The sequence below is a fragment of the Pseudoxanthomonas spadix BD-a59 genome (assembly GCF_000233915.3).
Taxonomy (GTDB): domain Bacteria; phylum Pseudomonadota; class Gammaproteobacteria; order Xanthomonadales; family Xanthomonadaceae; genus Pseudoxanthomonas_A; species Pseudoxanthomonas_A spadix.
Map to the genome: position 1 here is coordinate 510,667 of NC_016147.2, position 57,671 is coordinate 568,337.

44 protein-coding genes (2 of these 44 only partly in view) are annotated in these 57,671 nt (G+C 68.0%); 34 read left to right on the forward strand and 10 right to left on the reverse strand.

Going from position 1 to position 57,671, the window contains the following annotated elements; translation table 11 throughout:
* The 5 genes from DSC_RS02270 to glnE form a co-directional block, all read left to right on the forward strand.
* On the forward strand, window positions 1-711 hold the 3' portion of the coding sequence (locus DSC_RS02270; RefSeq protein ID WP_014159499.1) for a D-alanyl-D-alanine carboxypeptidase family protein. It extends 483 nt beyond the left edge of the window; 711 of the gene's 1,194 nt are visible here — the last part of the coding sequence; its start codon lies off the left edge, out of view; its stop codon occupies window positions 709-711.
* A 177-nt stretch (window positions 712-888) separates the two neighbouring features.
* A complete protein-coding gene (locus DSC_RS02275; RefSeq protein WP_014159500.1) occupies window positions 889-1,875 on the forward strand; it encodes a CsgG/HfaB family protein in 987 nt (328 codons plus the stop codon).
* 112 nt (window positions 1,876-1,987) lie between these two features.
* A complete protein-coding gene (locus tag DSC_RS02280; RefSeq protein WP_014159501.1) occupies window positions 1,988-2,266 on the forward strand; it encodes a DUF493 family protein in 279 nt (92 codons plus the stop codon).
* Window positions 2,254-2,970 carry a lipoyl(octanoyl) transferase LipB gene (gene lipB / locus DSC_RS02285; RefSeq protein WP_014159502.1) on the forward strand — a complete coding sequence of 239 codons (717 nt, stop codon included), beginning with the start codon at window positions 2,254-2,256 and terminating at the stop codon, window positions 2,968-2,970. The genes DSC_RS02280 and lipB overlap by 13 nt, the downstream gene beginning before the upstream one ends.
* A gap of 182 nt (window positions 2,971-3,152) precedes the next feature.
* Window positions 3,153-5,945 carry a bifunctional [glutamate--ammonia ligase]-adenylyl-L-tyrosine phosphorylase/[glutamate--ammonia-ligase] adenylyltransferase gene (gene glnE, locus DSC_RS02290; protein ID WP_014159503.1) on the forward strand — a complete coding sequence of 931 codons (2,793 nt, stop codon included), beginning with the start codon at window positions 3,153-3,155 and terminating at the stop codon, window positions 5,943-5,945.
* A 108-nt stretch (window positions 5,946-6,053) separates the two neighbouring features.
* Here the strand turns inward: glnE and DSC_RS02295 are convergent, their stop codons facing one another.
* Window positions 6,054-7,007 (reverse strand): mitochondrial fission ELM1 family protein, encoded by a 954-nt coding sequence (locus tag DSC_RS02295; protein WP_014159504.1) that lies wholly within the window; start codon window positions 7,005-7,007, stop codon window positions 6,054-6,056.
* Here DSC_RS02295 and DSC_RS17340 point away from each other — a divergent pair.
* The 3 genes from DSC_RS17340 to DSC_RS02305 all read left to right on the forward strand — a co-directional run bounded on the left by DSC_RS17340 (window position 7,006) and on the right by DSC_RS02305 (window position 8,443).
* Complete coding sequence (locus tag DSC_RS17340; protein ID WP_274377827.1) at window positions 7,006-7,128, forward strand: hypothetical protein; 123 nt, start codon at window positions 7,006-7,008, stop codon at window positions 7,126-7,128. The two genes, DSC_RS02295 and DSC_RS17340, sit on opposite strands and share 2 nt — an antisense overlap.
* Before the next feature lie 46 nt (window positions 7,129-7,174).
* Window positions 7,175-7,765 (forward strand): malonic semialdehyde reductase, encoded by a 591-nt coding sequence (locus DSC_RS02300; RefSeq protein ID WP_014159505.1) that lies wholly within the window; start codon window positions 7,175-7,177, stop codon window positions 7,763-7,765.
* Window positions 7,766-7,864: 99 nt separating this feature from the next.
* Entirely contained in the window at window positions 7,865-8,443 is a 579-nt protein-coding gene (locus DSC_RS02305; protein ID WP_014159506.1) for a YceI family protein, read from the forward strand.
* A 123-nt stretch (window positions 8,444-8,566) separates the two neighbouring features.
* Here the strand turns inward: DSC_RS02305 and DSC_RS02310 are convergent, their stop codons facing one another.
* Both DSC_RS02310 and DSC_RS02315 read right to left on the reverse strand, forming a co-directional pair.
* A complete protein-coding gene (locus DSC_RS02310; protein WP_014159507.1) occupies window positions 8,567-9,691 on the reverse strand; it encodes a trans-sulfuration enzyme family protein in 1,125 nt (374 codons plus the stop codon).
* Between the two features lie 4 nt (window positions 9,692-9,695).
* On the reverse strand, window positions 9,696-10,337 hold the full coding sequence (locus DSC_RS02315) for an HAD-IA family hydrolase (protein WP_043290336.1): 642 nt from the start codon (window positions 10,335-10,337) through the stop codon (window positions 9,696-9,698).
* A gap of 317 nt (window positions 10,338-10,654) precedes the next feature.
* On the opposite strand from DSC_RS02315, the gene DSC_RS02320 reads away from it, so the two are divergent.
* The 11 genes from DSC_RS02320 to DSC_RS02370 all read left to right on the forward strand — a co-directional run bounded on the left by DSC_RS02320 (window position 10,655) and on the right by DSC_RS02370 (window position 31,213).
* On the forward strand, window positions 10,655-13,660 hold the full coding sequence (locus tag DSC_RS02320) for a TonB-dependent receptor plug domain-containing protein (protein ID WP_043290337.1): 3,006 nt from the start codon (window positions 10,655-10,657) through the stop codon (window positions 13,658-13,660).
* Between the two features lie 95 nt (window positions 13,661-13,755).
* The gene (locus tag DSC_RS02325) at window positions 13,756-15,636 is read left to right on the forward strand and encodes a gamma-glutamyltransferase family protein (RefSeq protein ID WP_083833431.1); all 1,881 of its coding nucleotides are present in this window, start codon (window positions 13,756-13,758) and stop codon (window positions 15,634-15,636) included.
* 22 nt (window positions 15,637-15,658) lie between these two features.
* On the forward strand, window positions 15,659-17,518 hold the full coding sequence (ggt, locus tag DSC_RS02330) for a gamma-glutamyltransferase (RefSeq protein ID WP_014159511.1): 1,860 nt from the start codon (window positions 15,659-15,661) through the stop codon (window positions 17,516-17,518).
* A 40-nt stretch (window positions 17,519-17,558) separates the two neighbouring features.
* A complete protein-coding gene (locus tag DSC_RS02335) occupies window positions 17,559-18,878 on the forward strand; it encodes an amidohydrolase (RefSeq protein ID WP_014159512.1) in 1,320 nt (439 codons plus the stop codon).
* Window positions 18,879-18,912: 34 nt separating this feature from the next.
* Entirely contained in the window at window positions 18,913-21,870 is a 2,958-nt protein-coding gene (locus DSC_RS02340) for an amidohydrolase family protein (RefSeq protein WP_014159513.1), read from the forward strand.
* 121 nt (window positions 21,871-21,991) lie between these two features.
* Window positions 21,992-23,800 (forward strand): amidohydrolase family protein, encoded by a 1,809-nt coding sequence (locus DSC_RS02345; RefSeq protein ID WP_148268078.1) that lies wholly within the window; start codon window positions 21,992-21,994, stop codon window positions 23,798-23,800.
* 636 nt (window positions 23,801-24,436) lie between these two features.
* Window positions 24,437-27,220: a TonB-dependent receptor plug domain-containing protein gene (locus DSC_RS02350; RefSeq protein WP_014159515.1), complete on the forward strand. Its 2,784-nt coding sequence runs from the start codon at window positions 24,437-24,439 to the stop codon at window positions 27,218-27,220.
* Window positions 27,221-27,386: 166 nt separating this feature from the next.
* On the forward strand, window positions 27,387-28,973 hold the full coding sequence (locus tag DSC_RS02355) for a flavin monoamine oxidase family protein (RefSeq protein WP_014159516.1): 1,587 nt from the start codon (window positions 27,387-27,389) through the stop codon (window positions 28,971-28,973).
* Entirely contained in the window at window positions 28,970-29,413 is a 444-nt protein-coding gene (locus DSC_RS02360) for a c-type cytochrome (RefSeq protein ID WP_014159517.1), read from the forward strand. Before DSC_RS02355 ends, DSC_RS02360 begins: the two co-directional genes overlap by 4 nt.
* A 39-nt stretch (window positions 29,414-29,452) precedes the next feature.
* A complete protein-coding gene (locus DSC_RS02365; protein WP_014159518.1) occupies window positions 29,453-29,956 on the forward strand; it encodes a RidA family protein in 504 nt (167 codons plus the stop codon).
* 30 nt (window positions 29,957-29,986) lie between these two features.
* Entirely contained in the window at window positions 29,987-31,213 is a 1,227-nt protein-coding gene (locus DSC_RS02370; RefSeq protein ID WP_014159519.1) for a pyridoxal phosphate-dependent aminotransferase, read from the forward strand.
* 145 nt (window positions 31,214-31,358) lie between these two features.
* Here the strand turns inward: DSC_RS02370 and DSC_RS02375 are convergent, their stop codons facing one another.
* Together DSC_RS02375 and hemL are read right to left on the reverse strand one after the other, a co-directional pair.
* Window positions 31,359-34,118, reverse strand: a complete 2,760-nt coding sequence (locus DSC_RS02375; protein ID WP_014159520.1) for a winged helix-turn-helix domain-containing protein — start codon at window positions 34,116-34,118, stop codon at window positions 31,359-31,361.
* 209 nt (window positions 34,119-34,327) lie between these two features.
* Entirely contained in the window at window positions 34,328-35,614 is a 1,287-nt protein-coding gene (hemL, locus tag DSC_RS02380) for a glutamate-1-semialdehyde 2,1-aminomutase (protein WP_014159521.1), read from the reverse strand.
* A gap of 414 nt (window positions 35,615-36,028) precedes the next feature.
* Between hemL and DSC_RS02385 the strand changes: the two genes are divergently transcribed.
* Both DSC_RS02385 and DSC_RS02390 read left to right on the forward strand, forming a co-directional pair.
* The gene (locus DSC_RS02385) at window positions 36,029-39,199 is read left to right on the forward strand and encodes a TonB-dependent receptor (protein WP_043290340.1); all 3,171 of its coding nucleotides are present in this window, start codon (window positions 36,029-36,031) and stop codon (window positions 39,197-39,199) included.
* A 113-nt stretch (window positions 39,200-39,312) separates the two neighbouring features.
* Entirely contained in the window at window positions 39,313-40,569 is a 1,257-nt protein-coding gene (locus DSC_RS02390) for a dipeptidase (RefSeq protein ID WP_014159523.1), read from the forward strand.
* A gap of 19 nt (window positions 40,570-40,588) precedes the next feature.
* Here the strand turns inward: DSC_RS02390 and thiE are convergent, their stop codons facing one another.
* Window positions 40,589-41,215 carry a thiamine phosphate synthase gene (gene thiE, locus DSC_RS02395; RefSeq protein ID WP_014159524.1) on the reverse strand — a complete coding sequence of 209 codons (627 nt, stop codon included), beginning with the start codon at window positions 41,213-41,215 and terminating at the stop codon, window positions 40,589-40,591.
* Between the two features lie 63 nt (window positions 41,216-41,278).
* Here thiE and DSC_RS02400 point away from each other — a divergent pair, with 63 nt between their 5' ends.
* The 4 genes from DSC_RS02400 to hemC all read left to right on the forward strand — a co-directional run bounded on the left by DSC_RS02400 (window position 41,279) and on the right by hemC (window position 44,126).
* Complete coding sequence (locus DSC_RS02400; RefSeq protein WP_043290341.1) at window positions 41,279-41,470, forward strand: rubredoxin; 192 nt, start codon at window positions 41,279-41,281, stop codon at window positions 41,468-41,470.
* Window positions 41,471-41,531: 61 nt separating this feature from the next.
* Complete coding sequence (locus tag DSC_RS02405; RefSeq protein WP_014159526.1) at window positions 41,532-42,200, forward strand: alpha/beta hydrolase; 669 nt, start codon at window positions 41,532-41,534, stop codon at window positions 42,198-42,200.
* Window positions 42,201-42,302: 102 nt separating this feature from the next.
* Window positions 42,303-43,040 carry a LytR/AlgR family response regulator transcription factor gene (locus DSC_RS02410; protein ID WP_014159527.1) on the forward strand — a complete coding sequence of 246 codons (738 nt, stop codon included), beginning with the start codon at window positions 42,303-42,305 and terminating at the stop codon, window positions 43,038-43,040.
* A gap of 165 nt (window positions 43,041-43,205) precedes the next feature.
* Window positions 43,206-44,126, forward strand: coding sequence for a hydroxymethylbilane synthase (gene hemC / locus DSC_RS02415; RefSeq protein ID WP_014159528.1), 921 nt, complete (start codon window positions 43,206-43,208; stop codon window positions 44,124-44,126).
* A 204-nt stretch (window positions 44,127-44,330) separates the two neighbouring features.
* On the opposite strand, the gene DSC_RS02420 is transcribed toward hemC, so the two are convergent.
* The gene (locus DSC_RS02420; RefSeq protein WP_014159529.1) at window positions 44,331-44,954 is read right to left on the reverse strand and encodes a LolA-like protein; all 624 of its coding nucleotides are present in this window, start codon (window positions 44,952-44,954) and stop codon (window positions 44,331-44,333) included.
* 111 nt (window positions 44,955-45,065) lie between these two features.
* On the opposite strand from DSC_RS02420, the gene DSC_RS02425 reads away from it, so the two are divergent.
* Both DSC_RS02425 and DSC_RS02430 read left to right on the forward strand, forming a co-directional pair.
* Entirely contained in the window at window positions 45,066-46,049 is a 984-nt protein-coding gene (locus tag DSC_RS02425) for a helix-turn-helix transcriptional regulator (protein WP_014159530.1), read from the forward strand.
* 139 nt (window positions 46,050-46,188) lie between these two features.
* Complete coding sequence (locus DSC_RS02430) at window positions 46,189-47,163, forward strand: Nudix family hydrolase (RefSeq protein ID WP_014159531.1); 975 nt, start codon at window positions 46,189-46,191, stop codon at window positions 47,161-47,163.
* Here the strand turns inward: DSC_RS02430 and coaE are convergent.
* On the reverse strand, window positions 47,139-47,750 hold the full coding sequence (gene coaE / locus DSC_RS02435; RefSeq protein ID WP_014159532.1) for a dephospho-CoA kinase: 612 nt from the start codon (window positions 47,748-47,750) through the stop codon (window positions 47,139-47,141). The two genes, DSC_RS02430 and coaE, sit on opposite strands and share 25 nt — an antisense overlap.
* A 385-nt stretch (window positions 47,751-48,135) precedes the next feature.
* On the opposite strand from coaE, the gene DSC_RS02440 reads away from it, so the two are divergent.
* The 5 genes from DSC_RS02440 to DSC_RS02460 all read left to right on the forward strand — a co-directional run bounded on the left by DSC_RS02440 (window position 48,136) and on the right by DSC_RS02460 (window position 53,498).
* The gene (locus DSC_RS02440; RefSeq protein WP_014159533.1) at window positions 48,136-49,440 is read left to right on the forward strand and encodes an NCS2 family permease; all 1,305 of its coding nucleotides are present in this window, start codon (window positions 48,136-48,138) and stop codon (window positions 49,438-49,440) included.
* Between the two features lie 13 nt (window positions 49,441-49,453).
* Complete coding sequence (locus tag DSC_RS02445) at window positions 49,454-50,599, forward strand: nucleoside hydrolase (protein WP_014159534.1); 1,146 nt, start codon at window positions 49,454-49,456, stop codon at window positions 50,597-50,599.
* Between the two features lie 299 nt (window positions 50,600-50,898).
* Window positions 50,899-51,480, forward strand: coding sequence for a cysteine hydrolase family protein (locus DSC_RS02450; RefSeq protein ID WP_014159535.1), 582 nt, complete (start codon window positions 50,899-50,901; stop codon window positions 51,478-51,480).
* A 69-nt stretch (window positions 51,481-51,549) separates the two neighbouring features.
* Window positions 51,550-51,816: a hypothetical protein gene (locus DSC_RS02455; protein ID WP_014159536.1), complete on the forward strand. Its 267-nt coding sequence runs from the start codon at window positions 51,550-51,552 to the stop codon at window positions 51,814-51,816.
* A 140-nt stretch (window positions 51,817-51,956) separates the two neighbouring features.
* Window positions 51,957-53,498, forward strand: a complete 1,542-nt coding sequence (locus DSC_RS02460; RefSeq protein WP_043290342.1) for a pyruvate kinase — start codon at window positions 51,957-51,959, stop codon at window positions 53,496-53,498.
* 284 nt (window positions 53,499-53,782) lie between these two features.
* Here the strand turns inward: DSC_RS02460 and cysK are convergent, their stop codons facing one another.
* Together cysK and cysG are read right to left on the reverse strand one after the other, a co-directional pair.
* Window positions 53,783-54,742: a cysteine synthase A gene (gene cysK, locus DSC_RS02465; RefSeq protein ID WP_014159538.1), complete on the reverse strand. Its 960-nt coding sequence runs from the start codon at window positions 54,740-54,742 to the stop codon at window positions 53,783-53,785.
* 31 nt (window positions 54,743-54,773) lie between these two features.
* Window positions 54,774-56,225: a siroheme synthase CysG gene (gene cysG / locus DSC_RS02470; protein WP_014159539.1), complete on the reverse strand. Its 1,452-nt coding sequence runs from the start codon at window positions 56,223-56,225 to the stop codon at window positions 54,774-54,776.
* Between the two features lie 165 nt (window positions 56,226-56,390).
* On the opposite strand from cysG, the gene DSC_RS02475 reads away from it, so the two are divergent.
* Complete coding sequence (locus DSC_RS02475) at window positions 56,391-57,374, forward strand: LysR family transcriptional regulator (RefSeq protein WP_014159540.1); 984 nt, start codon at window positions 56,391-56,393, stop codon at window positions 57,372-57,374.
* Between the two features lie 81 nt (window positions 57,375-57,455).
* Window positions 57,456-57,671, forward strand: the start of a protein-coding gene (locus DSC_RS02480; RefSeq protein WP_238527663.1) for a DUF2946 family protein. The gene runs 216 nt beyond the window's last position; only the first 216 of its 432 coding nucleotides appear in the window; it begins with the start codon at window positions 57,456-57,458; its stop codon lies off the right edge, out of view.

Consider the following 57,671-nt stretch of genomic DNA (forward strand, 5'->3'; position numbering starts at 1 on the left):
GCCCATGCCCAGCGCCTGGGCATGAAGGACAGCCACTTTGTCGACGTGCACGGCCTGGCCGCCGACGGCCACTATTCCAGTGCCTACGACATGGCCCTGCTCGGGCGCGCACTGATCCGCGACTATCCGGAGACCTACGCGTACAACAAGATCCGCGAGTTGACCGTCAGCGGCATCACCCAGCCCAACCGCAACCTGCTGCTGTGGCGCGATCCCAGCGTGGACGGGATCAAGACCGGGCATACCTCGCAGGCCGGCTACTGCATCATGAATTCGGCCAAACGCGGTGACCAGCGCCTGATCAGCGTGATCATGGGCGATGTGTCCGAGAAGCAGCGCGCCGATGATTCGCTGGCCCTGCTCAACTGGGGCTTCCGTTTCTTCGAAACCCATCGTCTGTACGAGCCGGGCAAGGCCCTGGCCACGCAGAAGGTCTGGAAGGGCGCCAGCCGGCAGGTCCAGCTGGGCGTGGCTGCGCCGCTGCTGGTCGGCGTGCCGCGCGGCAAGTACGAGCAGCTCAAGCCGTCCATGGACGTGCCCAGGCAGCTGGTGGCACCGATCAGCAAGGGCCAGCAGATCGGCACGGTCAAGGTGAACCTGGACGGCAAGACCATCGCCCAGGCGCCGCTGGTGGCGATCGAGGGCGTGGAGGAAGGCGGCTTCTTCCGCCGCCTGTGGGATGCGTTGTGGATGTGGTGGGAATCGGTCTGACCGCGCAATGCCGGTTCCGTCGTTCGGGTCATCAGTAAAAGGTGTCGCGAGGAGCTGATTCTCCGGCAAACTTTGCTTATCATCCGTTCAGGCCCACGCGCTGCGCGGGCCTTGCGATCTGGGAAGGCGCCCGTTCGCGGGGGTCTGGTCATTCCACAAATTATGTAGGGAAACATGATGAAGAACTGGATTTCGCGCCCGGCGGCCCTCGCTCTGAGCGCCGCGCTGATCACTTCCACGGTCAGTGCGCCCGCATCGGCAGGCCTCAAGGACATGTTCAAGAAGGAAGGCACCGCCCAGGAGCAGCGCAAGGAAGGGGTCGCCCAGATCCCGACATGCGCCAAGCCGCTGGGCAGCATCTCGGTGTTCGAGCCGGAAGACGCGGTGAACTGGTGGACCGGCCAGCAGCTGCCGGCGCCGTCCAAGCTGATCAAGGTGTTGGTCAACAAGTCGCGCTGCTTCACCCTGGTCGATCGTGGCGCCGGCATGGCCGCAGCCCAGTACGAGCGTGAGCTGGCCTCCAGCGGCGACCTGCGCACCCAGTCCAACATCGGCAAGGGCCAGATCAAGGCCGCCGACTACGTGATGGTGCCGGACCTGATCGGCCAGAACAGCAACGCTGGCGGCAATGCACTGGGCGGGCTGGTGGGCGGCCTGATCGGCGGCCGGGCCGGGGCGCTGGCCAGTGGCATCACCTTGAAGAGCAAGACCGCTGATGTGGTCCTGACCGTGACCGACGTGCGCTCTTCCGAGCAGGTGGCCATGGCCGAGGGCAACGCAAAGAAGAACGATATCGGCTGGGGCGCCGGTGGCGGCCTGTTCGGCGGCGGTGGCTTCGGCGCGGCCGGTGTCGGCGGCTACGCCAATACCGAAATCGGCCAGGTCATCACCCTGGCCTACCTGCAGGCCTATACCGATATCGTGACCCAGCTGGGTGGCCTGCCCGAAAATGCCTCGGCAGCCAACGTCAAGCAGGCCTTCAGTGTGACCCGTCCTGGACGTCTGCTGGCCTCGGCCAAGGGCACTGGCGGCGCGGTGCGTGAGCTGGAGACGGGCATGATGGTGTATCCGACCGGAGTCAAGGACGGCACGATGTTCGAGGTCGAGGACGAGCTGGGCAACACGGGCTGGGTTTCCTCGAACATGATCCAGCTGGCCAGATAAGCCGCAGAGCCCGCATGCAGCGGGTATCAGGAGGCCGCCAGGGCGGCCTCCGCTCGCTTGGGGCCGGCGCCCATGGCTTGGGTTCGGCCGATGCCGGCCCGATAATCGGGGCATGAAGATCTCCTCCGACAATCCGGAACACGGCTTCCAGTTCCCCGGCACCTTCGAGCTCAGCGCCATGGGCACGGCCGGGGTCGAACTGGAACGCGAACTCCCGCGCCTGCTTGTCGCTGCCGGCATCCAGGTGCTGGAGGAGCACGTAAGCTGGAAGCACTCGTCCAACGGCAAGTACGTCTCGGTGCGCATCGCCTTCTACGCTGAAGATCGCGCGCGCTACGACGCCGCCCACCAGGCGCTGCGCGATCATCCGGAAGTGAAGTGGACACTGTAGCCGCGGGCGCCTGCGGTCCTTCGGCGCAGGCCGATGCGGCCATCGCCGCGCGCGCGCCGCTGCCGGCGGAGGTGTACGACCTGGGGCGCCAGCCGTATGAACCGGTGTGGCGCGCGATGCAGGCCTTCACCGATGCGCGCGATGAGGCCACGCCCGACGCGCTGTGGGTGGTCGAACACGAGCCGGTGTTCACCCTGGGCCAGGCCGGCAAGCCCGAGCACGTGCTGGCCGCCGGCGACATCCCGGTGATCCACGTCGACCGCGGCGGCCAGGTGACCTATCACGGCCCCGGCCAGCTGGTGGTGTATCCGCTGCTGGACCTCAAGCGCCTGCAGATCGGCGTGCGCGACTACGTGTGCCGGATCGAGCAGGCCATCATCGACACCTGCGCCGAGTGGAACATCCAGGCCCAGCGCAGGCAGGGTGCGCCCGGGGTGTACGTGGCCGGGGCCAAGATCGGCGCGCTCGGCATCCGCGTGCGTCGCGGCTGCACCTTCCATGGCCTGAGCTTCAACATCGCCATGGACCTGGAGCCGTTCCAGCGCATCAACCCCTGCGGCTACCAGGGCCTGCAGACCATCGCCCTGGCCGACCTGGGCGGACCGGCCTCGATGGAGACGGTCAAGGCGGTGCTGCTGGAAAGGATCGCGGTGTTGTTCGGGCTTGCGTTGCAGGCCGGCGCGGAACTCCCTGTGCTGGGCTGAGCCGCGCCCTGTTGGGAGCAACTGTCTGCTCGGACGCCAGCGATGCGGCCGTGGGAGCAGTGTCCTGGGTGGGAGCCGCCACGGCGGCGATGTGGCTTTGCCTGGAAGTTTTCATCGCCGCCGTGGCCGCTCCCACGACACGCCCGGCCAGGAAGGCATTCGGCCATGCGACACTGTGCGCCATGGCCTTCGATCCCGATGCCTTGGTGGCGCGCGCGCTGTCGACCCTACCGCCGGCGCTGGTCGACGCCGCCGATCCGGCCCTGCATGCCGCGCTCGAAAAACTGGTACTGGCCAGCGACTTCGCCTTGCAGGTGCTGCGTCGCCAGCCCGAACTGGTGAAGTACTTCCAGCGCGATGGGTCCGCACCGCTGCCCTTGCCGGTGCTGCCGGCGAAAGCGCCCGAACAATGGCCTGCGCTGCTGCGCCGCTACCGCAGCGCCGAGTCCACCCGTCTGGTATGGCGCGACGTGGTCGATGGCGCGGACGTGGACGAGATCCTGGCCGGCAGCACGCGCCTGGCCGAAACCTGCCTGCAACGCGGCCTTGCGGCGCTGGAAGGCGAGTTCATCGCCCGCCACGGGCAGGTCCGCGACGCCCAGGGCCAGCCCGTGCGGCTGGTGGTATTCGGCCTGGGCAAGCTGGGCGGGGGCGAGCTGAACTTCTCCTCCGACGTGGACCTGGTCTACGCCTATGCCAGTGGCGGCCAGTCCGATGGCCCGCGTCCGCTGGCCGCCGAGGAATACTTCGCGCGCCTGGGCCAGCGCCTGGCGCGGCTGCTGGATGAAACCACGGCCGAGGGTTTCTGCCATCGCGTCGACCTGCGCCTGCGCCCGTACGGCAACGCCGGGCGGGTGGCCCTGTCCTTGGCCGGGATGGAGCGTTATTTCCAGACCGAAGGCCGCGACTGGGAGCGCTACGCCTGGCTCAAGGCGCGCGCGGTGGCCGGCGACATCGCCGCCGGCGAGGCCTGGCTGCAGACGCTGCGGCCGTTCGTCTACCGGCGGTATCTGGATTTCACCGCGCTCGATGGCCTGCGCGCGATGAAGGCGATGATCACCGCCGAAGTCGCGCGGCGCGAGCTGGCCGATGACATCAAGCGCGGCGCCGGCGGCATCCGCGAGATCGAGTTCCTGGTCCAGGCGCTGCAGCTGGTGCACGGCGGCCGCGATCCGCGCCTGCGCCAGCGCAGCCTGCGCGCGGCCCTGGACGCACTGGTGCAGGCGCGGTTGCTGGAGCCTGCGCTGGCCGAGGGCTTGCGCGCCGCCTATCGGTTCCTGCGGCTGCTGGAAAACCGCCTGCAGATGCTGCGCGATGCGCAGACCCACACCCTGCCGGACAACGCCGGTGATGCGCTGCGCATCGCGCTGTCGCTGGGCTACACCGATGTGGCCCAGCTGCGCGCGGCCGTGCAGGCGCAGCGGGCGGTGGTGTCGGCTGCGTTCGCGCCGCTGATGGCCGCGCCGGCAGACGCACACGACCACGATGAGCTGGCGCCGTACCGGCGCATGCTCGATGGCGAGGATGCGCAGGCCGCGCTGGCCAGGGCCGGGTTTCACGACGCCGCCCAGGCCGATGTGCGGCTGCGTGATTTCCTCAAGGCCCCTGGCGTGGCCGCCCTGTCGGACGTGTCGCGCGCGCGTCTGGACCGGGTGTTGCCGGCGGTGCTGCAGGCCGCGGTGGCCTGTGGCCAGCCCGACGCCGCGCTGCAGCGCAGCCTGGCCTTGCTGCAGTCGATCCTGCGCCGGGCCAGCTACCTGGCGCTGCTGGACGAGGCGCCGGGCGCGCTGACGCGGCTGGTCGATGTGGTCGCGCGCAGCGCCTGGATGGCCGAGCGCGTGGCCCAATACCCGCTGCTGCTGGACGAACTGCTGGATGCGCGCGCGGCCGGGCCGTTGCCCGATCGCCAGGCGCTGGATGCGGCCTGCGCGGCGGCCTTGAACGAAGCCGACCCCGAGCTGGCCCTGCGCCGGCTCAACGAGACCCGGCTGGCGTTCGGCTTCCGCATCGCCCTGGCCGCGCTGGACGTGCGCCAGCCGCCGGCCGACTCGGCGCGCCAGCTGGCGTGGCTGGCCGATGCGGTGTGCACCGTGGTGCTGCGCATGGCACGCAGCGCGGTCCAGGCCGCGCACGGCCGGGTCGCCGGCGGCGAGTTTGCCCTGATCGGTTACGGCAGCCTGGGCGGGGAGGAAATGGGCTTCGGTTCGGACCTGGACCTGGTGTTCCTGTTCCGCGCCCCGGCCGGCGCGTCCTCCGACGGCCCGCGGCCGCTGGATGCCGCGCGCTGGCACCTGCGCCTTGCGCAGAAGGTGGTGGCGCTGCTGGAAACCATGACCGGCGCCGGGCGCCTGTATGCGGTGGACGTGCGCCTGCGTCCGGACGGCGCCAAGGGCCTGCTGGTGTCCTCGCTGGACAGCTACGCCGACTACCAGCGCCATCGCGCCTGGACCTGGGAACACCAGGCGCTGGTGCGCGCGCGCGGGGTCGCCGGTGACGACGGCCTGCTGGACGCCTTCGAGCGCATCCGCGCCGACACCCTGGCCACGCCGCGCGAGCCGGGCAAGCTGCGCGAGGATGTCCAGCACATGCGCGCCCGCATGCGCGCCGAACTGGACCGCAGCAGCGCCGAACGCTTCGACCTCAAGCAGGGCGCCGGCGGCCTGGTCGACCTGGAATTCCTGCTGCAGGCGCTGGTGCTGGAACATGCCGCGCGCATTCCCGAACTGATCACCCCGGAGAACACGCGCGCACTGCTGCAGGCCATGGCCGAGCACCAGGTGCTGTCCGCCGACACCGCCGCCGGCCTGGTCCAGGCACATGCCACGCTGCTGGCCGCCAGCCTGTCGTGCACGCTGGACCAGCGGCCGCGCCTGAGCGCACCGACCCCGGCGATCGCGCAGGCACGCGCGCAGATCAGCGCCGCGTGCCGGGCCCATGGCCTGGATTTTCCGCAAGGACGCGCCGGGCCGCGCTGATCGCGCAAGTCCGAGCCCCCTCATCTGCCCTGCCGGCATCTTCGCAGGCGGGGGAGAAGGAGCGAGCCCATGTGCTGCCGGCGCGTGGCAGGCAGATCAAGCCTGCTCCTATCCGATCGCCAGGCGTTGCCTGACCTGTTCGGCGATGCGTGCGGTCTCGCGCAGCGGTGTGACCGGAAAGGGCGCCAGGCCGTCGGCCAGCGCGTGGATGCGGCCGCGTTCGGCCAGCGCGCCGAGGAAGCGCTGCAGGCGGCCGCTGGCGCGCTGCGGGGCGTGCACGAACACCGGCGCGTCGGTGGCGCAGGCCTCGGACAGCATGTTGACCGAATCGGCGGTGCACACGATGCGCTCGGCCCAGGCCAGCAGGCCGGGGTAGGGATTGACGCCATCACGCTCCTCGCACCACAGCAGGTGCGGGCCGTCGGCGTAGTGGCGGCGCAGCCGGGCCACCAGCTCGGCCGGGGTGCGTCGCGAGGTGGTGGCCATCACCGTGCCGCCTTCGTTGCGCACGGCCGCATCGAGCATGGCGAGGATGGTGTCGATGTCGGGCACACCCAGGCGCAGGTGCGCGCTGGGGCCGCCGACCAGCAGCGCGGTGCGCGGGCCGGGCAGGCGGCCCAGGTGCGAAAACCGGCGGCGCGCATCGGCCAGCCATGCCTCGTCCACCGGGTTCAGGCTGCCCAGCAACGTCAGCACGTTGGGGCGACGCAGGCGGTCGTGGCTGGGCGCGATGACCAGGTCCCAGTGCAGCGTGGAGATGCGCGGATCGAGGATCTGGATCGCGCGCGCGCCGCCGGTGCGCAGCAACCGCGTGGCCAGCGCGGCCTGGCGCCCGCAGCCGATCGCCAGGGCCGGCGGCTGGGCCAGCGCCGCGTTGAAGCCAGGACCGAAGGCGTGCTCGCTGCCGGGCAGCAGGCGCGGCGCCAGCTGCTTCCACGGTGCGCGCGCCTGCAGCACCCAGTCGCGCGTGGGCAGGCCCAGGGCGCGGGCCAGCGCGGTGGCCTGGCGCACGTTGCCGGCATGCCCGTCGGTCAGGGTCCAGGTATGCGCCGGGGAAGTCATGGGTGATGACGAAACAGAAAGGCTCGATGCGGGCGGGATTGTTCTGCAAAACAATCCGTTGCGGATCGCCTTGGTGCTGCAGCTGTGGCCACACCCTACACTGCCGCCCGGCGTGGGGTGAAGCCGCCGTACCGCGCGCCTTCGATCCTTCGTGCCGGAGTTGCCCGATGTCCCAAAGCCTTGATGCTTCCGCGCTGGACCAGTTGTTCCGCAGTGCCCGCACGCACAACGCCTTCACCGACCAGCCGGTCACCGAGGCCGAGCTGCGCGCGCTGTACGCGCTGATGAAGTGGGGACCGACCGCGGCCAATGCTGCGCCGGCGCGCCTGGTGTTCGTCACCTCGCCCGAGGCCAAGGCCAGGCTGAAGCCGGCGCTGGCGGCCAACAACGTCGACAAGACCATGGCCGCACCGGTGACGGTGATCGTCGGCCACGACCTGGATTTCCATGAGCAGCTGCCCAGGCTGTTTCCGCACGCCGATGCCCGGGCCTGGTTCGATGGCCCGCAGCAAGGGCGGGTGGAAACGGCATTGCGCAACGGCAGCCTGCAGGGCGCCTACCTGATCCTGGCCGCACGCGCGCTGGGCCTGGATGCCGGGCCGATGTCCGGCTTCGACAACGCACTGGTGGACGCCGCGTTCTTTGCCGGGACTTCGATCAAGTCCAACTTCCTGGTCAACCTGGGCCATGGCGATCCTGCCGGCGTGTTTCCGCGTCTGCCACGGTTGTCCTTCGATGAGGCTGCGCGGATCGTCTGACGCGCAGTTGTTTGGCTTCACCTGACAGCAACGTCAATGCTGTTCCCTTCGCCGCCACACCACGCCACACCACGCCACACCACACTAGGAGATCTTCGCATGCGCAAGTTCCTGCTCGCCGCCGCCCTGTCCGCCCTGGTCGCCCCGGCCTTGGCCGCCCCGACCACCTACACGCTCGACCCTGCCCACACCGACGTGATCGCCAGCTGGAGCCACTTCGGTTTTTCCAACCCCAGCGCGCACTTTGGTGATGTCGATGGCAGCCTGACCTACGACCCGGCCAACGTGGCTGCTTCCAGCGTGGCCGTCACCCTGCCGCTGAGCGGCCTGGAAGCGTTCACCGACAAGTTCAACACCCATCTCAACAGCGCCGACTTCTTCGATTCGGCCAAGTTTCCGACTGCCAGCTTCAAGAGCACCAAGGTCGAAGCAGCCGGCAAGGACAAGCTGAAGGTCACCGGCGATCTGACCATCAAGGGCATCACCAAGCCGGTGGTGCTGGATGTGACCTTGAACAAGGCCGCCGACCACCCGGTGAAGAAGACCGCCTCGATCGGTTTTGACGCCACCGCCATGGTCAAGCGTTCGGATTTCGGCCTGGGCGCCTACGCGCCGATGGTCAGCGACGAGGTGAAGCTGACCATCACCACCGAAGCCGACGTGCCGAAGGCCAAGTGATGTCGCGATGGGGCCGGTGATTGCATCGGCCCCATCTGCAAAACAGCAACGCCGCCGGGGGGTGATGCCGGCGGCGTTGCTGTGTGCGTCATCGCCGATGAATCGGCTCCCACATGACGGGCGTCAGGCCTTGGCCAGCGCCTGGGCGAAGTCGCCGATCAGGTCGTCGATGTGCTCCAGCCCGACCGAGACGCGCAGCAGGTTCTGCGGCGTCACCGGCGCAGGCCCTTCGACCGAGGCGCGATGTTCGACCAGCGATTCGCAGCCGCCCAGCGAGGTGGCATTGGTGAAGATCTGCAGCGCGCCGGCCACCGCCAGCGCCGCCTCGCGGCCACCGTTGATCTGCACGCTGAGCATGCCGCCACCATCGCGCATCTGGCGCCTGGCCAGCGCGTAGGCCGGATGCGAAGCAAGGCCGGGGTAGTGCACGGCCTGGACCTGCGGTTGCACGCTGAGGAACTGGGCCAGCGCCCTGGCATTGGAACAATGCAGCGCCATGCGCGCCGGCAGTGAACGACAGCCGCGCAGGGTCAGCCAGGCGTTGAATGGCGCCATCACCGCACCGGTGATGTGCAGGCGATGGGCCACCGCGCGGTACAGCGCATCCTCGCGCGCGAACGCCAGCGCACCGCCCAGCACGTCGCTGTGGCCGCCGAAGTACTTGGTGGTCGAATGCATGACGATGTCCGCGCCCAGCGCCAGCGGCTGCTGCAGCACCGGCGAGGCGAAGGTGTTGTCAGCCACCAGCAGCGCGCCATGGGCGTGTGCCAACTCGGCCAGCGCGGCGATGTCGCAGACCTTCAGCATCGGGTTGGAGGGAGTCTCTGCCCAGATCACGTCGACCCCGTTGGCGCAGGCGGCGCCGACCGTGGTCAGGTCGGTCAGGTCCAGGCGCAGCACCTGCACGCCGCGCTCGGGCAGGAACTCGGCCGCCAGCAGGCGCAGCCCGGCGTAGCAGTCATCGGGGATGATCAGCCGCGCGCCGGGGCGCAGGGTGTCCAGCAGCGTGCTGATGGCGGCCATCCCCGAGGCGAAGGTGATCGCCTGGGCGGCGCCTTCCAGCGCCGCCACCGCCGCCCGCAGGCGGTCGTTGGTCGGGTTGCCCTCGCGCTGGTATTCATAGCCGGCGATGCGCTCGGCCGCCGGGCCGTGGCGGAAGGTGGTGGCCAGGTGGATCGGCGGGGTGACCGCGCCGGTTTCAGGGTCGTATTCGCCGCCGGCATGGACGGCGAGGGTTTCAAGGCGCATGGGATCAGGTTCCGGTGAGGTGGTAGAAGTGCAGCACGCGGGCCAGGGTGGCCGCATTGGAAAAGCCGATCGCATCCAGTCCGGCGGCGCGCGCGCCGCTGAGGTTCTCGTCGCGGTCGTCGATGAACAGCGTGTCGGCCGGCGCCACGTCCAGCAGCGCCACGCAGCGCAGGTAGGCCTGCGCTGAAGGCTTGGCGATGCCGACATCGCCGGCGCCGACCACGCGCCCGGCAAACAGCGGAAACAGCGGCGGGCAGATGCGCTCCAGGTGCAGGGTCAGCAGCGGGCCGTTGTTGGTGAAGATCGCCACCTGGGTGCGCCGGGCCGCTTCGCCGGCCAGCGCGAGCATGGCCGGTTCGGCCGACGTGGCCAGCGTGCGCGCAGCGATGCAGTCCTGCAGGGTCAGGCGCGCGCCCAGCCGGCGCGAGAGTTCATCGGCGTAGTCCTGCGGGGGCCACAGGCCGATGTCCGCTTCGTGTTCCAGCCCCGAGTCGAAAAGCGCGGCCTGCACCGCCGCCGGGCTGGTGCCGCTGCGCCGGGCCAGCTCGACCAGGCGCACCCGGCGGTCGTAGCTGGCCAGTACGTCGTCCAGGTCGAACAGCACCAAGGCAGGTGGACGCCGGCGCGGCCGCGCGAGCCGGGTCATGCGGGCAGGGCGCGGCGGGCGCGTGGGCAAGGGCACGTCATGGCAGTTCGGGGGTGGGGGAAGACCAGCGCTCGAGGATAGCCACTCCCCGCCGGTAGGTCGCCTGTGGCACGCGCGTGCTGGTGGGTTCGCGGCGGTTCTTGGGTTGCGGGTGGGCGGCGCTGCGGCCGCCGTGGACGGTCTGCCTACCCAGCAAGGCGGGACCTACCCGCCGCGACCGACCCGGGCATGTGGCGATCGAAGTATGTTCATTGCGGGGTACATGTGCGCTTGAAAACAAGCCTTCCTTTCATCCATGGAAGTTCACGGAGCATGCGATGAGTTCCAGACGTGTCCGCAAACGTGCCGCTGGCGTGCCGCATGGTGTTTCTCCGTTGCGGTTGCTCACGCTTGCCATGGTGAGTGCACTGCAATCGGTAGCGTTCGGCGCCGCGGCGGCCGAGGCGCAGGCTGTGTCCGATGAGAAGTCCAAGCCGAAGCAGCTGGATGCGGTCTCCGTGGTCGGTTCTCAGATCGCCGGCGGAGGGGCCCAGGCTGCGTTGCCAGTGATCTCGATAGATGCCGAACAGCTGGATGCCACGGGCGCGACAGACGGCAATGAACTGATCCGCAGCCTGCCGCAGATGGGGGATGTCACCTGGAATCCGACTTGGCTTGGTGGCGGCAACAGCAATGCCGCTCGCGGTGACATCGGCTCGATCAGCCTGCGCAGCATTGGTGCATCAAATACCTTGTTGCTGATCAATGGCCGTCGCAGCGTGATACATCCGACCACCGCCACGGTTGACGGCGCCATTTCCACCACCACCTACAACTCCAACGCCATCCCAATGTTTGGTCTGGAGCGCATGGACATGCTGCTAGACGGCGCAGCGGCCATCTACGGCTCCGACGCCATCGCTGGCGTGGTCAACGTGGTCACCCGGCAGAATCTTGCCGATGGCGGCGGCGTGCAATTCGAGTACGGCACTGTCTCCGGAAGCCATCGCGAAGATTATCAACTCAATGGCTATTTCGGTCATGATTTTGCCGAAGGGCGAGGCAACGTCTCGGTGATGTACAACTTCTCGCACAGGACGCCGCAGTACTTCAGCGACCAGTGGTATACCGCCACTTCCGGCCGTACCCGACGTCCGGACGGGTCGCTGGTTCCCGGTGGCACCGATAGCGGGCTGAGTACCACGACCCCGTATGGTCGGTTTCAGAAGTACAGCGACGGCACCACCACGGGCGGCTACTACACTGTCAATGCGAATGGGGAAGCCGTCACCGGCGCAAGGCCGGCAGTGCTGGTCGATTCCAATGCCATACCCGGGCTGACCCTCTCGCCAGGAATCAAGCGCGGCAACTTCTTCGGCAACGCGCGTTTCGACCTGACCGACAACCTGCAGCTGTTCGGTGAATTGGGCTACTACCAGGCTAAGTCGAAATCATGGATAAGCCCAGCATCCACCAGTACCACCCAACCAACCTACATTGACACTTCCGTTGCCACCGTGCCTGCAGCCCTGGCCGCCGGCGCCGACGCCATTAGCATTTCCAACTACCTGATCGCCGACGGCGGCATCCGCCCGGTGCGCGTGGACAACTACCAGACGCGCGCTCTGGTCGGCCTGCGCGGCTGGACCGACGGCGGCTGGAACTGGGAGACCGCGCTGCTGTATTCCAAGTCGCATGCCGACGACGACATGGTCGGCGTGGACGTAAGCAAGTTCGTCGACGCGGTCAATAACGGCAGCTACGACCCGTTCAACGGCGGCGGCACGCGCACCGGCGATCAGACCCCCAGCGACGCGTCGAGTTTCATGGTGCACACGCATCGCAAGACCACCGCGGAACTGGCGCTATGGGACTTTAAGATCAACCGCCCCGACCTGTTTTCGTGGTATGCCGGCGACATCGGCCTGGCCGCCGGCGTGGAGGTCCGCTACGAGTCGCTGCGCGACAACCGCGACACGATCATCGACGGCACCTACAAGTACACCGACTGGTACACCGGTACCGTGTACGACAGCAACTTCTTTGGCCACAGCTCCACGCCGGATTCCTACGGCAGCCGCAACGTGAAGTCCGCTTTCGTGGAAGTGGCTGTGCCGTTCGTGTCCGCCGATCAGCATATCCCGTTGGTAAAATCACTGGATGTCCAGCTGGCCGGCCGCTACGAGAGTTATTCGGACGTCGGCGATGTGGCAAAGCCCAAGCTGGCCCTGGCCTGGCAGGTGAACGACAGCCTGTTGTTGCGTGGTTCGGTTTCAGAGGGATTCAAGGCGCCGAATCTGGAGCTGGTGAATTCTTCGGTGCTGTATCGCTTCAATGGTTACGACGACGCGATACGGTGCGCGGCCCTGGTCGCGGGCGCTTCCTATGACGATTACCTGAGTTGCGATGCGGCAAATGCGCTCCCTGGCACCGGCATTTCACAGAACTATTCCGTGCGCTCGGTGCGTACCGGAAACCAGGAGCTGAAGCCGGAGCTCTCCAAGAACTATTCCTATGGATTTGTCTTCAGTCCGGATTTCATCCCTGACACGTATGGCAAGTTCAGCTTCGGAATGGACTGGTGGAAGATCGAGATCGAGAATCCGATCGGCATGTTGAATGACCAGAACGCGCTTTACTACGACGCTTATCTGCGCGTGGTCGAAGGCAGCTACAACCCGAACGTGGTCCGTTTCGACCCCACCGAGGCTGACATCGCCCAGTTCTCCGGTTCCGGCCTGGATCCGGTGGGTGAGGTGAACTACGTCAACGCCACCTACACCAACATGAGCCCGATCAATGCCGAAGGCGTGGACTACACCTTCGATTGGCGCCTCCGTGACACGGCCTGGGGCGATTTCTCGCTGATCATCAATGCCGCCCGCATCAAGAGCTACACCCAAGACCCCACCGTCGAGGAAGCGCTGATCCAGTCGGCCATTGACGCCGGCCTACTAAACCTGATGATCTCCTCCATCGGCGCCACCAACTTGGTGGGCAGATACAGCGCCAACGTTGGGGTCAAGCCAGAGTGGAAGGCCTCCGCCACGCTAGTATGGAAGTACGACAACTGGACGGTACGCGTGCGCGACCAGTATACCGACAGTGTAGTGTACGGGTTGTATGGCGACGGCAGCGATTTCGTGGTGCCGTCCACCCAGCGCTGGAATCTTTCTGTTAAGCGCGATTTCACCAAGGACTTCCTCAATGGATTCTCGGTGGAAGCCGGCGCGCGCAATCTTTTTGACAAGGATCCCCCCCTCAATTCGAGTGGGGATTATCTGGCCAGCGTGTATGAACCCTATGGTGCCTATTACTACATGAGCATCCAGAAGACCTGGTGATCGTCGGCAATGCCGGGTGAGGTGATGCCGTGGTTTCGTTGCCGCCGCAGCGCGAGGTCACCGGCCATGCGTGACGGCGCCACCTTTTGGTTTGCATGTCGGGGGTCGGCCACATGGTCAGCGGTATAGTGAAGCTCGGCGCGCTGTCATTGTGGGCGGTATCGATTACAGTATCGGGGCCGGCGGCCAGGGCCCAGCAAGCCTCGCCGCCACCGGATTTCCCGGAGCAGGTGCGTGGCTTCCCGATGCTGGCGCCTGAGAAAACGATGTTTCCGCAAGTACGCTCGATGCACGCGATGGTTGCTGGCGGCAACAACTTCGTCACCGAGGCCGGCCTGCGCATCTTGCGACAGGGAGGGAATGCCGTGGACGCCGGGGTGGCGGCGATGCTGGCCGCTGCCGTCACCGAGGAAGACCATTTCAGCATGGGAGGCGAAGCGCCCATCCTGATCAAGATGAGGGACAGGCCGGTCAGCGTGGTGTCCGGGGTGGGCACGGCGCCGGCGTTGGCGACCACTGATTTCTACAGCAAGCGCGCACCTCTTCCGTGGGAGAAGACAGCTCGCAAACCGCCGATTCCTTCACAGGGCATCTTGGCGACTACCACACCCGGCATGGTCGATGGTGCGTTGCTGGCCTTGCGTGAGTTCGGCACCATGCGTTTTGCGCAAGTGGCGCAGCCGGCGATCGAACTCGCCGATGCCTTCCCTGTGACAGAGGTGCTGGCCGATACCTTGAAGCGCGACGAAGCCATGTTGCGCCAATGGCCCAATTCATGGACTTATTTTACCTCCGGTTTTGAAGGGCGCTTGCCGCAGGCCGGTGAGATCTTCAAGCAGCCCCAATTGGCGGCGACCCTGCGTGCGATGGTGCAAGCCGAAAAGGAGGCCGGCGCCGAACGCCGGACTGGGATCGACGCGGTACGGGAGTATTTCTATCGCGGTCCGGTAGCCAGGAAAATGGGTAGATTTTCCGAAGAAAATGGCGGTTTGGTGCGCTACAGCGACATTGCCGCGTTCAAGGCAGAGATAGATACGCCCCGCAGTTGCACTTTCCATGGCTATGAAATAGTCAAGCCGGGGTTCTGGACACAGGGGCCGGTGATGCTTGAGATGTTCAATCTCCTGGAAGGCTACGACCTGAAGGCAATGGGCCATAACTCGCCGGAATACCTGCACACGCTGGCCGAGGTGGCAAAACTGGCCTTTTCCGACCGGGACAAATTCTATGGTGACCCGAAGTTCACCAATGTGCCGGAAGCGGTATTGTTATCCAAGGAATACGCCGCGCAGCGGCGCAAGCTGATCGACCCGAACAAAGCGGCTTTGCACTCGTTGCCTGGTGATATCCCCGGCTACGGCGGCCCGCTGCCAGATGAGGGCAAGGAGCCGCTGGACGTAAAGGACACTACCAGCCTTGCCGTGGTGGACGAGGAAGGCAATGTATTGTCGGCCACGCCCAGCGGCGCCTGGCTGCCATCAGTGAAGGCCGGCGACACCGGCATTTCCTTCGGAACGCGATTGCAATCCTTCGTGCTGCAGGAAGGCCATCCCAATGTGTTGGCCAAGGGCAAGCGTCCGCGCATCACGCTCAGCCCCACTATTATCATCAGGGATGGCACACCGGTTTATGTGGTGAGTACGCCGGGTGGTGACAATCAGGACCAGGCCATGCTGCAGGTCATCCTGAACATGATCGTGTTCGGCATGGCTCCGCAGCAGGCGGTGGAAGCGCCGCGCTTCCAGACCAACGCGCTTCATGCCTCGTTCGGCAACCACGAATACAAGCCGGGGGACCTGAACCTGGAAAGCCGTATTGATGTAAGGACAGTCGAGGCGCTCAAAGCCAAGGGCCATGACGTGACCGTGCGCGGGCCGTGGAGCAATGCATCTGCGCCATCCGTGATCGAACTCGCTGGCACCCACCTGGAAGGCGGCGCCGATCCGCGCCGCGGACGCTTCGTTGACGGTTACTGAGTTCGACAAGAGGAAAGGCGCAATGATGCAGATACCCAAGAGCATGGGTAAGCCAGCGGATGCCATCCGGGTGGTTTTGCTGGGCATTGCGGTCGGCCTGGTCGGTAGTGCAGTGGCACAGGACACGGGTGATTCCGCCGCACATGCGGGTTTGTCGGCATATCGTCCGGCGATTCCGGGCATCGAGGGATTGGTGACCACTGCCCACCCGCTGGCCTCGGCGGCAGGGGCGAGTGTGCTGGCGCAGGGCGGCAATGCAGCCGATGCCGCGGTGGCCGTTGCGGCGACACTCAACGTCGTGGAACCGCAAAGTTCCGGGATCGGAGGAAACGGCTATGCGGTATTCTTCGACAACAAGACCAAGCAGGTCTATTCGCTGGCGATGCACGCCGCTGCGCCGCTGGCGGTGAAACCCGAACAATTGACCGCGGAACAGCTGGACCACGGCCCGCTGGCCTCGATGCCCCCGGGAATGATCGGTGGCCTGATCGAGTTGTTGGACAAGCACGGTCGCCTGAGCCTGCAACAGGTCCTTGCACCGGCCATTGCCTACGCCGAACAAGGGCATCCGGCCAATCACTCGCTGGTTGCCAGCATCGGCAGGCAGAAGGCGCAGATCGAGAAGATCCCGTCCACTGCAAAAGTCTTCCTGCCCGATGGCGCGGTCCCGGAAGTAGGGGCAATGTTCCGTCAGCCGCAGTACGCGGCCACCCTGCGGAAGTTGGTAGAGGTCGAAGAGCGGGCGCTGGCTGTTGGTGCGAGCCGTTCGGCTGCATTGAAGGCCGCATACGACAGGTTCTACAAAGGCGATATCGCGAAGGAAATCGCCGCTTTCTTTCGGCGGGAGGGTGGTTTGATCTCGCTTGAGGACCTGGCCGCCTACAAGCCGCGCTGGGGCCCTGCCTTGCATACCACCTACCGTGGCTACGATGTCTACGCCAACGGTGACGCCAGCCGTGGCGGCATCGAGGTCTTGATGCAGCTCAACCTGATCGAGGCCTTCGACCTGCGCGGCATGGGCTATCAGAGTGCAGACGCCCTGCACCTGATCGCTGAAAGCATCAAGCTGGCCAAGTCGGACGTCTACCGATATGTCGCCGATCCGGCTTTTGTCCAGGTGCCGTGGCAAGGACTGTTGTCCAAGGAATATGCCGCGCAGCGGCGCGCACTGATCTCGCCGCACGGGGCGATGGCCTATCCGCAACCTGGAAGGCCCGACAAGGCGGAACTGGCCTTGGCCGGGCGTGACAACCTGCGCGGGAAGCGCTGGCCGGAAGTCAATCGAAGCGACCCTGACACCACCAGCTTTTCGATCGTCGACAGGTTCGGCAATGCGCTGGTGTGCACGCCAACTGTGGGAGGCGGATTCGGCGCCGGTGTGGTCGCCGGGCGAACCGGCCTGCTGCTCAACAACGGCATGCGCCTGGGTTCCATCTCGCCGTATCCAGGCAACGTCAATGCGCTGGAACCCGGTAAGGTGCCGCTATTGAACAATTCTCCCATCGTGGTGCTGAAGGACGGCCAGCTGGTGCTGGCCATCGGCACGCCGGGGGGCGAAAGCATCGGGCAGACGCAATTCCAGGGCATTTTGAATGTGCTTGAATTCGACCTGGACATTCAGCGGGCCATCGAGGCGCCGCGGCTGCGTTTGGATGCCCAGCCCAATTTCTACAAACCAGGTGCGCTCATCGAGATTGCGATGGAATCGCGCTTTCCGGCGGCGACCCTGTCAGCGCTTGAGGCCAAAGGCCACACGCTGAAGATGTTGGATCAGTACACGCCGGGCGTGGGGGGCATGCAAGGGATCGCTGTCGATCAAGCGCACGGCACGATGAGCGCCGGTGCCGATCCGCGCCGTGCCGGTTACGCGATCGGGTGGTGAGGCACTCCCACCTTCAACCGACCGATGAAGCGAGGAAGCGATGAAGATGCTCAGGGTGTGCATGGCGATACTGGCGCTCGGGGGCAGCGGTACGGTCCTGTCCGCCGAAATCGACGCCGGCTACAAGCGAAAGCTGGCAGAGGTCATCGAGGGGAATCTCGACACCTGGGTGACTCAGTACAAGGATTTCCACCAGAATCCGGAACTGGGAATGGAGGAGGTGCGCACGTCGGCCATCCTGGCCAGGGAGATGCGCAAGCTGGGGTTTACGGTCACCGAGAAAGTCGGCAAGACCGGGGTGGTCGCCTTGATGAAGAACGGCGAGGGTCCGTTGGTCATGGTGCGGACCGACATGGATGCGCTGCCGGTGCGGGAATCGACCGGTCTGCCGTATGCCAGCAAGGCAAAGGCCATCTACAACGGTGGCCAAAGCCATGTGATGCATGCCTGTGGCCACGACATCCACATGGCCGCCTGGGTGGGGGCGGCGCAAGTGTTGGTCGCGCTGAAGGATCGTTGGCATGGTGCGCTGATGTTCGTTGCCCAACCCGCCGAGGAGGGCAGGGGCGGTGCACAGGCGATGCTGGACGACGGCATATTCGCGCGCTTCGGCTTGCCTGACCATGCCTTCGCCCTGCATGTGGGTGCGGGTCCTTATGACACGGTATCGCTGGTAAAGGGCGACATGAATTCGTTTGCCGGAGGATTCAACATCACTTTCAACGGTCGCGGCGGACATGGCTCCCGTCCCCATGCCACCATCGACCCGATCGTCATGGTCGGAAAATTCATCACCGATGTGCAGACCGTGATCAGCCGGGAGAAAGACCCGCAAGCCTTTGGCGTGGTCAGTATCGGCATGATTGCAGGCGGCACGGCTGGCAACGTCATCCCGGATTCGGCCAGTGTTTCCGGCACGGTGCGCTGGTACGAGTCGGAGGTCGGCGAGCAACTGCTGGCCGGAATCGAACGGACGGCTCGAACGATCGTCGCCCAGGCCGGGGCACCGGAGGCGGACATCGCCATCCGTTCCGGCAATACCAACGTCGTCAACGATGCAGCGTTGTACGACCGGACGTTCCAGGCATTCTCCAGAATGGACGGGCAGATGCGCACCGTGGCTGGCAAGCGTGGAACTGCCAGCGAAGACTATGGCCTGTTCCTCAGGGAGTTCAAGTCGTCGATGTATTTCGGGGTGGGCGGCTACGACCCGGCACTGTTCAAGCCCGATGGCACGCCACTGGACGTGGAGAAGGTGGTTTCCAACCACAATCCGAACTTCGCGCCGGTTCCGGGGCCGACGCTGAGCACGGCAGTGACCGCGATGACGACGGCGGTCTTCAACGTGATGAACGACTGATGCCGGTCCACCATTTTTCGGTAGGAAAATCCAGATGAAGCTTCCCGCAGCGCTGTCGGCCATCGGTCTCGCGTTCGCCCTCGCTGGCCCCGCCGGATCCTCCAGCGGCGTGACCGGTGCGCCAGAGCTGTTGGATGTGAAGGTTCATGAGGGCACCTCGATGTCGGTCTCCGTGTCGCCGGACGGCAAGTGGCTGGCGACCGACCTGCAGGGCGCGCTGTGGCTGGTACCGGCCAGCGGCGGCGAAGCGAAACTGATCGGTGACCTGTACGACGATGCGCGCCAGCCGGCATGGTCGCCGGATGGCAAGACCCTGGCGTACTTCTCCTTCCGCGATGGCGGTTACGACCTGTGGGCGATCTCGCCTGACGGCGGCAAGCCGTGGAAGCTGACCTGGGGCGCGTTCGACGACCGCGAGCCGGTGTTCTCGCCGGATGGCAGCAAGATCGCCTTCGCCTCGGACCGTGGCACGCCTGGTCGCGATGCCAGCTACGACATCTGGACCCTGGAGCTGGCCACGGGCAGGCTTGAACAGGTCAGCCACAGCCCTTACGAGGATCGTCGCCCGGCGTTCTCGGCCGATGGCGGCAGCGTGGTCTACACCAGCGTGCGCGAGGAGGTTTCCGCACTGTACTCGGCGAACCTTGCAAGCAAGCAGGAAACCCTGTTGCGCAAGTTTGGGGGGGTGGTCGACGCACCGGCATATTCGCCAGAGGGCAGGCTGTCCTACGTGGTCGGTCACAATGGCCGCAGCTGGCTGGAAATCGACGGCACGCCAGTCACCGGCGAGGAGAACGTGTTTCCGTTCCGCGTCGGGTGGGCCAAGGGGGGCGTTTACTATTACGTCTCCGACGGCAAGATCCGCAAGCGCGCCGGCAACAGGCTCGAGACGGTCGAATTCAGCGCCACGCTGAAGGCGCAGAAGCCTGTATATGCCAAGCACAAACGGGATTTCGATTCGACCGGACCACGCAAGGCGCTGGGCATTGTCCGCCCAGCGATTTCGCCGGACGGCAAGTCGGTGGCCTTCGTCGCCCTGGGTGATCTGTGGCTGCAGCCGCTGGGCGGCACGCCGCACAGACTGACCAGCGACCGCTACATGGAAGTCGATCCGGCGTTCTCGCCGGATGGCGGCCAGCTGGTGTACTCCTCGGACAAGGGCGGCAGGCTGCAGCAACTGTGGATCCGCGACCTCAAGACCGGCAAGGACCGGCAACTGACCAACATCGACACCCAGCCGCTGGAAGCGGTGTGGTCGCCGGACGGCAGGAAGATCGCCTTCATCGACGTCGATGGCATGTGGGGCGTGGCCGGGTTGTGCGTAGTCCAGGTTGAAACCGGCGCGATCAGCCGGATCCAACCATCGCTGGGACAGCCTGGTCGGCCGACGTGGTCCGGCGACAGTCGACGCATCGCGCTGTCGCTGTCCTCGCCGTATTCCAAGAGCTTCCGCGAGGGTACCAACCAGATCTTCGTGATCAAGGCCGACGGCAGCGGCGAATCGGCCTGGTACGCGCCGATCCCGGACCTGAGCATCGACACCCGCGGCGGCGCCGGCCCGGTGTGGTCGCCGGACGGCACCAGGATGGCGGCGGTCTACGAGGGCGAGCTGCGGGTGTGGCCGGTGTCGCCGGCTGGCGAGCCGCTGGGTCCGCCGCGTAGCGTCACTTCCGAGATCGCGCATTCGCCGAGCTGGGCCGGGGATTCGCGCACGCTGCTGTTTCAGAGCGACGACACCCTGAAGACCATCGACATCGAGACCGGCGCGATCGCCGAGGTCCCGCCGAACCTGAGCTACGTGCTGGACGTGCCCAAGGGCCGCACCGTGATCCACGCCGGCCGCGCCTTCGACGGCAAGCACGACAGGCTGCTGCACGACGTCGACATCGTCATCGACGGCAACCGCATCAGCTGGTTCGGCGCGCACGACCCGGCGCGCCACGGCGACGCCAGGGTGATCCAGGCGCCCGGGCTGACCGCGATGCCGGGCCTGATCGAGTTCCACGCCCACCCGATGCGCGACTTCGGCGAGGCGATGCACCGGGCCTGGCTGGCCTGGGGCGTGACCACCGTGCGCAATCCCGGCGACCAGCCCTATCACGGCGTCGAGGACCGCGAGGCCAGCGAAGCCGGCGTGCGCATCGGCCCGCGCATGTACGCCACCGGCCACCTGCTGGAATGGCAGCGGGTCTACTACAAGATGGGCACGGCGCTGTCCGGCCCGGCGCACCTGGAGAAGGAGCTGGCGCGTTCCAAGGCACTGCAGTACGACCTGCTCAAGAGCTACGTGCGCCTGCCGGACCTTCAGCAGCGCCGCCTGGTCGAGTTCGCCCATCAGGAGATGGGCGTGCCGGTGACCACCCACGAGATCTATCCGGCGGCGCTGAGCGGGGTCGACCACACCGAGCACATGGGTGCGACCAGCCGCCGCGGCTACTCGCCGAAGCAGGCCTCGCTGGGCCGCGTCTACCAGGACGTGCACGACCTATTTGGCAAGACCGAGCGCGGCCTGACGCCGACCAATTTCGGCGCGCTGGCCGGCTTCCTCCAGGACCATCCGCAACTGCGCGCCGACCCGCGCGTGGGCCTGTACCCGCAGTGGGCGCAGGACGGCGTGCGCGACAACCCGGGCATCCCGCCGCGCTTCCGCGATGCCATGCTCGGCACCGCCAAGGGAATCAAGGCCGTGGCTGACGCCGGCGGCACCATCACCGCCGGCACCGACACCCCCATCGCCATCAACCTGCACGCGGAGATCGCCTCCTACGTTGAGGCTGGCTTCACTCCGTTCCAGGCGCTGCGCTCGGCCACCGCCACTCCGGCCGAGGTACTGGGCCTGGACGCCGGCGTGCTGGAAGCGGGCAAGCTGGCCGACATCGTACTGATCGAGGGCGACCCGCTGCAGGACATCGGCAACACCACCAACGTGCGCAAGGTGATTGCAAACGGCCGGATGTTCGATGTCGAAGACCTGGTACATCCGCTGCCATAGCGTCAGCGTGGACGGACTGCGGCCAGGTATTCCGGGCCGGTGGTCCTGAATTCCTGCTGCCGCAACCGGCAGGAGCGGTTGGACGAAACTGGAAGCCGGCACTGACCGGGAACGAGGGCCAATGAGATTGCTTCGACGCATCCCGCTGAAGATGACGCTGGCGGCCGTGCTCCTACCCTTCGCCGGGACAGGGACAGGCGCTGTTGCCGGAACTGACCCGCCTCTGGCCATCGTTGACGCGACGATTTTCGACGCCACCGGTGCCGCTCCCTACATCGGAACGGTGGTGGTACGCGAGGGCCGCATTGCGCAGATCGGCCCGGACGTCGCGGTGCCGAAGGGCGCGCAGGTCGTGCGTGCGCGCGGCAAGGCGCTGCTGCCCGGTCTGTTCGACCTGCATACGCATTGGACCCCGGGCAGCACGCCCGGCACCTATCCGCAGATCGCGACCGCCTACCTGGCCACCGGCGTGACCACGGTCAACGACTTCCACCAGCCGCCGGAGTCGTTCGAGCCGCGGCGCCGCTGGTTGTCCACGCTGTACGCGCCTCACGTCAACCTGACCGCGCGCATGAGCACGCCGCTGGGCCACGGCGCCGACTGGGCCGACGAGAACACCACGCGCTGGGTGAACTCGCCGGACGCGGCCCGGCGCGCCGTGGACGCCATCGCCGAGTACAAGCCGGACCTGATCAAGGCCTTCACCGACGGCTGGCGCTACGGCATGAGCGCGGACAACACCAGCATGAGCGTAGACACGCTGTCGGCGCTGGTCGATCAGGCGCACGGGCACGGGCTTAGGGTGCTGACCCACACGGTCACCGTCGAGCGCGGTCGCCAGGCCGGGGAGGCGAAGGTGGACGTGATCGCGCACAGCCTGCAGGACCGGCCGATCGACGCCGAGACCATCGCCGCGATCAAGGCCGGCGGCACCTACTACGTGCCGACCCTGGCGGTGTATGAGCCGGTCAAGCCGGGCCAAGAGGCGCCGTTCCCGGCGGACGATCCGCGCATGCGCCAGCGCGAACAGAAGTTCGGCTATGCGTTGGGCAACGCCAAGGCGCTGCACGATGCCGGCGTGCCGGTCGCGGTCGGCACCGACGCCGGCATGTTTCCGCATCAGGGCGCGACCGCGCGCGAGCTGGAATTGCTGGTGCGGGCCGGGCTGACGCCGGCGGAGGCGCTGATCGCCGGCACCGCGACCAGCGCGGCGGCGATCGGCCTGCAGGACGACCGCGGCACGCTGCGGCCGGGCCTGCGCGCAGATCTGGTGCTGGTGGATGGCAGGCCCTGGGAGGACATCGCGGCGGTGCGCAGGGTCGAGCGGGTGTTCGTCGACGGCCGCCAGGTCTGGGGCAATGGCGTGAAGACGTCGGCGGCCAACCAGGCGACGGCGATGCCGGCGGTCCGCATCGCGGCGCTGGTGGACGATTTCGAGCGTGCTGACGGCCGCACCGCCCTGGATACGCTGCGCGTGGACGAGGCCGACGGCGGCACCGACCGCACCGTGCAGGTGACCGAGGTGGTTGCGCGCGAGCAGGTTGGCCATGCGCTGTCGCTGCAGGCGCGGTTTTCCTCCAAGCCGGAACCCTTCGCCAGCGCGATCCTGCCGCTGAGCCGCGGCTCGGTCGAGCCGGTGGACCTGCGCGGCTACCGCGGCCTGCGCTTCGAGATCCGCGGCGATGCCAGGCCGGTGACCCTGGAGTACCGCGGCGTGGAAAACCGCCGCTGGAGCCACCGCTTGCAGCCGCAGGCCGGCTGGCGGACCGTCGAGGTGCCCTTCGACGCCCTGCAGGGACAACCGTCCCGCCGCGGGGAGGGCCCGGTGCCGGCCTGGAAGGGCGACGACCTGCAGCAACTGGTGTTCAGCATCGGCGGCGAGCCTGGCGAGAAGGTCTGGCTGGAACTGGACAATGTCGCCTTCTATTGATGGCGAACGGCGCGCGGAAGATACCTGTTCGGTGGGATCCGGGCGGCTTGGCCTCGACAGGCACCAAGCCACCCGCCCGATGTGGCCGGCCGGCGTGCCGCGCGTTCCCAGGGCGTCTGGAGCGCTCGGTGGTGCCACGGGCGGAAGTCCTCTTCGTGTTCCAGTTCGGACCCCACAAGCGCAGAGCGCATCGCGACGGTGCCGATGCGCCGTGCCAGTTCCATTCCCCGGCGGTCGTCGCGTGCCAGCACCTCGCCCACGGGTTGAACCGCACATGTGGGCGGACGCAGGTGTGGCCGCTCGGGCCGGATCATGCGGGCGGCTGACGCGTAGTAGGGGGCGGCGTGTGGGGGCGACCAGTCCGCGAGGATGACGGCAATGCCCGGGCGGCATCCCTGCCGGCACGGACAGGCAGGCCGGTGGAAGGATGGGGCGGCGACCCATTGCCGCGATGTGACCCACCTACCCGGCGAGAGGGGACCTACCCATCGGGACCATCGGTGGAGGTGATTGCCGAGGTTAGGCTTGTGTGAAGCAGTGGCGCAATCCACACAGGACGCCGGTTCAGGGGATCCGGGCCACTACCTCGCCTCCATCTCACCGCTTGTTTGCTTCGCCTTGCCAGGAGTCCAGCTCATGCGCAGTCGTCCCACCCGCCGTCCACTCGCTCTCGCCGTCGCCACCTCGCTGCGCCCTTCGTCGGCCGGGCTGCGCAGCCTGTCCTCGGTCCTGCTGCTGGCCACCGCCGCACAACTGGCCCAGGCTGGCGAGACCCCCGCCGCCGAAATCCCGCCCGCAGAGACGCCAGTCGCCGTCGCTCCGGCCGCCGAGGACCAGGCCAAGACCCTCGATGCGGTCTCGGTGATCTCCACCGGCACCCGCAAGGCCAACATGGCCGTGTCCGACAGCCCGGCGCCGATCCAGCTGGTCAGCGCCGAACTGCTCAGGAAATCCGCCGCGCCCGACCTGCAGAACGCGATCGCCAACCAGGTTCCCTCCTACAACGCGTCCCAGGTCGGCGGCGACATGGCCAGCCAGACCCTGAACGCGGCCCTGCGTGGCCTGACCGCCAACCACACCCTGATCCTGGTCAACGGCAAGCGCCGCCACGTCACCTCCAACTTCGGCGTGGCCGGCAACGGCGAAATGGCCACCGACCTGTCCTACATCCCGCAGTCGGCCATCGACCATGTCGAAGTGCTGACCGATGGCGCCGCGGCGCTGTACGGTTCGGACGCCATCGCCGGGGTGATCAACATCATCCTGAAGAAGGACGCCTCCGGCGGCGAACTGAACGCCGGCTACGCGGGCTATTCCGATGGCGGCGGCGGCACTGATTCCTGGGGCGCCAACCTCGGCCTGGGCAACGAAACCGGCTTCGTCAACATCAGCCTGGAGGTCGAGAACCGCAAGTCGGTCTACCGCTTCTCCAATCCCAGCTACGCCAACTGCCTGCTCGACATTGCCGCCTGCCAGGCGTATGCGACGGCTAACGGCCGCGGCGACCTGCTCAGCCGCATCGCCAACGACCAGGGCGCCATCCTCAACAGCCGCTTCCCGGCGCTCAACGGCTGGCTGAACCCACCGCAGGTGCATCGCCAGGCGCTGTTGTTCAATTCCGGCTACAGCTTCGAGAACGGCATCGACTTCTACGCCGTCGGCAGCTATGGCAAGAAGAAAGCCCAGTCGGAAGAAAACTACCGGCGTCCTTCCCAGGATGGCGGCCACGACTTCAACGGCGACGGCGACGTCAGCGACCCCGGCGAGCACAAGTATCCGTATGGCTTCAATCCTTCCGAGGCCTCCGAGGAGGAGGACTACGAGCTGACCCTGGGCCTGAAGGGCGACCTCGCCGGCTGGGCGTGGGATGCATCCACGTCCTACGGCCGCAACGAAATGGACGTCTACACGCTGAACTCAATGAATTTCAGCCTGTGGAACGACTTTGGTGCATCGCCCGAGGACTTCTACGACGGCACCTTCTACAGCACGCAGTGGACCACGGACCTGAGCGTGAGCAAGGACTTCGACGTCGGCCTGTCCACACCGCTGTTCTTCAACGCCGGCGTGGAGTACCGGCGTGATGAATACGGCATCGAACCGGGCGAGCCGGCCTCGTACTACGGCGCCGGTGCCTCGTCCTTCCCTGGCTACAACCCGCTGGGCACCGGTGACTATTCGCGTCACAACTACGCGGTGTTCGCCGATGTGGTGCTGAATCCGACCGAGAACTGGCTGGTGGACCTGGCCGGCCGCTATGAGGACTACAGCGATTTCGGCAACAAATCGGTGGGCAAGATCACCACCCGCTACGACTTCACCGACACCTTTGCCGTGCGCGGCACCTACAGCACCGGCTTCCGCGCGCCGAACATGGGCGAGAACTATTACTCGGCCATCCAGGTCAGTCCGGTCGGCGCCACCGCGACCCTGGCCGGGGCCACGGTCGGCAACGGCCTGAAGCCGGAAACCAGCGAAAACATCTCCCTGGGACTGGTGTTCAACCCGATCCAGAACCTGACCATGACCCTGGACGCCTACCAGATCAAGATCGAGGACCGTACCTACATCGGCTCCTTCGCCTACTCCACCGCCCAGGCGGCCGACACGCTGACTGGCCGCACCACCGGCAGCTGGAACGCCGACCTGCCCGATCCGGCCGACACCGATGGCGACGGCGTCCCGGACGACAGCTACAACCAGATCCTCGGTGACGCGCTGGTGGCTGGTGGCTTCATCAGCGACCCGATGGATCCCAGCGCGCCGGGCGGCAGCTTCGACCAGACCGCGCGCGCCAACATCAATATGAGCTTCTTCAGCAACGTGCTGGACACCAAGAGCACCGGCGTGGACCTGGTGACAAACTACATGAGCGAGTTCGCCTGGGGCTCGATCGACTGGCTGCTGGCGGCCAACTACAACGAGACCGAGGTCACCCGCGCCGGCCGCGCGCCGGGCTTCGAGACCATCCCGCTGTTCACCGCCGCCAACGTCTCCGACATCGAGCACAACAGCCCCAAGTACCGCGTCAACCTGGCCGCCACCGTCAACTGGGACAAGTTCAGCCTGACCTTGCGCGAGTCCATCTACGGGCCGCAGTACACCGTGGCCAGCCTGAGCGGCTATGAGCAGTTTGCCGACCAGCTGGACACGGTCACCCTCGACGGCGGCGCCTATTACAAGCAGGAGATCGGCACGATGGCGTTGACCGGCTTCGACCTGAGCTTCAAGCCCAATGACGCCTGGACCCTGGCCGTGGGTGGCGACAATATCTTCAACGAATACCCGGACAAGATCCCCTCGCCGGTGTGGGATTATGACGTGGCCAACTACCAGAACGGCAACAACGAGTATCTGACCGGCAGCCCGATCGGCTACTTCGGCGCCCGCTACTACGCCAAGCTGACCTACCGCTTCTGATCGATCCGACGCCGGCTCGCAGGCCGCGCCGGCGCGCTTTCCTCAAGCTCAAGGTGCTTCGGTTGCGGTGGACGGTCAGGGCGCCGTCCACCGCATTTTTCCGGTCACCGCACCGTCGTCCATCACAAGGCAATCAAACGCAATGCAGGACCGTGTCCGAAGTGGAATGAGTCGTCGCCAGCTGTTGGGCCGCATCGGCCTGGCCGCAGGTGGCACGATGATGTACCAGGCCATGACCAGCCTGGGGTTTGCCGCCGAATCCGGTTACAAGGGGCCCGTGCAGCTGGAGGGCAGTCCCAGGGGCGCCAGCGTGCTGGTGCTGGGCGCGGGCCTGGCCGGCATGACCACCGCCTTCGAGCTGCGCAAGGCCGGCTACCAGGTCAGGATCCTCGAATACAACGCACGTCCGGGCGGGCGCAACTGGACCCTGCGCGGCGGTGATACCTATACCGAGCTGGGCGGCCAAACCCAGCACTGCGGCTTCGACGAAGGGCTCTACATCAATCCGGGCCCGTGGCGGATCCCGCACCACCACCGCGCGGTGCTGGCCTACTGCAAGCAGTTCAACGTGCCGCTGGAATCGTTCGTGCAGGTCAACTACAACGCCTTCCTGCACAACACCGAGGCCTTCGGCGGCAAGCCGCAGCGCTTCCGCGAGATCGATGCCGACTACAAGGGCCAGGTGTCCGAGCTGCTGGCCAAGGCCACCGCGCAGGGTGCGCTGGACCAGCAGGTGACCAAGCAGGACCAGGAGCTGCTGCTGGAATCGCTGCGCAGCTGGGGCGCGCTGGACCGCAACATGGCCTACGTGGCGGGCGATGACAGCAACCTGCGCCGCGGCTATGCCAAATACCCCGGCGGCGGCCTCGGTGGCAAGCCGGAGCTGTCGACGCCGCTGTCGCTGGAGGACGTGCTGCGCTCGCGCCTGTGGAAGCAGCTGGCGGCCGGCACCAACATCGAAATGCAGACCAGCATGTTCCAGCCGGTGGGCGGCATGGACCAGCTCGGCAAGGCGTTCGCGCGCGCGCTGGGCCCGGGCGTGATCCAGTACAACGCCAGGGTCACCGGCATCGACCAGGACGAGCACGGCGTCACCGTCACCTACGAAGACACCGGTGCGCCGGGCAGCACCCACACGGCCACCGCCGACTGGTGCGTATGCACGATCCCGTTCTCGGTGCTCAGCCGCATCCCGGTCAAGGTCGGCCCGGCCATGGCCGATGCCATCACCAAGCTGCCCTATGCCTCCTCGGTGAAAGTGGGGCTGCAGTTCAAGCGCCGCTTCTGGGAAGAGGATGAGGCCATCTACGGCGGCATCAGCTACACCAACCTGCCGATCAGCAACATCAGCTATCCCAGCACCGGCTTCCATGCGCCGGGCAAGGGCGTGCTGCTGGGCGCCTATGTCTGGGGCCTGGATGCATTCGACTTCACCTCGCACAGCCCGGCCGAACGTGTGCGCCGCACGGTGGCCTATGGCAGCCAGATCCACCCGCAGTACCCGAAGGAATTCGACAACGGCATCTCGGTGGCCTGGCACCGGGTGCCGGGCAATCACGGTTGCTTTGGCACCTGGACCGAGGACCTGCGCGCCCAGCACTACCAGGCGGCCTGCCAGATCGACGGCCGCATCGCCATGGCCGGCGAGCACATTTCCTACATCCCGGCCTGGCAGGAGGGCGCGGTCCTGTCCGCGCACGATGTCATCGGCCGCCTGCATGCCAAGGTGATGGCCACCGGAGGCCGCGCATGAACGCCCGTGTCCTGATCGTGGCCGCGCTGGCGAGCGCGCTGCTGGCCGGGCCGGCCTGGCTGGCCGCGCCGGTGCGCGCGCAGAGCTCCGATGCCACCGGCCTGGCCAACACCCGCGACTTCGCGCAGGCCGACGGCGCCCAGGTCTATGCCACCATCTGTGCCGGTTGCCACATGCCTGACGGCCAGGGTGCGCGCGGTGCGGGCGAATATCCCGCGCTGGCCGCCAACCCCAAGCTGGCCGCCGCGCCCTACGTGGAGATGATGGTGCTGTCGGGCAACGGCGCGATGCCCGGTTTTGCTGGCATGCTCAGCGATCGTCAGGTGGCCGAAGTGACCACGTATGTCCGCACCCACTTCGGCAACCGGTACGACGATGTGGTGACCGAGCAGGACGTCAAGGCCCTGCGCGCCTCGCTGGCCACAGCATCCGCAGATTGAGCTGTGCCTTCTTCCATTACCTTTCTTTACGGAGTTCCCATGGCCCTGTCCCGTTCCCTGCGTCTCCCACTGCTGACCGCCCTGCTGCTGCCGCTGGCTGCCCAGGCCGCCGATGTGGTGCGCGTGCCGATTCCCGGCAGCGATTTTCCGATTGCCGCGGCGGTGGAAGTACCGGCCGGCAAGGCCACCATTTATGTCAGCGGCAAGGTGCCGGCAGTGACCAATCCTGCGGCGCCCAAGGATTCGGTGGAAGCCTTTGGCGACATGAAGACCCAGACCATCAGCGTGCTCACCCAGATCCAGAAGCAGCTGGAAGGCATGGGCCTGGGGATGAAGGACGTGGTCAAGATGCAGGCCTTCCTGGTCGGCGGCCCGGAGACCGGCGGCAAGATGGATTTCAAGGGCTTCATGGGGGGCTACACCCAGTTCTTCGGCAAGGACGCCAAGCAGATGAACCTGCCGGCGCGCTCGGCCTTCCAGATCGCCGCGCTGGGCAATCCGGGCATGCGCATCGAGATCGAAGTGATCGCCGTGCGTCCCTGATCGATCCCTTTCCCGTACCGGAGTCGTCCGATGAACATGCCGTTCTCCCGTCGCCAGTTCCTGCGCAATTCCGCCCTTGCCGCCGGCGCCAGCGTCGGCGCCCCGCTGCTGGCCCTGCCCGGCGCAGCCCTGGCCCAGCGTGCCGGCCCGGCGCGCCTTGCGGTGGACCCTGACGCCGCCGCCGCACTGGGCCTGGCGCCGGTGATGATCAACGCCAACGAAAATCCGCTCGGTCCCAGCGAGGCCGCGCTGAAGGCGATCAACGGCATCGCCCCGCAGGGCGGGCGCTACCTGGGTGAGCTGGCGCAGGAACTGGTCCAGGAACTGGCCACCCAGCTGGGCCTCAAGCCCGAGTACATCGTGCCCTACGTCGGTTCCACCCCGCCGCTGCAGTACACGGTGATGGCCTTCACCTCACCCAGCGCCTCGCTGGTCACCGCCGACCCCACCTTCGAAGCCGGCTGGCGGGTGGCCGAGTCGACCAAGGCGCCGGTCCACAAGATCCCGCTGCGCGCCGACTACAGCCATGACGTGCAGGCCATGTGCGCGGCCGATGCCGGCGCCGGCATGCTCTACCTGTGCAATCCCAACAACCCGACCGGTTCGATCACCACCCGCAAGGACATCGAGTACGCGCTGGCGCACAAGCCCAAGGGCAGCATCCTGGTGCTGGACGAGGCCTACATCCACCTCTCGCCGAGCGCGGTCAGCGGCGTGGACCTGGTTGCGGCGGGCCAGGACGTGGTGGTCCTGCGCACCTTCTCCAAGCTCTACGGCATGGCCGGCATCCGCCTGGGCTATGCGGCCGCGCGTCCGGACCTGCTCAAGAAGATGACCTATTTCGGCATCAATGCGCTGCCGGTGACAGCCATGGCCGCCGGCCTTGCCAGCCTGCGCGATCCGCAGCTGGTGCCCACCCGCCAGCGCACCAACACCCTGCTGCGCGACGAGGTCACCACCTGGCTGACCGCGCAGGGCCATGCGTGCACGACCTCGGAGAGCAACTGCTTCATGGTCGATGTCAAGCGCCCGGCACCGGAGTTCATGCAGGCCATGGCGACCTACGGGGTGTTCGTCGGTCGCGCCTGGCCGGTGTGGCCGACCTGGTCGCGCATCACCGTTGGCACCGCGCCGGAAATGGCACGTTTCAAGGACGCTTTCGCCAAGGTGATGGCCGGCCAGCGCGGCCCGCTGCCGGTCAAGACCGCGATGCTGCAGGACGAACGCCGCGACGGCAGTGTGACCGCCTACGCCTGAGCGGCACGGCGGTGGCGGGTCGAGACCCGCTCTACGCGGCACGGGGGTGGCGGGTCGAGACCCGCCCTACGCGGCAAGGCGGTGGCGGGTCGAGACCCGCCCTACCGGCTGGCTGGCCGGCTCGGCGGGCGCGCCGGGCCGCGGGTCATGCCGGTGGCCTGGCCGCGGCGATCAGGCCGCGCTGCAGGGCAATGCCAAGCGCGGCCTCGCGGGTGCTCGCTTCCAGCTTGCGGTAGAGGTTCTTGAGATGGAACTTGACCGTATTTTCCGACACCGCCAGACGCCGGGCGATCTGCTTGTTGGAATGGCCCAGGGCCAGTTCGGCCAGCACTTCCAGCTCGCGTTCGCTGAACAGTTCGGTGACCAGTGCCTGTTCGCAGGACAGCTTGTCCAGCAGGGTCTGGATGGTCAGCGCCCGGGTGGTGCCGGCGGCGGCCTGCGGGTCCAGCTGACGCGCACTGCGCAGCAGCGCCTTGACCGGCAAGCCCACTTCCAGCGCCACCTGCCAGGCGCGGGTCCCGGCGATGTGGTCCAGCGCCGCGCGCAGCGGCGGCAGCATCGATTCGATCTGGCCACGCTGCTGCAGGGTCAGGGCCAGTCGCAGCTGCACGCGGCCCAGGTGGTACTGGTCGCCGGCCGCTTTGGCGGCCTGCTGCTGCTTGCGCAGGATCGCCAGCGCCTGGCCCGCGCGTCCGGCCTGGGCGTGCCAGCGCGCCAGGACAAAGCCCAGCGCATGGGCCTGGCGCCAGCCGTGGCCAGTGGCCAGGGCGTGGTCGAATGCGGCTTCGCCGCCGCAGCGGGCGATCATCGCGTCGGTGGCGTGGCTGCCGGGCAGGTCCAGCAGCAGGTCCAGGCGCCAGGCGGCGGCCAGCTCGGCCAGGCGGACCAGGTGCCGGCGCGCGGCCAGGGCATCGATGCGGGCCAGCAGCGCGTGCGCCGAACGCCCGCTGCGGTCGCGTTGACGGGCCAGGGTCAGCGCGGTGGCGTAGCCGGCCACGTAGGCATCGACCCAGCCGTCGCCGCGTTCCAGGGTGTCCAGTGCACCGTCGAGCAGGTCGGAAGCTTCGTCGTAGCGGCCATGCTCGGCCTGCAACTGGGCCAGCAGGCAGCGGCAGGCAGCGACCAGCGTGGCATCGGCGGCATCTGCGCAATGGGCCAGTTGCAGGGCGCGGCGGTAGCTCGCTTCGGCCTGGTCCAGGGCGCCGCGGTAGAACTGGCCCTGGCCCAGGTGGACCAGGGCATAACCCACAGTGGCCGGGGTCTGGCTGCGGGTCATGACCTCGGCAGCGTCCTGCGCCAGCGCCTGGGCGGCGGGGAAGTCGCCACGGCCCAGCGCCGTGGTCGCGCAGATGCACAGCAGCGTGCCGCGGCCCAGGTGGTCGTCCTCATCCAGTGCCCGCGCCTGCGCCGACAGCTGGGCGATGCCGCGCGCGTTGCCGCAGATCTGGTCCAGCAGGCCGCGCAGCAGCGCCACCACCACCACGTAGTCGCGTTCCAGCGGCGCGCGCTGGCTTTCCGGGAAATCGCGGAAGCGCTCCAGCAGCGTCTGGGCATGGCTGAACTCGCCCAGGCGCATGTGCAGGTAGGCCTGGGTCAGGTTGAGCGCCGGCGTGTCACGCACCAGGCGCGGATCGAACTGGCGCAGCAGCGCGGCCACCGAGGCGGTGCCGTGCCGCAGCAGCATCTGCCAGCTGCCAGCCTGGCCGATGCAGTCGGCCGCCAGCGGCACATCGTGCGCGGCCAGTGCGTGGCGCACCGCTTCGGGCAGGTGACCGTGGTCGGCGCACCAGCGCGCCGCGCGCTGGTGCAGGCCGCCGACCAGGCCGGGCGACTGGCGATCAAGCTGCTGATGCAGGAACTCGGCGAACAACGGGTGGTAGCGAAACCATTCCTGGTCATCGTCCAGCGGCACCAGCAGGCCATGGAAGTGGCCCAGGCCGGCCAGCAGCTGGCCGCTGTCCCGGCGCTGGCGCACCGCATCGGCCAAGGCCGCGTTGAAGCGCTCCAGTACCGCGGTCTCCAGCAGGAACGCGCGCAGCGCCGGGGCCAGGTCGCTGACCACCTGTTCGGCCAGATAGGCGGCCAGTCCGGCGGTGCGTCCGGAAAACCGGGCTACGTCCTCGCTGCGGCGCCCGTCGCCGGAAATCCACAGCGCCGCCAGGCGCACGGCCACCGGCCAGCCTTCGGTCTTTTCGCGCAGGCGGCGGGCGTCCTGTTCCGAAGAGGTCGCGCCCAGCACGGCCTGGGTTTCGCCGCTGTCCAGCGCCAGCTGCGTGGCGTCCACGCGCTGCAGGGCACCGTGCACGTCCAGGCGCGCCAGCGGCAATGCCGGTGCGCGGCGGGTGGCCACCAGCACGTGCAGCAGCGGGCCGCCGTGTTCGACCAGCAGGGTGACGATTTCGTCGGCGGCCGGGCAGGCGGCGCGGTCGTAGTCGTCCAGGATCAGCACCAGCGGCTGCTGCGCGCAGCGGACCGCGCGCAGCAGTGCGGTGCGGGTGGTGGCGGTGTCCAGTTCGCGCCAGTGGGCCAGACCCAGCGGCAAGGTGCTGTTGTCGAAGGCGCCCAGTCCCAGCGTCAGCGCCAGGTAGGCGAGCAGGCGCGCCGGTTCGGCATCGCCCTCGTCCAGCGACAGCCAGGCGACCTGGGCCTGGCTGGTCGCCAGCAGGTGCGCGTGCCACTGCGCCAGCAGGGTGGTCTTGCCGAAGCCCGGTGGCGCCAGCAGCAGGGTCAGCGGCAGGGCGATGCCGGCATCGAGCGTCTCGAGCAGGCGCGCGCGCGATACCGCGTCCACGTGCAGGCGCGGCGGCTCGAGCTTGTCCGGCAGGATCCAGTCCGCCGCGATGGCCCCTTCGCGCAGGGCGAGGGGACGCGGTCCGATCAGTGCGACGGGTTTTGCAGCAGGCACGTGCGTCTCCGCTGACGGGCCGATCTTCTCGAAGAAGATCGAACCAGGACGTCGAGCACGCAAGCCAGTGCGCCATCAGGCGCCGCGCCGCTCGGATGCTGTGACAGGGCCCCCGCCCATACCTGTCCCTAGGTACCTGACCGTTACGTTATGTCACCAAGCGGTCACTTGCCAAGCCCGTGCCATGTGACCGGTCGCGCCGCGCCGGGTCAGGCGATGGCCAGGAACGCCGTGCGTGCCGCCTCCAGGGTCGCCGCAATGACCATTTCATCATGTGAACTGGAGGTAAATCCGGCCTCGTAGGCCGACGGCGCCAGGAACACCCCGCGCTCGAGCATGGCGTGGAAGAACCGGTTGAACGCGGCCGTGTCGCAGGCGGTGGCCTGGGCGTAGGTCTCCACCTTCTGGTCGGTGAAGAACAGGCCGAACATCCCCCCCACCTGGTTGGTGGTGAGCGCCACGCCGGCCTGGCCCGCAGCTGCTTCCAGCCCGGCGCACAGGCTGGCCGTGGCAGCGGTGAGGCGCGCGTGGAAGCCCGGCGCCTGGACCAGCTCCAGCATTGCCAGGCCGGCGGCCATGGCCACCGGATTGCCCGACAGGGTGCCGGCCTGGTAGATCGGCCCGGCCGGGGCGATCTGGCGCATCAGCTCGGCGCGGCCGCCATAGGCACCCACCGGCATGCCGCCGCCGATGATCTTGCCGAAGGTGGTCAGGTCCGGGGTGATCCCGTAGTGCGCCTGCGCCCCCCCCAGCGCGACCCGGAAGCCGGTCATCACCTCATCGAAGATCAGCACGGCGCCATGCTGGCTGCACAGCGCGCGCAGGTGCTGCAGGTAGCCTGCCCGCGGCGGGATGCAGTTGGCGTTGCCGACCACCGGCTCGATGATGACCGCGGCGATCTCGCCACCGATCTCATCGAACAGTGCCGTGGCGCCGTCGAAGTCGTTGTAGCTCAGGGTGGCGGTCAGCGCGCTCAGGCCCGCGGGCACGCCCGGCGAGGTCGGCACGCCCAGGGTCAGCATGCCGCTGCCGGCCTTGACCAGGAACGAGTCGCCGTGGCCGTGGTAGCAGCCTTCGAACTTGACGATGCGCTGGCGCCCGGTGGCCCCGCGCGCCAGACGGATCGCCGAGAGGGTGGCCTCGGTGCCGGAATTGACCATGCGCACCATCTGGCAGGACGGCACCAGGCCGGTGATGGTTTCGGCCATGGTGACCTCGGCCGGGCAGGGCGCGCCGAAGGACAGTCCGTCGCCGATCGCCCTGGCCACCGCTTCGCGCACGTGCGGATGGTTGTGGCCGACGATCATCGGCCCCCACGAGCCCACGTAGTCGATGTAGCGGTTGCCGTCCACGTCGAACAGATACGCCCCATCGGCGCGCTGGACGAAGAACGGCTCGCCGCCCACCGACTTGAACGCGCGCACCGGCGAGTTGACCCCGCCGGGGATCAGCGCCTGGGCGCGGGCGAAAAGGTCGTGGGAGCGGGCGTGCTGCATCGAAGGATCCTGTGCTTGAGCGGAGGGGCGGGTCCGGAAGAGGCGGGCCAGGCGTCGGACGCCAGTTGCGAGGTCGGCATGACAGGGCCACCGGCCACATCGACCGTATCTGGATCCTGAAGGCTGGCGACCAGTCTTTCGGCGCCCCAGACCTGCCCATTGTCGCGGTTGCCGCCCGCCAGGGCCACCGGCGCAGACCCGACCTACCCATCCAGCCGGGACCTACCCGTCGAAAGGCTGTCGCCGATCCTGCCCGTTCCCTAGCATCCATGGCGCATATCGCTGCATGAGCTCATCAATAACGGCCATTGGCCAGCGGCGCACAGGCTCTGCACCGTGTCATCCAGCGTCGTTCTCAGGGGTGAAACGACGCATCTCTCAGCATGCCGACCTAACTTGGGGAATAAAAACAGCATGAATCGACTGATCCGCAGGAGCGCCTTGGCGCTTGCCTTGACGGTGGCCATCAGCGCCGCCCACGCCCAGTCCACCACGGGCCGGATCTTCGGCACCGTCAGCGGCGCCGGCGATGCCGACACGGTACTGGTCGAAAGCAGCAGCGGCTTCTCGCGCGAGGTCAAGGTCGAAGGCGGTCGTTATTCGCTCAGCAGCCTGCCGCTGGGCACCTACACGGTCACCCTCAAGCATGACGGCGCCGTGGTGGATACCCGCGATGGGGTATCGATCCTGGTCGGTGCCGGCACCGAGGTGGGGCTGTCGGCCGATGGCGCCACCACCCTGGGCGCGGTGGCGGTCAAGGGCACACGGATGATCTCGCCGATCGACGTCAGCAGCGTCGACACCCGCACCGTCATCACCTCCGAACAGCTGCAGCAGCTGCCGCTCGGCCGCAGCGCCGAGGCCATCGCACTGCTGGCACCGGGCGTGGTGGTCAACAGCGGAGGTTTCGACAACGGCCCGCTGGGCGGCTCGCTGCCCAGCTTCGGTGGTTCGGCCGCCTCGGAAAACGCCTATTACCTCAACGGCTTCAACACCACCAACACGCAGAACAACCTCGGCGGCCTGACCCTGCCGTACGGTGCCATCGACCAGCAGGAAATCTTCACCGGCGGCTACGGCGCGCAATACGGCCGCTCCAATGGCGGGGTGATCAACCAGGTGGGCAAGCGCGGCACCAATGACTGGAAGTTCGGTGCCGCGGTGGTGTTCGAGCCCAACGCGCTCAAGGCCGACCAGAAGGACATCTACTGGCGTCCGGACAGCCAGACCTCCACGACCAGCAACACCGCCTACAACTACGCACGCGCGGCAAATGGCCTCTACCAGCCACTGAGCGAGACCAAGGCCACCTCGGAGACCTACAGCGCCTATGTGGGCGGCCCGATCCTCAAGGACAGGCTGTTCTTCTTCCTGGCCGGCGAGCGGGTGAACTCGCACGGCACCCGCATTGCCAGCAACCGCGACGCGGACAATGGCAATTCCGGCGGCCTGACCGAGTACGACTACGAGCAGAACCGCTGGTACGGCAAGCTGGACTGGTATATCACCGACGACCACCTGCTCGAGTTCACCGGCGCCAGCGACGAGTACGAGACCGGCGGCATCATCTACCGCTACGACTACGTCAATCGCGAGAAGGGGGCCTATTACACCAACGAGAACATCAACGAGGCCGGTCCGACCCTGTACTCGGCCAAGTACACCGGCTATTTCGGCGACAACGTCACCGTCAACGCGTTGTACGGCGAAATGAAGACGCCGGACGAGATCAGCTACTACAACTACGATCCGGCCAACGGGCCGATGATCAACAACATCGCGCTGCAGAACCCGGCCTACAACGGCGGCACGCCGATTGCCGGCGCGCAGAGGCAGGCGTCGATCACCGCCTCGGACCGCGAGTACGAAAAACGCAACCTGCGCCTGAGCCTGGAGTGGCGTATCGGCGACCACGCGATCACCGCCGGTATCGACAACCAGAAGCTCGAGGCCACCAACATCGGCTCGCAGGCCTCGGGCCCGGGGTACGCGTGGAGCTACGACAGGACCGACGATCCGTACGGTCTGAACACCGGCGGCCTGATCAGCCAGTCGGCCAACGAGGCCGGTGGCGTCGGCGCGCCCAGTCCGGCCCTGGTCGATCCGATCTACGGGAGCTCGGGCTACTACGTGACCAAGAACACCAGCATCGGCCTGAACTCCTATGACGCCGACCAGAAGGCCTACTACCTGGAAGACAAGTGGCAGGTCACTCCCAACCTGCTGCTGAGCCTGGGCCTGCGCAAGGACGAGTTCACCAACTACGTCCCGATCAGCCATGAGCCATACATCGACGTCGATGCCTGGTCGCCACGTGTCGGCTTCAGCTGGGACGTGCACGGAGACTCGACCCTGAAGGTCTTCGGCAATGTGGGCCGCTATTATCTCGGCCTGCCGCTGTCGGCCGTGGGCCTGTTCACCTCCTCGGTGTCCAAGAGCGAATACTTCACCTACAGCGGCATCAATGCCGACGGCACGCCGGTCATTTCGCAATCGCTGGGTCCGGCGGTGTCGGCCAACTCGCGCTTCGGCCGTGCCTCGGACCCCAGCGCCGCGGTGGTCGATGACATCAAGGGCGAGAACCAGGATGAAGTGATTCTCGGCTTCACCCAGCAACTGGACAGCGGCTGGGTGTACGGCGTGCGGGCGACCTATCGCCGCCTCAACGATGCCATCGACGACCAGAACTTCGACACCAGCAACGTCGGCCTGGCCAATTCCGCCGCCGCCCAGGGCGTGGACATCGACTGGACCCGCACTGCGGGCGCCGAGTTGATCAACCCAGGCAAGACCAACGTCTGGAATGTCTACGACACCGCCGGCAACCTGCGTCAGGTCGCCGTGACCCGCGAGGCGGCAGGTTTCCCCGAGCTCAAGCGTGACTATGGCGCGCTGGAGTTCAACTTCGAGCGCCCCTTCGACGGCAAGTGGTATGCCAAGTTCAACTACGTCTGGTCACACAGCTACGGCACCACCGAAGGTCAGTTGCGTTCGGACCTGTTCCGCAGCGGCGGTGCCCTGGGCAGTTATCAGGGCCAGGCCGCAGTCTCCACCACGCAGAGTTGGGACCATGCTGCGCTGATGGAAAACACCAACGGCGACCAGTCCAATGATCACCGCCACCAGATCAAGTTCTATGGCTACTACCAAGTGGACGATGAGTTTGGTGTGTCGGCCAACCTCAGCATGACTTCCGGCTCGCCCAAGAACTGCCTGGGCAACTATTACGGAACGGCCTACAGCGGCACCGATCCGGCTGGTTACGGCGGCAGTGCGGTGACAGGCGGGCCGTACCACTACTGCTACAACCCGGAAACCGGCACCGGCGACCCCTCCCCTCCAGGCTCCCACGGCCGCATGCCGTGGATCAACCAGCTCGATCTGGGTCTAATCTGGAAGCCGCTGTTCGCCGATGGAAAGCTGGCAGTGAGCTTCAACGTGTTCAACGTCCTGGACGCCCAGAAGCCGACCACGGCCTATCCGTTCTCGCAGCTGCCGGACGGGTCGCAGAACCCGCTCTACGGCCAGGCCGTGGTCTATCAGACCCCGCGCTATGGTCGCCTGTCGGTTTCCTACGACTGGTAAGTCAAGGACCAGTGCTGCCCTGGCGGTGCGGCAGGGCAGGTGGCATGGCAACATTGGCGTCCATTGCAGGCGTCGTCTCGCGGCGACGCCTTTTTTTCGATCAGGAGAAGGAAATGAACACCAAGACACTGATGGCCGCGTTGCTGCTGATCGCCGCCGTCGCCGTCGATGCGCACGCCAGGGAGCTGGTGGTTTCCGAACAAGCCCGGGCCCTGCAGGCGCGGGCGATCAATCTGGACACGCACCTGGACACGCCGGCCCTGTTCGGCCAGCCGGGCTGGAAGATCACCGACCGCCACAGCTACGCCGCCGACGGCAGCCAGATCGACTACCCGCGCATGGTCGAAGGCGGCCTGGATGGCGGGTTCTGGGTGGTCTACACCGGCCAGGGGCCACTGGACGCGATGGGCAAGCTGAAGGCGCGCGACTTCGGCCTCAAGCGCCTGGGCCAGATCCGCGAGATGGTCGCGGCCAATCCGGACAAGTTTGCGCTGGCCACCGTCGCCGGCGATGCCGCGCGGATCAAGGCCGAGGGCAGGAAGTCGGTCTACATCAGCATGGAGAACGCCTATCCGCTCTCGCACGATCCCAGCCTGCTCAGCTACTACTACAAGGCCGGCCTGCGCATGCTCTCGCTGGTGCACGGCAGCCACAACGATTTCGCCGATTCGTCGGGGATCGCCGAAGCCACGGCCGGCGAACACGGCGGCCTGAGCGAGAAGGGCCGGCAACTGATCATCGAGGCCAACAGGCTGGGCATCATCGTCGACCACTCGCATGCCTCGCCCGAGGTGTTCGACCAGATGATCGCCCTGTCCAAGGCGCCGATCATCCTCTCGCACAGCGGCGCGTATGACGTCTATGCGCATCCGCGCAACCTGGACGACAAGCGGCTCAAGGTGCTGGCCGCGCATGGCGGGGTGATTCAGGTCAATTCGCTGGGCAATTATCTGGTGGACACCGGCGGCACGCCGGAATACCGGGCCGAACTGGGCAAGCTCTACCGGTCCTTTGGCGGGCGCGGCGAAATGAGCGCGCAGGAACGCAAGCAGGCCATGGCCCAGATCGAGGCGCTGAACACCAAGTACAAGATCAGGAAGGCCACCTTCGACGATTATCTCAGGCACCTGCTGCACATCCTCGAGGTCGCCGGCTGGCAGCACGTCGGCCTGGGCGCGGACTGGGATGGCGGTGGCGGCGTAGTCGGCTACGAAGACATCACCGCCTTGCCCAAGGTGGTGCAGGCGCTGCTGGACGCCGGCTACAACGAGCAGCAGATCACCGCGGTGCTGGGCGGCAACACCCTGCGCCTGATCGAGCAGGTGCAGGCGCTGGCCGACCCTGCGGCAGTCAAGGCCGCGCTGGAATAGGCACCACGCGCCGGGCGATTCAGGCAAACAGCGCCTGCAACGCGCGCGCCGCGGCGATCGGGTCCGGCGCGTCGACTACCCCGCCGATCACCGCCACCAGGTCGGCGCCGGCGGCGACCACCGGGCCGGCGTTGTCCGGCGTCAGTCCGCCGATCGCCACCCGCGGCACGCCCAGCGAGGCGGTGGCCTGGAACACCGCCGGCGTGGCGCGATGGGTGGTCGGCTTGCTGCGACTGGCGAAGAACGCGCCGAAGCTGACGTAGCTGGCGCCTTCGCGCACGGCGGCCTCGGCCAGCGCCGGCTGGTCGTAGCACGAGGCGCCCAGCAGCGCGTGCGGACCCAGGGCGGTGCGCAGCTGAGCGAGCGTGCTGATGTCGTCTTCGCGATGCAGGCCGGCCGCACCGATCGCCAGGGCCAGGGCCAGGTCATCGTTGATGATCAGCGGCACGCCCACGGCCTGGCACAGCGCCAGCAGCTGTTCGGCCTGGCGGCGGCGCTGCGCATCGCCGGCCGACTTGTTGCGGTACTGCAGCCAAGTGACTGCGCCGCTGTCCAGCAGCGGCCGGGTGCGGGCCAGCAACTGCGCGTCATCGGCGATATCGGGGGTGATCAAGTACAGGCCGCGCGGCGGCGTGGTGGTGGACATGGCGACTCCGGTGCGCGGGTGCGGCTGTGTGACAATGGGGCACCCAGGGCCTGCGATTATCCGATGCGCGACACCGATCCCACCACCTACCGCAACTGGATGTGCGTGGTCTGCGGCTTCATCTACCGCGAAGCCGAGGGCCTGCCCGAGGAAGGCATCGCGCCGGGCACGCGCTGGCAGGATATTCCCCAGACCTGGACCTGTCCGGACTGCGGTGTGACCAAGGACGATTTCGAAATGGTGGAAATGGACTGAAAGTCCGTCGCATCGTTGCCACCCAGGCGCTTGTTCCCACGTTATTTTTGCGGAAGACCCCATGACCGATCTGCTCGATGCCGTCGAACTTGAAACCGGCAACGCCCCGACCTGGAGCGTGCTGTGGCTGCACGGCCTGGGCGCCGATGGCAATGACTTTGCCCCGATCGTGCCCGAGCTGGTGCGCCCGGGCTGGCCGGCGCTGCGTTTCGTGTTCCCGCACGCGCCGGTGCGGCCGGTCACCATCAACAACGGCATGCGCATGCGCGCCTGGTACGACATCGCCGGGACGGATTTCGCCAACCGCGCCGATGCGGCCGGCGTGGACCAGTCGATCGCCCAGGTCGAGGTGCTGCTGGCGCGCGAGGGCGAGCGCGGCATCGCGCCGTCCAACATGCTGCTGGCCGGGTTCTCGCAGGGCGGGGCGATCACCCTGGCCGCCGGCGTGCGCCGCCAGGTGCCACTGGCCGGGCTGGTCGCGCTGTCCACCTACCTGCCGGGCGCCGACAGCCTGGCCAGCTTCGCCAGTGCAGCGGCCAGGGCACAGCCGGTGTTCATGGGCCATGGCACGTCCGATCCGGTGGTGCTGACCAGTTACGGCCAGCGCAGCGCGCAGGCGCTGGCCGACAACGGGTTCAGCGTGGAGTGGCATACCTACCCGATGGCCCATTCGGTGTGCGCCGAAGAAATCCGTGACCTGGGCGACTGGATGTCGCAGCGTTTCGGCTGAACCCATGCGCCAGGCGTCGCCCGCCAGGCGCGCGGGTGACGGGCTTCAGGGAGCAGGGCTACTATGCCTGCGGACTCGCCATTCCCCTGGCCTGAGGTGCGCATGCCCCTGACCGTGGTGGTTGTAGACGACGAACCGCTCGCCCGCGAACGCCTGCGCAGCCTGCTGGCCGACCAGCCGGGCGTGCAGGTGCTGGCCGAGGCCGGCGATGGCCTGGCCGCGCTGCAGGCCTGCGCCGAGCATCGCCCGGACCTGGTCCTGCTGGACATCTCCATGCCCGGCGTGGATGGGCTGGAGGCCGCGCGCCACCTGGCCGCATTCGAGCCGCGCCCGGCGGTGGTGTTCTGCACCGCCTACGATGCCCATGCGCTGTCGGCGTTCGAGGCGGCGGCGATCGACTACCTGATGAAGCCGGTGCGCGCCGAACGCCTGGCTTCGGCGCTGGAGCGCGCGCGCACCTTCATCGCCGGGCGTGCCACCGCGCCGGCGCCGGCCTCAAGCAGCCAGCCGCGCACCCACCTGTGCGCGCGCCTGCGTGGCAGCCTGCGGCTGATCCCGCTGGACGATGTGCATTACCTGCAGGCCGAGGAAAAGTACGTCGTGGTCCACCACGCTCGTGGCGAGGATCTGATCGAGGAATCGCTCAGGTCGCTGGAAGAGGAGTTCGCCAGCCGCTTCGTGCGCATCCACCGCAACTGCCTGGTTGCCCGCCACGAGCTGATGGAACTGCGCCGGGTCGAGGACGGCCGGGTGCAGGCCGTGCTGCGCCATGCTGCGGCGCCGCTGGAGGTCAGCCGGCGCTGCGTGCCGGCCCTGCGCGAGACGGTCAAGGCGCTGTAACGCGCGACGTGCAGCACAGCGCCGTGGCGTCGCAGGCCGCCGGGCACCTCGCGTGGGAGCCGCCACGGCGGCGAAGAGGCTTTCCGGGCCAAGCCCTTGGCCGCCATGGCGGCTTCCACGGGTGTGCAGCGGCGCGCTGCCGGCGGTTGCGACGATAATGCGCCGATGAGATCGCTGCGCATCGCCACCCGAAAGAGCGCGCTTGCCCTGTGGCAGAGCGAACACACTGCCCGGCTGCTGCGCCAGGCGCATCCGGGCCTTGCGGTGGAGCTGGTGCCGCTGAGCACCCGGGGCGACGAGGTGCTGGACCGCTCGCTGGCCGCGATCGGCGGCAAGGGCCTGTTCCTGAAGGAGCTGGAACTGGCGATGCTGGACGATCGCGCCGATTGCGCGGTGCATTCGCTCAAGGACGTGCCCATGGAGCTGGATGGACCGTTCGTGCTGCCGGCGATCCTGGCGCGTGCCGATCCGGCCGACGCCTTCGTCTGCAACGCCTACCCGCGGCTGGAGGCGCTGCCGCATGGCGCGCGCGTGGGCACCTCCTCGCTGCGTCGGCAGTCGCAGCTGCGCGCGCTGCGCCCGGACCTGCAGCTGGCGGACCTGCGCGGCAACGTCAACACCCGCCTGGCCAGGCTGGACGCCGGCAGCTATGACGCCATCATCCTGGCCTGCGCCGGGCTGCAGCGGTTGGGCCTGCAGGAGCGCATCACCGCCCGCCTGGCCGCGCCCGAGTGGCTGCCGGCGCCGGCGCAGGGCGCCATCGCGGTGGAATGCCGCAGCGATGCGCCGCAGGTGCTGGCCCTGTTCGCCGTGCTGGACCACCTGCCGACCCGGCGCTGCGTGGAGGCCGAGCGCGCCATGAACCGCGCCCTGCACGGCAGCTGCCATGTGCCGGTCGGCGCGTTCGCCCGGGAAGACGCCCACGGCATGTCCCTGAGTGGATTGGTCGGTTCGGCCGAACTGGGCACGCTGGTCCGCGCCGAAGCGGCCTCGGCCGACCTCACCCCGGAAAACCTGGGCCACCAGGTCGCCCAGGCGCTGCTGGCCAATGGCGCCGACGCGCTGCTGGCTGATCTGGATCTGTAGCGGCGTTGCCGGGCGGAAGCGGGGAGATGCCCGCTTGGTTGCGGCCTGGTAGAAGCCCCCTCATCTGCCCTGCGGGCATCTTCTCCCCCGCGGGCGGGGGAGAAGGGGTCGTGCGGTGCGGCGCGGAAGCCGGCGCGGCGGGGACATCGCAGCCGCCACGGTGGTCGGTTTCCCGAGGCGGCTGCAGTGCACGCCCAGGCCAGATCATTCGGAAGCGATGGGCGTATCGATGACGATGGCCGGATCGTTGAAGCGGCTGTAGCGCACGGTCATGGTGTAGGGCTGGCCCTGCGACACGCCCTGGTGGCGCAGTTGCAGCGGCAGGCCGTCCGGACCGATCCAGTAGAGGAACTGCACCGGCTGCTGGCCCGCTCCGTTGCGCACCAGAAACTGCTCGGCCTGGATGCCCTCGACCACGGTCCGGCCTTGCGCGCTCACCTGCAGGTTGGCCTGGCCGGCCTGGAGTCGCATCGGGTCGCGCCATTGCGCCACCGCGCCTTCGGGCAGCGGCATCTTGCGGGTGCGGCCCTGCGACTGCAGGTACAGGACGTTGCCGATGATCACCTGGGTGCCGATCGGCATCTGCACCCGGTAACGGTCCGGAGCGACGAAATCCAGCACGGTGGTGCTCTGGTGTGCGCCCTCCAGGGTCATTTGCGCATGGAAACTGCGCGCGTCCTGGAAGGCCTGCATCGAGGCGGTGACCCGCTGCGCCGGCGTAGGCGCCGCCGCGGCCGCCGCGCCAGCCGGGCGGCTCGGCGGATCGGAAGCGCCCTGGCAGGCGGACAGCAGCAGGCAGGTCAGCAGCGGCAGGCAGGTGCGATGCATTGGGTGGGCTTTTTTGGAATCGGCACAGGACCATAGGGTCCGCCAAACGTCACCGGTGCGCGGTGAACGCCACGGCCTGCATCGATCGCCGGCTCGGCCATAATCGCCGGCATGGACAAGATCGAACGCATCACGGCCCTGCACCGGATCCTCAAGGGTGCGCGCTACCCGGTCACGGTCAAGCGCCTGCAGGACGAGCTGGGCTGCTCGCGGGCCACCGTCTACCGTGACCTGGCCTACCTGCGCGATGCGCTGATGGCGCCGGTGGAGGGCGACGGCGAAGCCGGCTTCCGCTATGCCGCCGGGCAGACCGATCGCTTCGAACTGCCCGGGCTGTGGCTCAGCTCCGACGAACTGTACGCGCTGGTCGCCTCGCAGCAGCTGCTGCTGCGCACCGGCGGCGGGGTCCTGGCCGGCGCGCTGGCGCCGCTGCAGAAACGCCTGGAAGGCCTGCTGGCCGACCATGCCGGCACCGAGCGCTGGCCGGTCGAACGGGTGCGGGTGATCGCCCATCGCGGCCGCAAGCTGGACCAGGCCGCCTTCCGCTGCGTGGCCAGCACCGTGCTGGAGCGGCGCCAGCTGAGTTTCGAGTACCGCGCCCGCTCCACCGACGAGCGCACCCGCCGCATCGTCTCGCCCCAGCGCATCACCCACTACCGCGACAACTGGTATCTGGACGCGTGGGACCACGGCCGCCAGGCGCTGCGCAGCTTCGCGGTGGACCGCATCAGCAGCGCGCGGGCGCTGGATGCGCCGGCCATCGAGATGGGCAAGGACGAACTGAGCCAGCACCTGGCTTCCAGCTACGGCATCTTTTCCGGCGAACCCAAGGGCTGGGCGACGATCCTGTTCAGCCCCAAGGCCGCGCGCTGGGTGGCCGACGAGCAGTGGCATGCACGCCAGGAAGGCCGCTTCCTGGCCGACGGCCGTTACGAGCTGAAGGTGCCCTACAGCGCCTCGCGCGAGTTGCTGATGGACGTGCTGCATTACGGCGCCGATGCCGAGATCGTCGGCCCGCCGATGCTGCGCGAACAGGCCAAGTCACTGCTGGAACTGGCCCTGACCAACTACGAAAACGACCCCGGCAAGCGCTGAGCTGCACGCCGGCCCGATGCCGGCGTCGGCTACCATGTCAGTGATTTTCGCCTCCCCCGATGTCGTCCCGTGCCTGTTGTGCGGTGATGGCGCGTGCCGGGCTGGCCGATCGCTCCCCCCATCGTCCGCAAAGCCCGCCATGGATTCCGCATCGCTCCGCTTCATCCACGTCGTCGCCGCCGTCATCACCGATGCGCGTGGGCGCGTGCTGCTGGCCCGGCGCGGCGACGGGCGCGATCTGGCCGGGCTGTGGGAATTTCCCGGCGGCAAGCGCGAGCCGGGCGAAGCACCGGAACAGACGCTGGTGCGCGAGCTGCAGGAAGAACTGGGCATCACCGTGCAGGTCGGCGCGCCGATCATGCGCGTGCCGCACCTGTATCCGGACAAGCGGTTGCTGCTGGACATCCGCCGGGTGACCGCCTGGAAGGGCGTGCCGCGCGGCATGGAAGGCCAGGCGCTGGCCTGGGTGGAACAGGACAAGCTCGGCCGCTACCCGATGCCCGACGCCGACAAGCCGGTGGTGGCCGTGCTGCAGCAGCCGGACCGCTACCTGGTCACGCCCGAACCCGGCGCCGACCATGCCGCCTGGCTGGTTGGCGTCGCCGCGGCCCTGGCCGATGGCGTGCGCCGGGTGCAGCTGCGCGCGCGCAACCTGGACGGCGATCCGGCCTGGCCGGCACTGGCGGCCCAGGCCGTGGCCCTGTGCCACAAGGCCGGCGTCCAGGTGCTGGTCAACAGCACCGCCAAGCTGGCGCGCGAACTCGGTGCCGGCCTGCACGTGCGCGGCGATCAGCTCGAGCGCCTGTCGACCAAGCCGCTGCTGCCGGGCACGGCGTTCGCCGCGTCCTGCCATTCGCTGGAACAGCTGCGCCGGGCCGAAGAGCTGGGCTGCGATTTCGTCACCCTCGGCGATGTGCGCGCCACTGCGGCCCATCCCGAGCAGCCGCCGATGGGCTGGGAGACCTTCGCCCGCCTGCGCGAACAGGTGAGCCTGCCGATCTACGCCACCGGCGGATTGGGCATCGCCGATCTTGCCGAGGCACGCCAGCACGGCGCCCAGGGCATCGCCGCGATCCGCGGCCTGTGGCCCTACGCGGCGGCCAGCAGCCGGTAGCGCGCGTCCAGTTCGGCCACCGCCTGGGCGATGTCTTCCAGGCTGCCATCGTTGCGCACGATGTCGTCGGCAATGGCCAGTCGCGCCGCGTCGCTGGCCTGGGCATCGATCATCCGCTGGGCCAGGGCTGCATCGATGCCGTCGCGGCGCAGCAGCCGTGCCATGCGCAGCTCCAGCGGTGCGGTGACCACGATGATGCGCTGCATCCAGGGATAGCGCTCGCGCCCGCCGCCTTCGGCCAGCAGCGGGATCATCGCCACCGCATACGGGCCGCTGGCATCGCGGCACTGCCGCTCCAGGGTGGCGTGCACGGCCGGATGGACGATGGCTTCCAGTGCACGGCGCGCATCGGCATCGTCGAAGACGCGCCGGCGCATGGCCGCGCGGTCCAACCGGCCGTCCCCATCGAGCACCTGCGCGCCAAAGGTCTGCACGATCGCCGCCAGCGCCGGTTGGCCGGGTTCGACCACCGCGCGCGCGATGCGGTCGGCATCGGCCACGAAGATGCCCAGCGCGGTGAAGGCGCTTTCCAGGGCGCTCTTGCCCGAGGCGATGCCGCCGGTCATGCCGATCAGGGTCTGGCTCATGCCGGCATTATCGACCTGGCGCACCTGCCGCGACAGCCGGCGGGCAGCCGCCTGTGCATGCGTTTTTCAGGCGGTGGGCCGGGACCAGCCTGGCGCGGGCGTTTTTCGCCAGCCGGCATCGCGACATGGTGAAACCAGGCCGGTCTTGCAAAACCGCGGCTTCCGTGTGAAAACCAGCTGTCGCTGCGCAGCATTGGCAGCCGGTCCGACGCCGCGCGCGGGTGGGGCGAACCTGTCCTCAAGGCCATGGCCGGACCGGCTGGCGCCGGCTTGCCCCTGTCGTTTGGCCCGCTTTCGGATCGCCCATGCCCCTGCCACCGCCCGCCTGCCACCACGTCGCTGGATTTGCCGAGCCGATCCCCTCGCAAGGACGGGTCCTGGCGCGATGACCGGCTGGCCGGGTTTTCGACTGGCCGAACACGGCACCTCGGTCCGCATCGAGCTGCTGGCCGGGGTCACCACCTTCCTGACGATGGCCTACATCGTGCTGGTCAACCCGGACATCCTGGCCGCCGCGGGCATGGACAGGGGCGCGGTGTTCGTGGCGACCTGTCTGGCCGCGGCACTGGGCTCGGCGCTGATGGGGGTGCTGGCCAACTGGCCGATCGGGCTGGCGCCGGGCATGGGCCTGAATGCGTTCTTCGCCTTCTCCGTGGTCGGGGTGATGGGCTACCCGTGGCCGCAGGCACTGGGGCTGGTGTTCCTGTCCGGCTGCGCGTTCGTGCTGCTGACCCTGACTGGCGCGCGGCGCTGGCTGGTCGATGGCATCCCGCAGTCGCTGCGCAGCGGCATCGCCGCGGGGATCGGGCTGTTCCTGGCGTTCATCGGCCTGCAGGCCGCCGGGCTGGTGGTGGCCAGTCCGGCCACGCTGGTCACGCTGGGCGATCTGCATGCGGCCGAACCGCTGCTGGCGCTGGCCGGGCTGGCGCTGATCGGGGTCCTGGATGCATGGCGCGTGCGCGGCGCGATCCTGATCGGGATCCTGGCCGTGACCGCGGCCGGCCTGCTGCTGGGCAAGGTGCACTACGCCGGCCTGATGGCGTGGCCGCCCAGCCTGGCGCCGACCTTGCTCAAGCTCGACATCGTCGGCGCCCTGACCCAGCACGGCGGAGCAATGGCACTGCTGCACGTGCTGCTGGTGTTCCTGCTGGTGGAGATGTTCGATGCCACCGGCACCCTGGCCGGCGTGGCCCAGCGCGCCGGGCTGCTGGCCAGGCCCGAGCAGCGCGTGCAGTTCGACCGTGCGCTGCTGGCCGACAGCAGCGCGGTGCTGGCCGGTTCGCTGCTGGGCACTTCCAGCACCACCGCGTATGTGGAAAGCGCCGCGGGCGTGCAGGCCGGCGGCCGCACCGGACTGACCGCGCTGACCGTGGCGGCGCTGTTCCTGCTGGCGCTGTTGTTCTCGCCGCTGGCCGCGATGGTGCCCGCGTATGCGACCGCGCCGGCGCTGATCTACGTGGCCGGGCTGATGCTGCGCGAACTGGTCCAGCTGGAGTGGGGCGATGTCACCGAGGCGATGCCGGCCTGCCTGGCCGCGCTGGGCATGCCCTTCACCTATTCGATCGCCAACGGCCTGGCCCTGGGCTTTGTCAGCCATGCGCTGCTCAAGCTGGGCACCGGCCGCTGGCGCGGCGTGCACGCGGCCACCTGGGTGGTGACCGCGCTGTTCGTCCTGCGTCATGCGCTGTAGGGGCGCAGGCTCGATGTGTGCCCGCACTTCGATCCACCTGCGCAAGGCCGCCGCCTGGCTGCTGCTGGTCATCGGCACGCTGCCGGCAGCGGCGGCGGGAAAAAGGCTGGTGATCCTGGACGACGACCTGGACGGCTTTGCGCCGGCCCAGGTGATGGCGCTGCAGGCGCCGGACGTGCAGGTCCTGGGACTGACCACGGTCAGTGGCAACGCCTGGGCCACCGAGGCCACCGCCCATGCGCGGCGGATGCTGGAAATCACCGGCCATCGGCAAGTCCCCGCCGTGCCCGGCGCCGTCCATCCGCTGGTCAACACCGAGGCGGCCACCGAACGCTGGGAAGCGCTGTACGGCAAGCTGGTGTGGAAGGGGGCGTGGATGAAGCACTGGGTCCAGGACACCTTCCAGGCCGAACCCCAGTACCACGGTCCCGAAGTCGTGCCCCAGCTCAAGCTGGGCAACCCGAGCGTGGTCAAGGCCTCCGGCGAGCTGGCCGCGACCTTCATGATCCGCATGGTCCATGCCCATCCGGGCCAGGTGAGCATCATCGCGACCGGCCCGCTGACCAACCTGGCCCTGGCCCAGCGGCTGGACCCGCAGTTCGCCGCATTGGCCAGGGAACTGGTCTACATGGGCGGCAGCCTGGCGCCGCGGCAGACCCGCGACAGCGATGCCGCGCGCCAGTTCGCGCGTGAGTTCGTCAACACGCCGCGGCGCGAATTCAACATCTTCTTCGACCCGGAGGCCGCCAGCATCGTCATGCGCGCGCCCTGGAAGAAGATCGTGATGGTGCCGGTCGATCCGTCCACCGCCACCGAGCTCACTCCCGCGCTGCTGGCGAAGATGCGCGCGAGCGACACACCGATCGCCAGGGCGTTGGCCTCGCGCCAGACCGGCTTTCCGCTGTGGGACGAGCTGGCCGTGGCGGTGTGGCTGGAGCCGTCGCTGATCAGCGCATCGGACCAGCTGCTGGTCGATGTCAACACCGAATTCGGCCCCGGCTACGGCGACATCCTCTCCTGGGACCGGCCCTATGCCCCGGGCCTGGGCGAGCAGCCTCAGACCGTGGTGCGCCAGGTCGACGTGCCGCGCTTTGAGGCGCTGATGTCGCAGCTGCTGACCCGTCCGCAGCCCCCTGCGCTGGGCGTGCCGGTGCCGTGAGCCGCGTTTGGCAAGGTGGGATCCGGAACATCGCCGACCCGCCACGGCCGACGCCGGCCGCTTTGCAAGGATGCGGTCCACCTACACAGTAACTCGACGGCAGCCGCTCTCAAATAGCCGCCCCGATGCAAATCACGTGGTGGTGTGGAAAAGGCCTCGGCCATTGCTTTGTTTGAAGGCGCCGGCCAGGGCATCGCCCACGGCAGGCGGCCGCGCCGACGCTGCTGGCGCGCGAGCGGCGACCTGGGGCGCATCGAGCCGCCAGAGCCGGGCATCAGGTGGTATCCAAGGAGAAGACGATGAAGGCGTTGTTGGTCATCGACATGTTCAATCGCCTGGATTTTCCCGGCGCCGAGTGTCTTGCGCCGCGGGCGGTGGCCATCGCCGAACCGCTGGCTGCGCTGGTCAGCCAGGTGGCCGGCGAAGGCGGCGCGGTGTTCTATGCCAACGATGACCTTGGCCCGGTCTCGGCCAGCCTGTCCTCGCTCAAGCAGGCCATGCTCGAACGCGGCGGCGCCTCGGCGGCCATTGCCGGGCACCTGCCGATCCCCGCGGGCGCCGAGCTGGTGAACAAGCCGCAGCACTCGGCGTTTTTCGAAACCTCCCTTGGCCAGCGCCTCAGGGCGCTGGCTCCCGATGAGGTCTGGGTGGCGGGGGTCGCCGCCGACCTGTGCGTGCTGGCCTCGGCGGTCGATGCTTCCATGCGCGGCTTTGCGGTGCGGGTTCCGGCGGACGTGGTCGCCTCGGAGTCCGAGGAGAAACGGGCCGCCGCGCTGCTGCTGCTGCGCCACTCCTTCAAGCTCGACACCAGGCCCTGGCGCGGGCCCGGTGGCGGCGTTCGGGAAAGCGCGCAGTCCCGCCAGTGCGTGTCAGGATCGTGAATCCTGCAGCTTTCCCCCCGCAACCGCGCGCTGATCCGTTGGTCAGTGCCAGCCTGTCGGATATTGAAGATGACCCTTGAAGACAGCATCGGCTGGCTGGCGTCGGCCCTGCTGATTTGCACGTTGGCCCACCAGATTCATACCCAGCTCAAGGCGCCGAACGCCAAGGCCGTCTCGCACTGGCTGTTCATCGGCCAATCCCTGTCCTCGGTGGGCTTCCTCACCTACAGCGCGCTGCTCGGCAACTGGGTCTTCATCGTCACCAATGCGCTGATCCTGCTCACCGCCGTCATTGGCCAGATCGTGCTGGTTTTGCGCGAAAGGCGCGGTCGCTGATCTTGGGGGAAGCGGCCTGACACGCGGGGCAGGGTTCGGTCTGAAGCGCCCTGGGTAACGAAACCACGACACGGCGACGTCACCGGACTGTGATACTCAGGTCAGCCTGTGTTGACCAGACCATGCAGACCCATGGCGCCATGACCCAGCCCGTCGAAACCCTCCGCCCCGCCGCCGAACTCCTCGCCGAGCTGCACCAGGTGCGCCACGCCGTCGCCGCCGAGGGACGCACGCTGTGGCAGCGCTGGGACATCGGCCACGGCCGGCGCAGGTTCCGGGTCAGCGCCTTGAACTTTGCCCAGTACCTGGCGCTGCGGCGACGCGACCTGCGCGCCCTGCAGACCGACCTGATGCCCTACGGACTGTCCTCGCTGGGCCGCTCGGAAGGGCGGGTGCTGGCCAACCTCGACGCGGTGATCGGTGCCCTGTCGGCCCTGGCCGGGGGCCCGCGCACGCATTACCCGAGGCCGCACGCCTTCTTCCGCGGCGAGCGCCTGCTGCGCGCCAACATGGAGGAATTGTTCGGCCCGGTGGCGCAAGGCACGCGGACGGCGCGGATCATGGTGACCCTGCCGACCGAAGCGGCCGACGATCCGGCCCTGCTGGCCACCCTGCTGCGCAACGGGACCAACGTGGTGCGGATCAATTGCGCCCACGACGGGCCCTCGGTCTGGGCGGCGATGATCGCCAACCTGCGCGCGGCGGAAAAGGCCACCGGCTGCCGCGCCCGGATCCTGGCCGACCTGGGTGGCCCGAAGGTGCGCACCGGGCAGGTCCAGGGCGCCGGGCACCAGGGCCGGATCCATGAGGGCGATCAGATCCTGCTCACCGCCGGCGGATTCGCCGATCCAACAGACCATCCCTGGCAGGCCGAATGCGAACCGGCCAGCATCGTCCAGCGCCTGGCCGTGGGCGATCCGGTGTTCATCGACGACGGCAAGCTCGCCGCCCGGGTCGAGCGGTGCGCGCATGAAGGCGTCATCATCCAGGCCACCCACACAGGTCCCAAGGGCTTCAAGCTCAAACCGCAGAAGGGCCTGAATTTTCCCTCGACCGACCTGGGTCTGCTGGCGCTGACCGACCAGGATCACCGCAGCCTGGATTTCATCGCGCGCGAGGTCGACATGATCGGCTATTCCTTCGTCCACAGCGCCGCCGACGTGCGCCTGCTGCAGCAGGAGCTGGCGGCGCGGCGGCCGCAGGACTGGCAGCGGATCGGCCTGATCGCCAAGATCGAGACCCAGCGGGCGGTCCACAACCTGCCCGAGATCATCGTCCAGGCCGCCTCCAACCAGCCCTTCGGGGTGATGATCGCGCGCGGCGACCTGGCGGTGGAAATCGGCTTCGAGCGCCTGGCCGAGATGCAGGAAGAACTGCTGTGGCTGTGCGAGGCCGCGCACGTGCCGGTGATCTGGGCGACCCAGGTGCTGGAAAGCCTGGTCAAGAAGGGCCTGCCGACCCGCGGCGACATGACCGACGCGGCGATGTCCGCCCGTGCCGAATGCGTGATGCTCAACAAGGGCCCCTACGTCGCCGAGGCCGTGGCGGCCCTGGACCGCCTGCTCACGCGCATGGCCGAGAACCAGTCCAAGAAGACGCCCAAGCTGCGCGCGCTGCGCAGCTGGGACACGTCGGTGGGCCCGGTGCCGGGCGCCGGCGATTCGGCAGGCGCGCACGCCTGACAGCGCACTGCCCCGGGCGCGGGCGCTCGCTCTGGATCGGTGTGGCCTTGCCCCCAAAACGGAACCCGGGCCGCAGTGCGCGGCCCGGGTGTGCTGGACGGCGGGCGTTGCAGCGCGCGCCTAGGAGGCTGTCGGGCTTTGGCGGTCGAGGCGAAAATTCGGCTGCGCGAGAACAGATTTTCGCCGATTCGCCGCCCCATAGTGGTTCTATGGGGCAAGAAGCGACGGAAATATGGACCGCACAGCCGGATTTGCAGCCCGGCCGGCCAAAGTCCGACAGGCTCCTACGGCAGGCCGGCCAGCCAGTCGTCGTCGCTGCCTTCGTTGATGTCGGCAAACAGCGGGGTGGAGAAGTAGCGCTCGCCGGTGTCGGGCAGCATCGCCAGGATGACCGAGCCGGGCACGGCCCTTTCGGCCACGTCCAGGGCGGTGGCCACGGTGGCGCCGGCGGAGATGCCGACGAAGATGCCTTCCTCGGCGGCCAGCCTGCGCGAGGTCTCGATGGCGCGGGTGTCGTCGATGGTGAACAGCTCGTCGTAGACCTGGCGGTTCAAGACCTCCGGGATGAAATCCGGGGTCCAGCCCTGGATCTTGTGCGGCTTCCACTCATCGCCCTTGAGCAGCGCCGCGCCCGCCGGCTCGGTGGCGATGATCCTGGTTTCCGGGCGCGCCACTTTCAGCACTTCGCCCACACCGGTCAGGGTGCCGCCGGTGCCCCAGCCGGTGACGAAGAAATCCAGCCGCTTGCCGGCGAAGTCGCGCAGGATCTCCGGTGCGGTGGTGTTGCGGTGATAGGCCGGGTTGGCCGGGTTGGCAAACTGGTTGGCCAGGAACCAGCCATGCTGCTCGGCCAGCTCCCTGGCCTTGCGCACCATCCCGCTGCCGCGCTCGGCAGCCGGGGTCAGGATCACCTTGGCGCCATAGGCGCGCATCAGCTTGCGGCGTTCGATGGAGAAGGTTTCCACCATGGTCGCCACGAACCTGTAGCCGCGCGCGGCGCAGACCATCGCCAGCGCCACGCCGGTGTTGCCCGAGGTCGCTTCGACCACGGTGTCGCCGGGCTTGAGCAGCCCGCGCGCCTCGGCATCCAGGATGATGGCCAGCGCCAGGCGGTCCTTGACCGAGCCGCCGGGATTGAACGACTCGACCTTGGCATACACGGTGGTGTGCGCAGGGGCGATGCGGTTGAGCCTGACCACCGGGGTGTGGCCGATGGTGTCCAGGATGTTGTCGTAGATAGCCATGCGAACAAGGTCTCCGTTGCGAAGCGTTGGATCAGGCGGCGCGCGACAGGTTAGGCGCGGTGACGTTGGATGGGCGTGTGGGTGCGGCCAGCGGTGCGGCGCCATACCAGTGCAGCGCATGGGCCAGCGCGGCCACTTCGCCCACGATCAGCAGGGCCGGCGAGCGCACTTCAAAGTGGTGCGCGATTTCGGCCAGGTCGGCCAGGGTGCCGGTGATGACGCGCTGCTCGCGTCGGGCGCCGTTTTCCACCAGGGCGAAGGGCGTGTGCGCGGCGCGGCCGTGGGCGATGAGCTGGTCGCGGAAGGTTTCCAGCGAGGCCACGCCCATGTACACGGCCAGGGTCTGGCGCTCCTGGGCCAGGGCTTGCCAGTCCAGGGTGTCCATCGAGTCCTTGCAGTGCGCGGTGACCAGGCGCAGGCCCTGCGCATGGTCGCGGTGGGTGAGCGGAATGCCCGAGTAGGCCGCGCACGCCAGCGCCGCGGTGATGCCGGGCACGACCTCGAAGGCGATGCCGTGGGCCTTGAGCATTTCCAGCTCCTCGCCGCCACGGCCGAACACGAACGGGTCGCCGCCCTTGAGCCGCACCACCCGCTTGCCGGCGCGGGCGTGCTCGAGCATCAGCGCGTGGATGTCCTGCTGGCGGGTGCTGTGGCCCTGGGCGGACTTGCCGACCTCGATGCGGGTGGCGTCGCGGCGGGCCATCGCCAGCACCTCGGCGCTGACCAGACGGTCGTGCAGGATCACGTCGGCCTGGTTCATCGCCCGCAGCGCGTTGAGCGTGAGCAGGCCGGGATCGCCGGGGCCTGCGCCGACCAGGGTGACGGTACCGGCGGCCGCGGCCTGGGGGCCGAGCGAAAGCGCGCGCTGCAGTTCGGCTTCGGCAGCCTGGTCCTGGCGCTGGCGCAGCAGGCGCGGCACCGCCCCGGCCAGCAGCTGTTCGAAGAAGCGGCGGCGCTGGCCCATCTCGGGGAACCGCGCGCGGATGCGCGCGCGCTGGCGACCGAGCAGGCCGACCAGCGCGCCCCAGGAATCGTCCAGCAGGGCTTCCAGCCGGCGCCGCAGGTGGCGCGCGACCATCGGCGCATGGCCGCCGCTGGAAATGGCGATCTGCAGCTGGCCGCGTTCGACGATGGCCGGCACCTGGAAGCTGGACAGCGCGGCATCATCGACCACGTTGGCCAGCAGCCGGCGGCTGTCGGCCTCGGCGGCGACGGCGCGGTTGACTGCGTTATCGTCGGTGGCGGCAATCACCAGCCAGACCCCGTCCAGCCATTGCGGGACGAAAAATCCGGCATCCCAGCTGATCCGGCCTTCGTCAGCCCAGCGGGCCAGGCGCGCGCTCAGCGCCGGCGCGCCGACACGCGGCAGGGCGCCGGCATGCAGCAGGGCCTCGACCTTGCGTTCGGCCACCGCGCCGCCGCCGACCACGCGCACGGCACGGCCACGCAGGTCGGCGAACAGGGGGAACAGGGCAGCGCTCACGGGGCGGTCCGGCAGGAGAGGGTCACGACCCTACGCGCCGCTTATGACCATCGGAAATGACTTGCCGCTGCGTTCAAATAACCCTAAGTTATAAGCGCGGGGTGCGGGAGGACGTACATTCCTTTTCTCCATAAGTCTGCCCCGGGCCTGCCAGCGACTCTGCCAATGACCCTGACCCAGCTGCGCTATCTGGTCGCCATCGCCGATGCCGACTTCAACATCACCCTGGCCGCCGGGCGCGTGCACGCCACCCAGCCGGGGCTGTCCAAGCAGCTCAAGCAGCTGGAGGACGAGCTGGGCTTCCTGCTGTTCGTGCGCAAGGGCCGCAGCCTGGATGCGGTGACCCCGGCCGGCGTGGAAGTCATCAAACGTGCCCGCGCGTTGCTGGCTGAGGCCAACAACATCCGCACCTACGCCGCCAACCAGCGCCGCGAAAGCCAGGGCCAGCTGGTGCTGGCCACCACCCACACCCAGGCGCGCTTCGTGCTGCCGCACGCGGTGGCGCAGATCAAGCGCGCCTATCCGGCGGTCAGCGTGCACCTGCAGCAGGCCGACGAGAGCGACGCGCTGGACCTGTTGGGCCAGGGTGAGGCCGACATGGCCGTGATCAGCACCTCCGGCGACACCCCCGCCGCCGGCCTGGCGGTGCCGCTGTACCGCTGGCGGCGGATGGTGGTGGTGCCGCGCGGCCATGCCCTGGACCGCAAGGGCGCAGCGCCCGCTCTGGCGGCCCTGGCCGCCGCGCCGCTGATCAGCTATGAATCCTCCACCCGCCCGGGGTCATCGCTGCAGCGCGCCTTCAGTCAGGCCGGGCTGGAACCCAACATCGCCCTGACCGCGCTGGACGCGGACCTGATCAAGACCTACGTGCGCACCGGCATGGGCGTGGGCCTGCTGGCCGAAATGGCGCTCGGCGCCAGCGATGAGGACCTGCGCGCCTGGCCGGCGCCCAAGGAGATCTCCGAATGCATCGCCTGGGCGGTGCTGCCGCGCGAGCGGGTGCTGCGCGACTACGCGCTGGACCTGGTCAACGTGCTGGCCCCGCAGATCGACAAGCGCGATCTGCGCCAGGTGATGGATGGCAACCGCGAGCCGGACTGGCCGCCGCCGCCGACCTGGGAAGCGCTGACCCAGACCATCACCAACTGACATCGCGCGCTGCGGATGCGGCAGGTTGGACCATGCTCTAGACTGCGCGCCGTGCTGCGCCACCGCCCCTTCCTGCAGACCATGCACCAGCTCGCCCTGATGGGCGCGCTGCTGATGGCCGTGGCGCCGGTGCTGAGCCGCTGGGTGCAGTCGTATCAGGATGCCGGCCCGCTGCACCAGTTGGCCGCGCTGTGCACCAGCGGCGGCATGCAGCTGGTCCAGCTGGGTCCGGCCGGACCTGCGATGTCGCACGCCGGCCACGCCACGGGCATGGCGATGGGCATGGCCGGCATGGAA

What these genes read in the sequence shown, in the direction of transcription:
- DSC_RS02275 (WP_014159500.1), top strand. Translation starts at nt 889, where the DNA reads ATGAAGAACTGGATTTCGCGCCCGGCGGCCCTCGCTCTGAGCGCCGCG.
- DSC_RS02280 (WP_014159501.1), top strand. Translation starts at nt 1,988, where the DNA reads ATGAAGATCTCCTCCGACAATCCGGAACACGGCTTCCAGTTCCCCGGC.
- glnE (WP_014159503.1), top strand. Translation starts at nt 3,153, where the DNA reads ATGGCCTTCGATCCCGATGCCTTGGTGGCGCGCGCGCTGTCGACCCTA.
- DSC_RS17340 (WP_274377827.1), top strand. Translation starts at nt 7,006, where the DNA reads ATGGGTGATGACGAAACAGAAAGGCTCGATGCGGGCGGGATTGTTCTG.
- DSC_RS02295 (WP_014159504.1), bottom strand. Translation starts at nt 7,007, where the DNA reads ATGACTTCCCCGGCGCATACCTGGACCCTGACCGACGGGCATGCCGGC.
- DSC_RS02300 (WP_014159505.1), top strand. Translation starts at nt 7,175, where the DNA reads ATGTCCCAAAGCCTTGATGCTTCCGCGCTGGACCAGTTGTTCCGCAGT.
- DSC_RS02305 (WP_014159506.1), top strand. Translation starts at nt 7,865, where the DNA reads ATGCGCAAGTTCCTGCTCGCCGCCGCCCTGTCCGCCCTGGTCGCCCCG.
- DSC_RS02310 (WP_014159507.1), bottom strand. Translation starts at nt 9,691, where the DNA reads ATGCGCCTTGAAACCCTCGCCGTCCATGCCGGCGGCGAATACGACCCT.
- DSC_RS02315 (WP_043290336.1), bottom strand. Translation starts at nt 10,337, where the DNA reads ATGACCCGGCTCGCGCGGCCGCGCCGGCGTCCACCTGCCTTGGTGCTG.
- DSC_RS02320 (WP_043290337.1), top strand. Translation starts at nt 10,655, where the DNA reads ATGAGTTCCAGACGTGTCCGCAAACGTGCCGCTGGCGTGCCGCATGGT.
- DSC_RS02325 (WP_083833431.1), top strand. Translation starts at nt 13,756, where the DNA reads ATGTCGGGGGTCGGCCACATGGTCAGCGGTATAGTGAAGCTCGGCGCG.
- ggt (WP_014159511.1), top strand. Translation starts at nt 15,659, where the DNA reads ATGATGCAGATACCCAAGAGCATGGGTAAGCCAGCGGATGCCATCCGG.
- DSC_RS02335 (WP_014159512.1), top strand. Translation starts at nt 17,559, where the DNA reads ATGAAGATGCTCAGGGTGTGCATGGCGATACTGGCGCTCGGGGGCAGC.
- DSC_RS02340 (WP_014159513.1), top strand. Translation starts at nt 18,913, where the DNA reads ATGAAGCTTCCCGCAGCGCTGTCGGCCATCGGTCTCGCGTTCGCCCTC.
- DSC_RS02345 (WP_148268078.1), top strand. Translation starts at nt 21,992, where the DNA reads ATGAGATTGCTTCGACGCATCCCGCTGAAGATGACGCTGGCGGCCGTG.
- DSC_RS02350 (WP_014159515.1), top strand. Translation starts at nt 24,437, where the DNA reads ATGCGCAGTCGTCCCACCCGCCGTCCACTCGCTCTCGCCGTCGCCACC.
- DSC_RS02355 (WP_014159516.1), top strand. Translation starts at nt 27,387, where the DNA reads ATGAGTCGTCGCCAGCTGTTGGGCCGCATCGGCCTGGCCGCAGGTGGC.
- DSC_RS02360 (WP_014159517.1), top strand. Translation starts at nt 28,970, where the DNA reads ATGAACGCCCGTGTCCTGATCGTGGCCGCGCTGGCGAGCGCGCTGCTG.
- DSC_RS02365 (WP_014159518.1), top strand. Translation starts at nt 29,453, where the DNA reads ATGGCCCTGTCCCGTTCCCTGCGTCTCCCACTGCTGACCGCCCTGCTG.
- DSC_RS02370 (WP_014159519.1), top strand. Translation starts at nt 29,987, where the DNA reads ATGAACATGCCGTTCTCCCGTCGCCAGTTCCTGCGCAATTCCGCCCTT.
- hemL (WP_014159521.1), bottom strand. Translation starts at nt 35,614, where the DNA reads ATGCAGCACGCCCGCTCCCACGACCTTTTCGCCCGCGCCCAGGCGCTG.
- DSC_RS02385 (WP_043290340.1), top strand. Translation starts at nt 36,029, where the DNA reads ATGAATCGACTGATCCGCAGGAGCGCCTTGGCGCTTGCCTTGACGGTG.
- DSC_RS02390 (WP_014159523.1), top strand. Translation starts at nt 39,313, where the DNA reads ATGAACACCAAGACACTGATGGCCGCGTTGCTGCTGATCGCCGCCGTC.
- thiE (WP_014159524.1), bottom strand. Translation starts at nt 41,215, where the DNA reads ATGTCCACCACCACGCCGCCGCGCGGCCTGTACTTGATCACCCCCGAT.
- DSC_RS02400 (WP_043290341.1), top strand. Translation starts at nt 41,279, where the DNA reads ATGCGCGACACCGATCCCACCACCTACCGCAACTGGATGTGCGTGGTC.
- DSC_RS02405 (WP_014159526.1), top strand. Translation starts at nt 41,532, where the DNA reads ATGACCGATCTGCTCGATGCCGTCGAACTTGAAACCGGCAACGCCCCG.
- DSC_RS02410 (WP_014159527.1), top strand. Translation starts at nt 42,303, where the DNA reads ATGCCCCTGACCGTGGTGGTTGTAGACGACGAACCGCTCGCCCGCGAA.
- hemC (WP_014159528.1), top strand. Translation starts at nt 43,206, where the DNA reads ATGAGATCGCTGCGCATCGCCACCCGAAAGAGCGCGCTTGCCCTGTGG.
- DSC_RS02420 (WP_014159529.1), bottom strand. Translation starts at nt 44,954, where the DNA reads ATGCATCGCACCTGCCTGCCGCTGCTGACCTGCCTGCTGCTGTCCGCC.
- DSC_RS02425 (WP_014159530.1), top strand. Translation starts at nt 45,066, where the DNA reads ATGGACAAGATCGAACGCATCACGGCCCTGCACCGGATCCTCAAGGGT.
- DSC_RS02430 (WP_014159531.1), top strand. Translation starts at nt 46,189, where the DNA reads ATGGATTCCGCATCGCTCCGCTTCATCCACGTCGTCGCCGCCGTCATC.
- coaE (WP_014159532.1), bottom strand. Translation starts at nt 47,750, where the DNA reads ATGAGCCAGACCCTGATCGGCATGACCGGCGGCATCGCCTCGGGCAAG.
- DSC_RS02440 (WP_014159533.1), top strand. Translation starts at nt 48,136, where the DNA reads ATGACCGGCTGGCCGGGTTTTCGACTGGCCGAACACGGCACCTCGGTC.
- DSC_RS02445 (WP_014159534.1), top strand. Translation starts at nt 49,454, where the DNA reads ATGTGTGCCCGCACTTCGATCCACCTGCGCAAGGCCGCCGCCTGGCTG.
- DSC_RS02450 (WP_014159535.1), top strand. Translation starts at nt 50,899, where the DNA reads ATGAAGGCGTTGTTGGTCATCGACATGTTCAATCGCCTGGATTTTCCC.
- DSC_RS02455 (WP_014159536.1), top strand. Translation starts at nt 51,550, where the DNA reads ATGACCCTTGAAGACAGCATCGGCTGGCTGGCGTCGGCCCTGCTGATT.
- DSC_RS02460 (WP_043290342.1), top strand. Translation starts at nt 51,957, where the DNA reads ATGACCCAGCCCGTCGAAACCCTCCGCCCCGCCGCCGAACTCCTCGCC.
- cysK (WP_014159538.1), bottom strand. Translation starts at nt 54,742, where the DNA reads ATGGCTATCTACGACAACATCCTGGACACCATCGGCCACACCCCGGTG.
- DSC_RS02475 (WP_014159540.1), top strand. Translation starts at nt 56,391, where the DNA reads ATGACCCTGACCCAGCTGCGCTATCTGGTCGCCATCGCCGATGCCGAC.